General features: G+C 44.0%; 41 protein-coding genes and 3 pseudogenes. 35 read left to right on the top strand and 9 right to left on the bottom strand.

Features of this window, described 5'->3' with window-relative positions:
- Positions 1–610: 610 nt before the first annotated feature.
- The 3 genes from QUA20_RS25195 to QUA20_RS25185 all read left to right on the top strand — a co-directional run bounded on the left by QUA20_RS25195 (position 611) and on the right by QUA20_RS25185 (position 3,191).
- Positions 611–823 carry a ribbon-helix-helix domain-containing protein gene (locus tag QUA20_RS25195; RefSeq protein ID WP_333192150.1) on the top strand — a complete coding sequence of 71 codons (213 nt, stop codon included), beginning with the start codon at positions 611–613 and terminating at the stop codon, positions 821–823.
- Positions 824–879: 56 nt separating this feature from the next.
- Positions 880–1,233, top strand: coding sequence for a hypothetical protein (locus QUA20_RS25190; RefSeq protein ID WP_333192149.1), 354 nt, complete (start codon positions 880–882; stop codon positions 1,231–1,233).
- Between the two features lie 95 nt (positions 1,234–1,328).
- On the top strand, positions 1,329–3,191 hold the full coding sequence (locus QUA20_RS25185) for a hypothetical protein (protein ID WP_333192147.1): 1,863 nt from the start codon (positions 1,329–1,331) through the stop codon (positions 3,189–3,191).
- Between the two features lie 63 nt (positions 3,192–3,254).
- Here QUA20_RS25185 and QUA20_RS32150 read toward each other — a convergent pair whose 3' ends face one another.
- The 6 genes from QUA20_RS32150 to QUA20_RS32145 form a co-directional block, all read right to left on the bottom strand.
- Positions 3,255–3,500, bottom strand: coding sequence for a DNA/RNA non-specific endonuclease (locus QUA20_RS32150; RefSeq protein ID WP_445304713.1), 246 nt, complete (start codon positions 3,498–3,500; stop codon positions 3,255–3,257).
- A gap of 18 nt (positions 3,501–3,518) precedes the next feature.
- Positions 3,519–3,722 (bottom strand): hypothetical protein, encoded by a 204-nt coding sequence (locus QUA20_RS25180; protein ID WP_172193370.1) that lies wholly within the window; start codon positions 3,720–3,722, stop codon positions 3,519–3,521.
- A 486-nt stretch (positions 3,723–4,208) separates the two neighbouring features.
- On the bottom strand, positions 4,209–4,454 hold the full coding sequence (locus tag QUA20_RS25175) for a ribbon-helix-helix protein, CopG family (RefSeq protein WP_172193367.1): 246 nt from the start codon (positions 4,452–4,454) through the stop codon (positions 4,209–4,211).
- The gene (locus QUA20_RS25170) at positions 4,451–5,041 is read right to left on the bottom strand and encodes a ParA family protein (RefSeq protein WP_172193365.1); all 591 of its coding nucleotides are present in this window, start codon (positions 5,039–5,041) and stop codon (positions 4,451–4,453) included. The genes QUA20_RS25175 and QUA20_RS25170 overlap by 4 nt, the downstream gene beginning before the upstream one ends.
- A gap of 376 nt (positions 5,042–5,417) precedes the next feature.
- Positions 5,418–5,726, bottom strand: a complete 309-nt coding sequence (locus QUA20_RS25165) for a hypothetical protein (RefSeq protein WP_333192142.1) — start codon at positions 5,724–5,726, stop codon at positions 5,418–5,420.
- A gap of 173 nt (positions 5,727–5,899) precedes the next feature.
- Positions 5,900–6,094: a transposase gene (locus tag QUA20_RS32145; protein ID WP_445304712.1), complete on the bottom strand. Its 195-nt coding sequence runs from the start codon at positions 6,092–6,094 to the stop codon at positions 5,900–5,902.
- 31 nt (positions 6,095–6,125) lie between these two features.
- Here QUA20_RS32145 and QUA20_RS25160 point away from each other — a divergent pair, with 31 nt between their 5' ends.
- The 3 genes and pseudogenes from QUA20_RS25160 to QUA20_RS25150 all read left to right on the top strand — a co-directional run.
- On the top strand, positions 6,126–6,410 hold the full coding sequence (locus tag QUA20_RS25160; protein ID WP_333192140.1) for a DDE transposase family protein: 285 nt from the start codon (positions 6,126–6,128) through the stop codon (positions 6,408–6,410).
- Between the two features lie 3 nt (positions 6,411–6,413).
- On the top strand, positions 6,414–6,488 hold the full coding sequence (locus QUA20_RS25155) for a transposase family protein (protein ID WP_333192152.1): 75 nt from the start codon (positions 6,414–6,416) through the stop codon (positions 6,486–6,488).
- Positions 6,489–6,614: 126 nt separating this feature from the next.
- Positions 6,615–7,064, top strand: a pseudogene (locus tag QUA20_RS25150) (transposase family protein); the annotation flags it as partial.
- A gap of 400 nt (positions 7,065–7,464) precedes the next feature.
- Here the strand turns inward: QUA20_RS25150 and QUA20_RS25145 are convergent.
- Positions 7,465–8,616: pseudogene (locus QUA20_RS25145) on the bottom strand (IS4 family transposase).
- A 302-nt stretch (positions 8,617–8,918) separates the two neighbouring features.
- Here QUA20_RS25145 and QUA20_RS25140 point away from each other — a divergent pair.
- Positions 8,919–9,098 (top strand): hypothetical protein, encoded by a 180-nt coding sequence (locus QUA20_RS25140; RefSeq protein ID WP_333192138.1) that lies wholly within the window; start codon positions 8,919–8,921, stop codon positions 9,096–9,098.
- 340 nt (positions 9,099–9,438) lie between these two features.
- Here QUA20_RS25140 and QUA20_RS25135 read toward each other — a convergent pair whose 3' ends face one another.
- Positions 9,439–9,669, bottom strand: a complete 231-nt coding sequence (locus tag QUA20_RS25135; protein WP_333192135.1) for a hypothetical protein — start codon at positions 9,667–9,669, stop codon at positions 9,439–9,441.
- 680 nt (positions 9,670–10,349) lie between these two features.
- Between QUA20_RS25135 and QUA20_RS25130 the strand changes: the two genes are divergently transcribed.
- The 22 genes and pseudogenes from QUA20_RS25130 (at position 10,350) to QUA20_RS25025 (ending at position 37,515) form a co-directional block, all read left to right on the top strand.
- The gene (locus QUA20_RS25130; RefSeq protein WP_333192133.1) at positions 10,350–13,628 is read left to right on the top strand and encodes a beta-ketoacyl synthase N-terminal-like domain-containing protein; all 3,279 of its coding nucleotides are present in this window, start codon (positions 10,350–10,352) and stop codon (positions 13,626–13,628) included.
- A gap of 88 nt (positions 13,629–13,716) precedes the next feature.
- Positions 13,717–14,475, top strand: coding sequence for a cyclase family protein (locus tag QUA20_RS25125; RefSeq protein WP_333192130.1), 759 nt, complete (start codon positions 13,717–13,719; stop codon positions 14,473–14,475).
- 186 nt (positions 14,476–14,661) lie between these two features.
- Positions 14,662–15,486 (top strand): SDR family NAD(P)-dependent oxidoreductase, encoded by an 825-nt coding sequence (locus tag QUA20_RS25120; RefSeq protein WP_333192128.1) that lies wholly within the window; start codon positions 14,662–14,664, stop codon positions 15,484–15,486.
- A gap of 493 nt (positions 15,487–15,979) precedes the next feature.
- On the top strand, positions 15,980–16,522 hold the full coding sequence (locus QUA20_RS25115; RefSeq protein ID WP_333192126.1) for an EF-hand domain-containing protein: 543 nt from the start codon (positions 15,980–15,982) through the stop codon (positions 16,520–16,522).
- A gap of 192 nt (positions 16,523–16,714) precedes the next feature.
- Positions 16,715–17,992, top strand: a complete 1,278-nt coding sequence (locus QUA20_RS25110; protein ID WP_333192124.1) for an FAD-dependent oxidoreductase — start codon at positions 16,715–16,717, stop codon at positions 17,990–17,992.
- 18 nt (positions 17,993–18,010) lie between these two features.
- Positions 18,011–19,057 carry a methyltransferase gene (locus QUA20_RS25105; protein WP_333192123.1) on the top strand — a complete coding sequence of 349 codons (1,047 nt, stop codon included), beginning with the start codon at positions 18,011–18,013 and terminating at the stop codon, positions 19,055–19,057.
- A 46-nt stretch (positions 19,058–19,103) separates the two neighbouring features.
- Positions 19,104–19,991 (top strand): NAD(P)-dependent oxidoreductase, encoded by an 888-nt coding sequence (locus QUA20_RS25100; RefSeq protein WP_333192121.1) that lies wholly within the window; start codon positions 19,104–19,106, stop codon positions 19,989–19,991.
- A gap of 183 nt (positions 19,992–20,174) precedes the next feature.
- A complete protein-coding gene (locus tag QUA20_RS25095) occupies positions 20,175–20,612 on the top strand; it encodes an AtaL-like protein (protein WP_333192118.1) in 438 nt (145 codons plus the stop codon).
- Positions 20,613–20,851: 239 nt separating this feature from the next.
- Positions 20,852–21,474: pseudogene (locus QUA20_RS25090) on the top strand (IS1 family transposase); the annotation flags it as partial.
- A gap of 675 nt (positions 21,475–22,149) precedes the next feature.
- Positions 22,150–23,427 carry an FAD-dependent oxidoreductase gene (locus QUA20_RS25085; protein ID WP_333192115.1) on the top strand — a complete coding sequence of 426 codons (1,278 nt, stop codon included), beginning with the start codon at positions 22,150–22,152 and terminating at the stop codon, positions 23,425–23,427.
- A 95-nt stretch (positions 23,428–23,522) separates the two neighbouring features.
- Positions 23,523–24,065 carry an EF-hand domain-containing protein gene (locus QUA20_RS25080; protein ID WP_333192113.1) on the top strand — a complete coding sequence of 181 codons (543 nt, stop codon included), beginning with the start codon at positions 23,523–23,525 and terminating at the stop codon, positions 24,063–24,065.
- A 94-nt stretch (positions 24,066–24,159) separates the two neighbouring features.
- Positions 24,160–25,440, top strand: coding sequence for an FAD-dependent oxidoreductase (locus tag QUA20_RS25075; RefSeq protein WP_333192112.1), 1,281 nt, complete (start codon positions 24,160–24,162; stop codon positions 25,438–25,440).
- Positions 25,441–25,631: 191 nt separating this feature from the next.
- Positions 25,632–26,831, top strand: a complete 1,200-nt coding sequence (locus tag QUA20_RS25070) for an IS4 family transposase (RefSeq protein WP_333192109.1) — start codon at positions 25,632–25,634, stop codon at positions 26,829–26,831.
- 261 nt (positions 26,832–27,092) lie between these two features.
- On the top strand, positions 27,093–27,635 hold the full coding sequence (locus tag QUA20_RS25065; protein WP_333192106.1) for an EF-hand domain-containing protein: 543 nt from the start codon (positions 27,093–27,095) through the stop codon (positions 27,633–27,635).
- 257 nt (positions 27,636–27,892) lie between these two features.
- Positions 27,893–28,933: a methyltransferase gene (locus QUA20_RS25060; RefSeq protein WP_333192104.1), complete on the top strand. Its 1,041-nt coding sequence runs from the start codon at positions 27,893–27,895 to the stop codon at positions 28,931–28,933.
- A gap of 592 nt (positions 28,934–29,525) precedes the next feature.
- Positions 29,526–30,077 (top strand): EF-hand domain-containing protein, encoded by a 552-nt coding sequence (locus tag QUA20_RS25055; RefSeq protein ID WP_333192101.1) that lies wholly within the window; start codon positions 29,526–29,528, stop codon positions 30,075–30,077.
- Between the two features lie 190 nt (positions 30,078–30,267).
- Complete coding sequence (locus QUA20_RS25050; RefSeq protein WP_333192099.1) at positions 30,268–30,984, top strand: SDR family oxidoreductase; 717 nt, start codon at positions 30,268–30,270, stop codon at positions 30,982–30,984.
- 101 nt (positions 30,985–31,085) lie between these two features.
- Positions 31,086–32,513: a phthiocerol/phthiodiolone dimycocerosyl transferase family protein gene (locus tag QUA20_RS25045; RefSeq protein WP_333192097.1), complete on the top strand. Its 1,428-nt coding sequence runs from the start codon at positions 31,086–31,088 to the stop codon at positions 32,511–32,513.
- A gap of 61 nt (positions 32,514–32,574) precedes the next feature.
- The gene (locus QUA20_RS25040; RefSeq protein ID WP_333192095.1) at positions 32,575–33,447 is read left to right on the top strand and encodes a sulfotransferase domain-containing protein; all 873 of its coding nucleotides are present in this window, start codon (positions 32,575–32,577) and stop codon (positions 33,445–33,447) included.
- Between the two features lie 73 nt (positions 33,448–33,520).
- Positions 33,521–34,852, top strand: a complete 1,332-nt coding sequence (locus QUA20_RS25035) for an FAD-dependent oxidoreductase (RefSeq protein ID WP_333192094.1) — start codon at positions 33,521–33,523, stop codon at positions 34,850–34,852.
- 164 nt (positions 34,853–35,016) lie between these two features.
- Entirely contained in the window at positions 35,017–36,354 is a 1,338-nt protein-coding gene (locus QUA20_RS25030; RefSeq protein WP_333192092.1) for a condensation domain-containing protein, read from the top strand.
- A gap of 33 nt (positions 36,355–36,387) precedes the next feature.
- Positions 36,388–37,515 carry a DMT family transporter gene (locus QUA20_RS25025; protein WP_333192091.1) on the top strand — a complete coding sequence of 376 codons (1,128 nt, stop codon included), beginning with the start codon at positions 36,388–36,390 and terminating at the stop codon, positions 37,513–37,515.
- Between the two features lie 508 nt (positions 37,516–38,023).
- Here QUA20_RS25025 and QUA20_RS25020 read toward each other — a convergent pair.
- A complete protein-coding gene (locus tag QUA20_RS25020; protein ID WP_333192088.1) occupies positions 38,024–39,727 on the bottom strand; it encodes an MFS transporter in 1,704 nt (567 codons plus the stop codon).
- A gap of 279 nt (positions 39,728–40,006) precedes the next feature.
- On the opposite strand from QUA20_RS25020, the gene QUA20_RS25015 reads away from it, so the two are divergent.
- The 6 genes from QUA20_RS25015 to QUA20_RS24990 all read left to right on the top strand — a co-directional run bounded on the left by QUA20_RS25015 (position 40,007) and on the right by QUA20_RS24990 (position 46,537).
- Positions 40,007–41,281 carry an FAD-dependent oxidoreductase gene (locus tag QUA20_RS25015; RefSeq protein WP_333192086.1) on the top strand — a complete coding sequence of 425 codons (1,275 nt, stop codon included), beginning with the start codon at positions 40,007–40,009 and terminating at the stop codon, positions 41,279–41,281.
- 65 nt (positions 41,282–41,346) lie between these two features.
- Entirely contained in the window at positions 41,347–42,135 is a 789-nt protein-coding gene (locus QUA20_RS25010) for a class I SAM-dependent methyltransferase (protein WP_333192083.1), read from the top strand.
- Between the two features lie 251 nt (positions 42,136–42,386).
- Positions 42,387–43,958 carry a long-chain fatty acid--CoA ligase gene (locus tag QUA20_RS25005; protein ID WP_333192080.1) on the top strand — a complete coding sequence of 524 codons (1,572 nt, stop codon included), beginning with the start codon at positions 42,387–42,389 and terminating at the stop codon, positions 43,956–43,958.
- A gap of 10 nt (positions 43,959–43,968) precedes the next feature.
- Positions 43,969–44,442: an aromatase/cyclase gene (locus QUA20_RS25000; RefSeq protein ID WP_333192078.1), complete on the top strand. Its 474-nt coding sequence runs from the start codon at positions 43,969–43,971 to the stop codon at positions 44,440–44,442.
- 14 nt (positions 44,443–44,456) lie between these two features.
- Complete coding sequence (locus QUA20_RS24995) at positions 44,457–45,419, top strand: SRPBCC family protein (RefSeq protein WP_333192075.1); 963 nt, start codon at positions 44,457–44,459, stop codon at positions 45,417–45,419.
- Entirely contained in the window at positions 45,386–46,537 is a 1,152-nt protein-coding gene (locus QUA20_RS24990) for a prolyl oligopeptidase family serine peptidase (protein ID WP_333192073.1), read from the top strand. The genes QUA20_RS24995 and QUA20_RS24990 overlap by 34 nt, the downstream gene beginning before the upstream one ends.
- Positions 46,538–46,819: the final 282 nt, after the last annotated feature.

Below are 46,819 nucleotides of genomic sequence, written 5' to 3'. Positions count from 1 at the left end.
CTCAGCCCCATAAGGGTTACTCTACTAAAGCCTGGAATCCCCCCAAGAAATGGGTTTCTCCAGAACGAATCGCACTTGCAAGTATCTCGGCTGTACCCCAAGTATATTTGCATGGGGAAATTCAGGGAGTGAGGGAATCAGGTGACGTAGCCGATGAGAGGAAACTTGACGTAAAGTAGACAGGATAAAAAAATGTAAATAAAAGTTAAGTTTCAATCACTATTATGCTCTTATGAAGAGCTAAAGGCTATCCAGTAGAGACTTACAAACTAAATCACTTACAACTAAACCAAATAACCAAATGTAGCTGATTCTGATTAACAAAGCTATAATAACTCCTAGGTAGCTAAAAGGTTATAAATTCCAGCACTTCTTGGTGCTAGACAAAAACCACAGCTACCACTCAAACTTAGCCCTCATAATTTTCTCTAGGATTTCGTTCGACAATCACTTTGTCGGGCGAGCGTTGAGTTTTTTCAACGCTCGACAGCCCATAACTAAATAAAATAATACCCTTTGCCAGGAGTTCACCCGAACTCCTTTTTTTGTGTTTATTTTAATGTCGAATTCAATTGAAAGTTTGTTCACCCAATCAGAAAGGAGTTTTGACATGGCTAAACCCAAACATAAAAGCATGAGGAATCAGCCAGAGATGTATGACGAAATTAAAAAACCCTTCACCTTTAGCCTCACACAAACAGCCGTCAAAGAACTGGAGCTTCTTGCCAAAATACACGGCATTTCTCGCTCAGAAATTGTTGAGCAATTTGCTAGAGGACAGATCAAGTTACAAACTCTACCACCTACCCAAACTAATCATTAGTCAGAAACCCAAACTTTTTGACAATCCAGCCCTTTTTTAGCCTCACTGATTGCACTATGAATCTTTGGATTGCCCGAACCCCACTACTGTATTTTGGCTATCGAATACAAAAGCCCAAAAGCGCTCGCTTACAAAGGTTAGCTACTAAACAAGAGCTAACTTTTGCTAGTTTTAACCAGCCAATTGGTTGGAGTGTGGCGTTGACTTTATACCTTGCTAAGCATAGCAAAGCATTAGCTCTTACGCATAACATAAGTTTTTGGGAGGTTATAAATAGCCAAAAATTTATTTATAAAGCAAGCGGAGTTTTAAGAAAGAAAGCCTTGCCATATAAGGCTTACAGCCGACCGCCACCGAGCGTAAAAACTACAGTAAAATTGTGGTTTACTGTAGTTTTTACTATTATTTAAATTAGAGCAATTTCCTGAAATCCTCTTTTCAAAGCTCCGTAGCACTTCCACAAGACCTAAACTTGTCCCGTTTCCCTTTACCAGGATTTATAAACATGAAAAAGAACCTCTTTCTGACCGATATTCTGGGTTTGTATGCTACTCACATTCAGAGCAAGCACCCGCAAAAGAAAGCGCAAGAAATTATCGCTCAAACTGAAACTGCGATTAACCGTTACACTTTGCCAGGATGGGGCTTGGAGCCTTTCAAAGGTCGCAAGCCCACGCGAGTTGAAATAGACAGGGCCACGGCCTTTAAACAAGGTATAAACGTTGAGCAATTCACAACTGCCTTAGAAGCTCAAGAAAAAGCCTTTGAACTGCTGCAACCCTCGGATAGTAGTAAGGAGGTTTACCGCTCGCGGCTTAAGGAACTTATTTCTTGGTCCAGCCAGCAAAGCTGGTGGCCGGGAAATACCTTACCTGAGAAATCTGTTGATTGTTGCGGGGGTCGCCGCCGTCGAGGCTACGGAATTATGGCGAAAACGCTACTGACGAGTCGCTCTGCTTTGCCGCCTTACGGTTTGCAACCAGAGCAAGTTTCAGAGAAGTTAAAAGCTGAATTTGAACATTTCTACAAGTTTCGTACCTCCGCCCACTGGCCGGGTAGGTTAGAAGACCCAGTGAAAACTACAGCCTGCCGCAACCAAATTCGCTTGTTCTTTCACTTGTTCGGCTGGTTCCATCTCCACCGAAGAGTGCCGTTGGAAGAGCTGTCTTTGAATACTTTAATTCCGCCGGTTGAACTCAAGTATGCGGCTTCTAAGGAAGCTGCGGCCACAATGGCGGCTAAGGTAGGGGATTATGTGGATCGCTGGGTTTGCGAATTCTGCAACTTTTTGATAGAGGAGCGGGGTGCCAGAAGCCCTCACACTCGCAAGAATTACCTGTGTGCGCTGCTGGCGGTGGCGAAGTTTCAATACCACAATGAAATCACTTCTAGCGATTACAGCGAAGTGCCGGCGGTGAAGGTTTTGCGCGGACGGCTGTCACTGGCAACTAAGGAGTTGAAAAACCATGTTCCAGTGGCGGATGTGGATAAGAAGTGGCTGGATGTGACGGAGGTTTTGAAGCTAATTGTCAAACCGCTGCGCGATGAGTGCCAACCGAAGTTGGCGTGTGGCTCCCCGAGGTCTCTGAAGGCGACTGCTTACAGCTTCCAGCGCTACGTGCTCTGGGGGTGTTTGACCTATAGTCCCCCTCGGCGGCAGCAGGAGTTGAGGGAGCTGAAAATGGCTCTTGAGTGTCCTGTGAAGCGGCCTGTGGATGTGCCTCCTGACGGTTTGTACCAGCCTCTGCCTACGGGTCGCAACCGCGACCGGAATTACGGTTATCTGTATAGGACGCCGGATGGCCGCTGGTTCAAGGATGTAACGTCAGAGTCTTATAAAACGGGTAAGACTTACGGACACCAAGATTTGGAGATTCCCAACGTGCAGTTCCCTGACGGGCGATGTTTCTATGACTATTTGGAAGCATGGCTTTATGGCTATTATAAAATGCCGGATGGGAGTTGGCGCTCCTGCGGGACAGCTTTCAAACCAGGTGAGCAGGAGGTTGGGCGTTTGTGGCCGTGTCGCTTGCAGTTCGAGGCGGTGGGTGAATTCGTTTTCGTGCGGCACAATGGCACGCCTTTTGCTGAGGACAGTATGGCTAGCTATATCAGTAATGCTGCTCATGCTTTGACGGGCCAGCGATTGACTCCTCACTTGCTGCGGGACATTTTTGCGACTCATTTTTTGGATAACGGAGCGTCTGACTCGGACATTGCTTCTCTGGCTTATGGCATGGGTCATAGTCCGCAGATTCTCCGGGCGAGTTACGACCGTCGGAGCCCTGTGCAGAAGCACCGTCCTATTCAGTTAGCGGTTATGGAGCTAGTCCAGAAGTCTTTGCATTCCGACTCAACTTCTGAGTAGCGAACTGTAATTCGCTTTCCCCTGCATAAGTGTGCAGGGGTTTTTTTTACTGTTTTTCTGACTTCAATTACAACAGGACTTATGCAAGTCACGCCACGCACGTCTGTTGAGTTTAGCCACCTGGAGCATCATGTTGCTGATTAAAAAGGTAATGTGGTTATTTGCTTCGTTGCGGGTGCGCTCTGCGCTTGGTGCAATGTGTCTCCTGTTGTAGCCGCTTAGAGTGTTATCGCTGGGGCGGACTTTGTACCAAGCAGCGGGGAGAGCATCATTGAGGCGGAAGTTGTCAAGGCTATCTGCTGTCGCAATTTAAGAGCGATTCAGTTGCTACGAAACCCAGTTGGCAGTGTGAGTTTTGCTGTTGTAGGAAAGCACAAACTGCGGCTTCACCATTAAATAGTTGTCGGTGGTGGCAACACAGGGAGCTGCATTGCTTGGATTGCCTAGGATGTAAGTTGCGGTTATTAATGGCGCTCGCTGAATGGTTCTCTGGTGCTTGGTTTGGGTTGCTGCACCCTTTTGGTTTCTCAAGACCAATTTGAGGAAGCCGAGACGACGGTGAGGGCGCAGTTAGATTGCAGTCGCTAATCATCCCTACCAACTCTCTTGGCGATCGCCAAGAGCTGCCACAATTTCCTCACTCTCAACCGCTCCCATTCTCATGTCGATGCCAAGCAAACCCGGCAGCCTGACACTAAACTGAACGAATCCAGCACACCTTCCCCCAAACCGGATTCTGTACGTTAAGCTATTTAGATGCTTAAACATTCAAATGTCTAAACATCTAAGCGTTTAATGATGATTTTCTATCGAGGTTGATTTCGCTCGCGAGCTCACCTGAAAACAGGAAATGGCTCGCGAACGGGGGTTGTTGTCACGAACCAGAGCAATAGTCGGTTGCCAGGTAGACGATTCATGCAGGGTACTGCAAAATGTTGGCGAGTTGCACAACAAGAAAGTTCTTAGTTTTTACAGAGGCGCCGACTTAAACATTTGAACATTCAAACATCCAAATGTTTAGATGTTATCGTCGGGATTGAACTTCTGGAGGTATTGAGCTACGGATTTTTCCACCAGCTCACTCATTTCCTGACCCGACTGCGCTGCTGCGGATTTGAGTTGGCGGTGCAGTTGTTTTGGCAGGTAAACAGTAGTGCGGACAAAGTTGGGGTCTTTGCTTTTGGATAGCGCCACACTGGGAGAGAGGTCAGGTTCACCGGGTTTGAGTTTTTTGGCCTTCAATAAATCATCAAAACGACTCACGGCAGTATCTCCTTTCCAACAGCGGTGTAGCACCCCCAAGCAGCTTTAGCGTAAGGGTCTTTGATAGCGTTTACAGGAACCCCGGCGAGGGCAGCTTTTTGAAATACCGCCAGTCTCCTTATATCAGACTTGAAAATGGGCAATCCCGCTTTTTCGATGGTTGCCCTAGATTCAGCCCCGACTTTACTCGGAGCGGGGGGGATGACCGTAAGCAAAATGCGGTAATTGGATTGCAGAGAATAGAGAGCTTCCACCATTTGCAGCATAGCGCTCAGGGCCATAGCATCGGGAGAGCTGGGCAATATCAGCAAGTCGCACCCTTCTGCTAGAGTTTTCAGGTCTTCTGGGGTAGGTCGTGCGGGTGTATCGATGACGATGTGTTCGTAATCCCTGGCATAGCGCACGCCTTGCTTTTCATCGACCACTTTGAACGGCAGGGAGCCGCGAGCAGCCCAATCCAAGGCACTGCGGTTGAGGTCGCCATCTACCAACAAAGCGGGTGCTTTGGTTTGCAAGTAAGCCGCTAAGTGCAGCGCTGTAGTAGTTTTTCCGACTCCGCCTTTAAATGAGGCGATTGTGACAATCATAGGTAAGTCTGCTGAGTTCATCAACTAGATTTTACAGCTAAAACATCTGAATATTTAGATGTTTGAATGTTTGGATGTTCGATGTTTAGGCAAAGCCATCTATATTCTCTACGCTCAGGAGCTTAGCCAGAGCGATCGCATCCTCTTCTCAAATCTCCAGTACGTTCGTCTCCAGGCACTCGTTGACTGGGAATGAAGCGCGTGCATCGGTTGCTACACCAGCAGCCACTAGATTTAAGGTATCGGTGGTTGGCGCACAACCACCAGCAACGTGCAAATGCGAACATTGAAGTTCCATTGGACGATCGGCATCTTGAATCTGATGTTTAGTTACACTGTCAAAGCGCTCGACCCTTAGCACCTTCACCTTGAGCAACTATTTGCTCCATTCGTCCCATGCTGCCAAAGCCACTTTTGCGATGACTTCCTCGCGTACCGCATTGTTTGCCCCAGAATCTGAAACAAAAACGGAGATCGCCAGCCCGCGCTGGTCATTTTCTTCAGAATCTTCTAGTTTTTCGGTGCTATCGACAGATAAAGTGGCGTGAAAAACTGCTACTTTCAGGTTAGGTCTTAGTTGTCGGGCGATGGCAAATTCAGCAGCGAGTTCTTCAGGAGTTTGTCTAGTGGTCTTAGGCAGCGAAGCCGATTTAGATTGGAAATAATCGATGTTTTGCTCAAACATTTCAATCAACCCCGAGGGTCGTCAGATATGTTAGCTTTGGTGCAATGAGTGAAGAAAGGAAAGCCCAGGATATCCACTGCCAGATGTCTTTTGATGCCAAAGCGTGTATTTGTAGAAACAAAAACCTTTCGACTCAACACTAGCATTACAAGTGTTTTTTACCCATGAGTGAGTCAACTATTATCAATGTCGTCCACTGTGGTTTTTTTTGAGCAAGTTCCGCGCACCTTGCTATGTAATGTTGTCAGGATCTGATCTAGCGCGCCGTCTTCACACCAATTTTGGTAATGCCAGAAGACAGTGGAATATGGCGGTAGATCCCTGGGTAAGTCAGACCAATTACAACCGTTCTTGAGTTGATAAAGTATACCATAGACATCTCCAAAATAGTAACATTATATGGTAAAAGACATAAGAGACATTTTTTTACACACAAACATGAGCGACATTCTGAATCATATTGAAGAGAATCTTAAAGAAACACAGCGATTAATTGGTCTGGAATATGAACAGTTACAACAATTGCTCCAAAATGCCGAACGATTACATCATGAAAAACCAGCTTTACTAGAATCAAAAAAAGTGAGAATTATTGCGTGTGGAGGAGGTCGAAAACCCAAACTATCTATTCCCGAACAAATAATTTTAACATTGGTTTATCTTAGGCATATGACAACATTTTAACTTCTGGGCATTCAGTTTGGAGTAAGTGAGTCTACAGCTAATGATACATTTAACTATTGGTTGGCGCTGCTGCTTTGATTGCTACCATCTAGCTTGCTGGAACAAGTAAAAAAAAACGCTGCTGACCATGCAATAGTTAAGGAAATACTCAGAGAATATGAATTAATAGTAGATACCTACGAATAAGTCAGAGAAAGACCTGGAACTCGTGATGAACAAGAAAAATACTTTTCAGGCAAGAAGAGTAATCATACATTTAAAACTCAAATAATTATCATGCCAGATGGTAGAGATATAGTTGATGTTGTGGCAGGGGAACCTGAACCTAAAAGCGATATAACCTTATTCCGAGAATATCGCTCCGAGTTTGAGCTTCAACTCATATTTAAGGGAGACAAAGCTTACGTTGGAGAAGATTTAATAACAACTCCCATTAAAAAACCCAGTAAACGAGAATTAACAACAGAACAAAAAGAACAAAATAAAGCGTTTTCTGCTAGCCGAATTTTTGTGGAACATCGAATTAGATCGGTCAAGATATTTCGAGTTGCCCAAGAAAGATTTAGATTAAATCCCCAAAAATATGAGCAAGTAATTTTAACGATTTGTGGAATAGTAAGGTTGCGAATAGGAGCGCTAATATTACTATTATAAAAAGCGAGGCAATCGTCAGATTAAAATTAACACAGATCGCTCAATATTTCGAGATAATTATCAACAATAAATATCTCAAATTCTTGTTTTATCGTGCACACAAGCTAATTTAAGATGATTACATTTACGTCAAGGAGCTTAACTACACAGAGGCTTTGATTGTTTTCGGAGATGTTTCATCGAGGATTTGTCGCGCAAGTCCACACAGGTGCAATACGGTTTACTTAAGGGTTGGGAGGCTTGAAAATATTAAAAACACGAGGATTCATTTTTATTCCAGTACCTCTGTGTTTAACTTTTTTGGATTTAAACTTTGAAACAGGTTTTTTGACAACTCTTGGGTTATTTCTCTCAACTCTTTGTGGCAAAGTTGCATCAAGAATCTCCAAATTCAACCAAGTTAAAAAAAGGGGATTTCTTGTGCTTCTAGTCGCTGGAATTTTGGGACAGCGCGACGAATAACTCGTAATGTACCCGTGAAAGAAATACTTAATGGGGAAATTTCTGCACTATGCGCTGTTTGACAAATTAATGACCGCACAGCCCAATGCCCTAATAATAGACCATAAATTTCTTGCACTACTTCTCTTGGTCTTTGAGAACGAATATGAGTTTTTCTTTCTAATAGATGTACTTTGAATTCATCAATTGTATTTTCGACTTCCCAGCGTTGATGATATTCGGCAGCCAATAACTTTGCCGGAAAATTTTTAGGGTCTAATAAACTTGTAATTAAACGATATCTAATTTCTGCTGTTGGGTCGTTTAAGTTTTCAATTGTGTACTCGATTACTCTGATTTGGATTGGTTTAAATCCTTTTTTTCTGAATTTGCCTGGGGGATGAATAAAACTCAAGTAAGAACCATCTTCTAGTTGTGTTTCGTTGAGGAACTTCACATTTGACGGAATTCGTCCTAAATACTCACAACCCTTGCTGAGTGTGGCTGACACCATCGCATATGAATGTAAACCTCTATCCCACATGAGCAACATTTATTTAGTAACTGACCGCAGTAATCTTAACGCTCTGACTCTTTCTCCTATCTTATATGGACATATTAAGGCATCAAATATTAAGTGTGTTCCTGCTTCTACTAAAATAACTAATCTAGCTTTGGGAAAAGCCGCTCTTGTACCTGGGCGGCTACCTGGACGCCCAAAAACTCTGGCATTTTCATCACTATCTGGGAGGTCTAAACAGGTTCCATCTATTGCTACAACTCTCAATCCATTTAGAAAAGCTCCTACTGTTTCAGTTGTAGCCATTGGTCGTACCAACTGATGAAATAACTGGCTCATTACAAGACATCCTAATCTTTTTCGGGCTTTAGTAATAGCTGCCTTGCACGGAATTTTCCAATATCTACCTGTTTTTAACCAGACTTCATTCAGTCCATCAACCAGATTCTTTAGTACGTCGCGCATTGAGTCTTTTGACCATAAGCTCATTGCTACGAGCAAACATACTACCAGTTGTGATGGTAGCGCACGATGCCGTTTTTCTCTTGATTTTGTTTTCAAGATAGCCGCTTCTATTTCTGTTGATGGAATCGCTATCTCTATTGCTTTGAATATCTCGCTACTTTTGAGCTTCGGAGATTCTAATAATATTTTTTTGTACGTCACTATACTTGATTTACTTTTTTATACATCATACTTAGTGTACCTCTTGTTCGACCTTAAGTAAACCGTATTGCACACAGGTGGTCGAGTTTTTTCTTCTGGGGCAGTAATGGCTCGATAATTTCCCACTATGAGTCGCTCACATCGCCCTTAATAACCCATTTTCAGCCCTGACCTGTTTGATTTGATCTAGATATTGTTGATTTTACTCGATTGCCCAAAGATCTCAAATGGGTTCTATAGTCCTACAGATGAACCGTATTGAGGACGAATGGTTGCACCTTAAGCGAGATGAGCTAAATTCTCAAGTTTTTGCCGACGAGTACGATTTGGTGATTGCGATCACCGATGGTCTGGAAAACAGTGCTATGCGAGGTCAGTACGCTATTGAACGTTTTTGGTTTAATTAAGTGAAGCTACTTATAACACAACAAATAGGGTTTCATCATTTACTTACCGCCTTGCACCTTCACTTACACTTTTTTTATATATCGTTCACAAATTAGCACTAGCCGACTTTTTTGTGATAACATAGGCAATAATATCGATGGGTGCAAATTCTACAAAAAACTTAGACAAAATTATGAAACTTCTATAGAACCCATTTGAGATCTCTAAAGAGAAGCTGCCAACCTCTTAATCATTAGCCTGATGAACAAAGATTGAGCTTAGCAGTCGCATTCGATAGGGTTAGCTCAAAGTTTTTCACCAGGATCTTACATCGTTCCATCCAAGCATTTGACCGTTCTATCACCCACCAGGCGACTGCTCTGGAACAAATCCCGGCTTGCCTTGGGCTGCCTTTTCTTGTTTCGAGGGCTTGGTCGAGCGTTCAAACTTAATCTTCCGCATGATCTGCGGATACACCTTCTCCAACTCTTGGGTCAGATGCTCAGGGTGATAACCGTGGTCTAACAAGATGGTGATCTTCGGAATATTGACGGGCTTCGACTGGAAATAATCTAGGTGTTGTGTCAGCATCTCAATCAATCCGGCATCGTCTGAGATATTCGCTTAGGTGCAGTGAGTATCGAAGGGAAACCCCCATGTATCGACGGCAAGATGCCGCAAGATCCCATTCGTCAATTTGTAGAAACTTTCATCCTTTCGACTCCACACTGGCATTGCAGGTATTTTGCACCGCTTGCGAGTCAAGGATCATCAACGTTGTCCACTTGGCTTTTTTTACCTGTTGCCGCACTTGTCCATGTAAGATCGTTATCAGTCGCTCTATCACCCCGGCTTCGGGCAACTTCTTGTAGTGCCAGTAGACCGTTGAGTAGGGTGGCAAGTCACGCAGGCAACTCTTCCCAATTGCAGCCATTCTTCAGTTGATAGAAGATGCCATCAAGTGAGTTCTCGTTTCGTACAGTTGGTCGGTATCGTCCGTTTCTTCGTCGGCAATATCTCAACGAGTAAGGGTTCAAGTATTCCCCACTTGCTCGTCAGTTAAGCTGCTGGAATACGGCATGGTGGGTGAAGTTGGTTTTGGCAATGACTTTACTTCATCACAGTAAAAAAGTCAAATGGGTTCTATATTTTCTCCCTCTTTCTACTAATTAGTGGCACCATTAGATGAGCTTAGGGTATTGTTTTTACCCAAGTTCATTAGCTCACAATTAATTTATTGAGATATAATCCTTACTCCCTTGAAAAATAGCGTGAACTTCAATTCAGACTTGGAAGACTCTGTTTTAACTATTCAGCAGCTTGAAAGTAAATTAGACAAGCTAGAGCAAGAAAAGACTGAACCTATTGCAATTATTGGCATGAGTTGTCGCTTTCCTGGCGCTGACGATCCCGAAAGTTTTTGGAAATTACTCCGCTCCGGCACTAATTCGGCAAGCACAATTCCTGATGAACGTTGGAACATCAAAAACTATTACGATCCAGATCCAACTGTTCCAGGTAAAACGCCCCTGCGTTATGGCTATTTCCTGAAAGATATCGACCAATTCGATGCGGATTTTTTTAGGATTTCTCCTCGAGAGGCAGGTGCTATTGACCCTCAACATCGCTTACTGTTGGAAGTCAGTTGGGAAGCTCTAGAAAGAGCCGGACACGTACCAGATAGATTGGCAGGTAGTTCGACAGGTGTTTTCATTGGTCTCACCTGTGAAGATTACAACGATGTTATTCAAAAACGACCACCTGAGTTAAACAAACAACACGAATTGTTTTTTGTGACCGGAGTTAAATCTTATGCTGCATCAGGACGTATCTCCTACACTTGGGGACTGACGGGACCTGCCATGACTATTGATACAGCTTGCTCCTCTTCGTCAGTTGCTATCCACCAAGCCTGTACGAGCTTGCGTCAACACGAATGTGAGATGGCTCTGGCAGGAGGAGTTAATCTCATCCTCGATCCAACAGTCCATGTCTACACTTACAAAGGCAGAATACTGACTTTGGATAACCATTGCAAAGTCTTTGATGCTAGTGCAGATGGTTATGTCAGAGCCGAAGGTTGTGGTATTGTTGTTCTCAAACGTCTATCCGAGGCTTTGGCTGACAGAGACAATATTTTAGCAGTGATTCGCGGTAGTGGTGTCAATCAAGACGGGGCGAGTTACAGTTTTTCTGCACCAAATGGGCAATCACAGCAAGCATTATTAAATCGCGTCCTGACTCAAACTAAAATTCATCCCTCGGAAGTTAGTTATTTTGAAGCTCATGGTACAGGAACCGCTGTTGGTGATGCCACAGAATTGACTACTATTGAACAGGTTTTTGGACTGTACCACTCTAAAGAACTCCCGATAATGGTCGGTTCATGCAAGGCTAATATTGGTCATCCAGAACCAGCGAGCGGTATTGCATCTTTAATTAAATTAGTATTATCCCTTCAAAATCAAGAAATCGCACCTCAGATAAATATCCGAGAAATAAATCCTTGCCTTGACTGGGAAAAAAGCGCTGTAAAAATTCCAACTCAGATTGCATCTTGGCCTGAATCCAAGCCGCATATTGCAGCCCTGAATTGCTTTGGTATCAGTGGCACTAATTCCTGTATGCTAGTACAAGAAGCTCCTGAATTAAAACCTGTTTTTTCTGAGTGGAAACGTCCTGAGCATATTCTAGTTATATCTGCAAAGAGTTCGATCGCACTCAAGCAGTTAGCAGAGCGATATCGTCAACATCTAACTGTTAATCGAGAACAACTACTGGCGGATATTTGCTTTACAGCTAATACAGGACGACTACACTTGAACCACCGCTTGAGTATTGTAGGAGCTTCGTTGGAGGAAATGGAGGCGAAATTAAGAGCCTTTGAAAGAGGTGAGGAAGCGGTAGATTGTAAAAGCGGCGAAATCAATAACGCAGAAACGCCCAAAATTGCTTTCTTGTTCACAGGACAGGGTTCTCAGTATGTCGAAATGGGACGACAACTTTACGAGACGCAGCCTACTTTCAGGAAAACTCTCGAACAGTGCGATCGCATTTTGCAGCCATATTTAGAAAAATCATTACTTGAGGTTATTTATCCTCAATCTGGTACAAACTCGCCTTTAGATGAAACAGCTTACACTCAACCGGCTCTGTTTGCCATCGAATATGCTTTGTATTGTTTGTGGCAGTCTTGGGGCATTACTCCTGCTGTAGTTATGGGTCACAGTGTAGGGGAATATGTGGCTGCTTGTGTAGCAGGAGTTTTTTCCCTTGAAGATGGTCTGAAATTGATTGCCGCACGTGGAAAGCTGATGCAGCAGTTACCAAAGCGGGGGATAATGGTATCGCTTATGGCTTCCCAAGAACGAGTATTTGCTGCAATAGAAGAGTATCGCGGAAAAGTGTCCATCGCTGCCATTAACGGACCAAAAAGCACTGTTATTTCTGGAGAAGAGGAAGCAGTTAAAGTCGTGAGCGCTAAGCTTGAGGCTGAGGGAATAAAAATAAAGCAATTGCAGGTTTCCCATGCTTTCCACTCGCCATTAATGGAGCCAATGATAGCAGACTTTTTTAAAGTGGCTAACGAGATATCTTATTCGCCACCAAAGATTAACATGGTCTCTAATCTCACTGGAGAAGCGATCGCGAATGATATAGCCACTTCTGAATATTGGTGCCGTCACATCCTTTCACCTGTAAACTTTTTAGCAGGTATAAACAGCCTGTATAGCCTCGGTTATGAAGTATTTCTAGAGTGTGGTGCTAAGTCGATTTTATTAGGAATGGCACGCCAGTGTTTACCAGAAGGTTTTGGAACATGGCTACCTAGTTTACGTCCAGGACAAGCCGATTGGCAAATACTATTGCAGACTTTGGGACAGTTGTATGTAAGTGGGGTCAAAGTAAATTGGTCAGGCTTTGACAGCGATTATCCACGATATCGGGTAGTTTTACCGACATATGCGTTCCAACGGCAACGCTATTGGTTGGAAACTGAGAACGACAACAGTCATATAATTCCATCAGAGCAACTGGTTACTCAAAAGAAGCCAAAAGAGCTTAATTCTAACAAGGGTAAGAAAATGCTTTCCATCAAATTAGTCAAACTTTTGGAGCAACAGCGCCAAGAACTCATTAATTTACTGCTAGAAGAAACAGAAGCCGAGTTTGATGTTCGAGAGACAAATTCCCAAATAAATGGAGCGCAGAATTTAACTGAAAGTAATGGCTCAAAGGGAGAAAGATATCCTGGTATGGTGATGCAACAGCCTAATATTTTGCAACTGTTGAAAGTATCCAATAGCGATCGCCCTTTTATCTTAAGCAACTATCTTCAATCTCAGGTGGCAAAGATTCTTGGTGTACCTCAGATTCAGTTGTCAGTAAATTATACCCTGACTGAATTGGGGTTAGAATCTCTTTCAGCAATGGAATTGCGGGAAAAAGTTAAACAACAACTCGGGATTGATGTCCAGGTAAAGCAATTGCTGGGAGACATTAGCATTACTCATCTTACCGCTCTGCTGATTCGCGAACTCAGCAAATAAAATCCATGTATTTGGGAAAAGAGAAAATCCATGTATTTGGGAAATTTTCTGTTCATTCAATTGAAAAACTTAGAGGAAATGAGGAGTTATGCAACTAATTGACCTGAGTGTGACGATGGAGCCTACAGAGGGTGAACCTGTTCCCGTTGAGATCGAGTATGTGAATCATGAAGAAGGGGCTGATTTGCTAGGCAAGCCGGCAGGAATTGATCGCACGGCATTTCCTTCTGGCATGGGGTTATCAATTGAGTTTGTTAAATTGACAACTCATTCTGGAACTCATATAGATGCTCCCGCTCATTATGGCCCTTTATGCGAAGGACAAACCGCTAAAACGATTGAAGATTTACCTCTTGACTGGTTTTTCCATGATGGGGTGCTGCTCGACTGTTCGGAAGGGCCTGCTGATGAACCGATAACTGCTGCGGAAATAGAGCAAAAATTGGCAACGCTCAAGTATGATATTAAGCCTTTTGATATCGTATTATTGCGGACAGGAGCCGATAAGTATTGGGAAAAAGCTGAATACTTTACCAACTTCCGCGGTGTGACTCGGCAGGCGACTGAGTGGTTGGTTTTACGAGGGGTGAAAGTAATCGGCATAGATAGTTTCGGGTTCGATCCACCGTTTCATGTTATGTTATCAGAGTACAAAAAAAAGCAGCAGTCTGATTGCTTGTGGCCCGCTCATATATATGGGAGAGAAAAAGAATACTGTCAGATTGAAAGACTGGCTAATCTCGACAAGATTCCTTTAAATACGGGGTTTACTGTAGCTTGTTTCCCAATCAAAGTTCGCAATTGTGGAGCTGGTTGGAGTCGAGTTGTCGCAATCATTAAGGATTAATGGATGGCGAGCGTCACCAATCAATTACGATATTAGACCCTTATCAGCATCATCAATTATAGCGATTATTAGTCACCCGAGGTATGTTTTTGAATCTAAAAGCTTTACAATTAAATGAATTCAACATACCTCATGTATCTGAGAAAGGCTATAAGTGCCATTAAATCTAAACTGGAGCAGATCGAAATGAATTCGCAATTACTTTTAAAAGAGAAAGTAGCATTGATTACTGGAGGCAGTCGGGGGATTGGATTGGCGATCGCCCAAGGCTTTGTAACTGCTGGCGCTCATGTCGTCATCGCTGCTAGAGAACAAGGACGGCTCAATGATTCCATATCTGCATTGAAGGAGCTCGCTCATACTATTGATGCCGACAACGGTACAAAAATTCAAGTTTCTGGAGTCGTAGCTGATGTCCGCGACCAAGGGCAGGTAGAGGCGATGGTGGAAGATGTAATGCAACTCCACAACCGTATTGACATTTTAATTAACACGGCTGGGCGAGGGGGAGGTGGTCCAACTGTTGCCACCGATCCTGAGATTTGGTACGACATCATTGATACCAATCTCCACGGTGTTTATCGAGTTACCCGTGCAGTTCTAGCGCGATCTGGTATGTTAGACCGACGCTGGGGACGCATCATTAATATGGCTTCTACTGGGGGTAAGCAAGGAGTTTTGTTTGCTGCCGCTTACACAGCCTCTAAACATGGAGTAGTTGGCTTTACGAAATCCCTGGGATTAGAACTGGCTAAAACAGGAGTGACAGTCAACGCTATCTGCCCCGGCTTTGTAGAAACAGACTTGGCAGTAAAAGCGCGAGAGGTTTACTCACAGGTATGGGGAATAACTCCTGAAGAAGTTTTGAAGCGCTTTGAAACGCGCATCCCTTTGGGGCGCTATGTGGTTCCAGAAGAAGTAGCTCCAATGGCAGTTTACTTAGCATCAGACCTTGCCGCACCCGTACTCGCACAGGCTATTAATATCTGCGGGGGTTTAGGAAATTATTAAGATTAGATATTTCCAAAGTAGTGGTCTGACTTGCAACTTTCAAGCCTGCTTCATTTGACGAGTGGGTTGAGAAAGGAAATGCAACAACTTCTATGGAAGAGTTTTCAGTCGTTTCTACAAAAGGATCTTACCGCCCAAGCCATTGCACAGAAATGACGTACAAGCTGTCTTTATATTTGCATCTGCTATTTATGGAGAATATTGTTGTCAAAATTCTGGCATTTGGCGTTTTTCCACCTCACTAATGTGAAGCCCGAATAAGTAGGTAGGCGGGATTCAACTGAACCATGTAACTGTATGTAAACAGGATTAAATTAGTCACGCTTAGGAAATTAGGATAATTTACAAGTGTTTACATAATAGTTAAATTTTAGAGCAGTATCTACTTACAAGTTGTAGGATACTAAATGGGGGCATTTAGGTAGTATAATTTCAGCCATGACACTGGCAACAGTTGAAAAAACCATCCAACGAGAAACAAGGAATATTACTTATGGTGACTGAATTTCAGAAGAGAAAGCTCAGCTTGCGCTTTTATATGGTTGACACGTCCAAGAATGGAATCGTAGAATTATCCGACTTTGAACACCAAGGTCAAAAGGTTGCTGAACTGAGGGGAATTCAACCGGGTTCAGCAGAGTATGAGGAAATTATCTCCACCTATATCGGTATATGGGAAACTTACTGGAAGGGTGCTGATACCGATGGCGACAATGCAATCACTGTGGATGAGTACGTAAAGTTCACCGAGCGTGCAATTGCTGCAAAGGCTGAGGGAAAAGTACAATTGGTAACAGGTAAAGATGTTTTTGATACTCTCGATATAAATGGGGATGGAGAAATTGACTTAGAAGAGTATGCAATCTATTTGAAGGCAGTAGGTCGCTCGGAAGAAGACGCTAAAATCGCTTTTTCCAAAATTGACAGAGACGGCGATGGTAAACTTTCCCGAGATGAATTTGCTACAGCCATGTACGACTATCACACAAGTAACGATCCACAAGATCCCGCCAACTGGGCTTTTGGTTCGTATTGATCACCACCCACTATCCACAACAGCTAGTTTAGCTGCGTAAGTCCTAACTCCTAAGTAGCAACAACTTGGACAGGACTTACGCAGTCACGCTATAGGTAAAAAATGGTAGGGGGTAGAGATTATTTATGGATTACCCCTTTCAGAAATCGTGCGTGGGCGTAATTTTTATGGGATTAGTTTAGGATAATTTGTATGTCTGAATCCAAAGAACCAACCACCAAAATAGTCAAAGAAATCCCAACTCCCGATACCATTCTTGACGTACAACAAACAACCTGCTGTATTGTTGGAGGAGGGCCTACAGGAGCCGTTCTGGCGCTGATATTGGCGCGTCAAGGCATTCCCGTTATGCTGCTTGAAGCACACAAGACCTTTGAGCGGGACTTTCGGGGTGATGTAGTTCATGGCGGGGGCATGGAATTGTTAGAACAATTGGGTCTAACCGATCGCTTGCTCGAGCAGATTCCCCACTCCAAGGCTAAGGCAATTCAATACATTATTGACGGGAAAACCATTCCGTTCGTAGACTGGAGTGGCTTGAAAGGGACTCGGTATCCCTACATGACAATAATTTCCCAAGTGCAGTTAATTCAGTTTCTAACTGCTGAGGCGAAACGCTACCCAAACTTTCAGTTACTTATGGGTGCAAACGTGCAGCAGCTAATTGAAGAAGATGGAATCATTCGCGGTGTCCGCTATCGGGGAAGTGGTGGGTGGCACGAAGTGCGCTCTCACTTGACAGTCGGCGCAGACGGGCGGTTCTCCCCGGTTCGTAAATTAGCAGGTATGGAACTCATGGAGACTGCTGCCCCGTTAGATGTCTTTTGGTTTCGCTTGCCCCGACACGCCGATGAGCCAGAGGGTCTGTTTGTACGCTTGGGTAACAAGCGCTTCCTAGTTACATACAACACATACGACGGGAATTGGCAAATTGGCTACTACATTCTCAAGGGTCAATACCGCGAAATTCAGGCTGCTGGCATCGAAGCGTTGCGTCAGTCTATTGTGGAAGTAGTACCAGAGTGGGCCGATCGCGTACAGCATTTGGAGAATTGGAAGGACGTATCATTTCTCTCAATCAAAGTGGGCCGACTCGACCGATGGTATCGCGAGGGCCTGCTTTTGATTGGCGACGCCGCTCACGTGATGTTACCTATGGGTGGGATTGGCATCAACTATGGAATACAGGACGCTGTTGTCGCGGCAAACATCCTAATCGAACCGCTAAAACGCGGCGAGGTGCAGCTAAATCATCTAGCGGCAGTGCAGCGCCAGCGCCAGTGGCAGATACAATTTATCCAGGAGTTGCAGTATTTTATGCAAAGGCAGGTGAGCGTTAAAGCGCTGCAATCAGGTTACGCATTCAAGCTGCCGATATATTGGGGTCTGCCGCTGTGGCGTGACTTCATTGCCAGACAGTTGGCATTTGGAGTTTTGCCACCTAATGTGAAGCTCGCATACAGATTGTAAGTTAGAAAAAAAAACTAAATGATTCCTATTTCAGAACAAAATAATACTCAATCCTCTCAAAATATGCCACCGCGGTTAGCACTCTGGCCGATGATCAGTGCCTACTATGTACCGCAAATGATTTATGTGGTAGCGAAGCTTGGTATCGCCGATATGCTGAAAGACGGTGTGAAAAATTGCGATGAGTTGGCAACAGCAACTGAAACCAATGCGCCAGCGCTCTATCGCCTTATGCGCGCGCTTGCAAGTGTGGGGATTTTTACTGAAAAAGAACAAGGTTATTTTGATTTAACGCCAGTTGCTGTTTATCTCCAGAGCGATATTCCTGACTCAATACGTTGGGCAGCGATTATGTTTGCCGAGGAACAATATAAGGTTTGGGGAGAACTTATGTACTCAATTAAAACAGGAGCGAGTGCTTTCGATCACGTGTACGGTATGGATCTTTATCAGTATCTAGCCCAAAACCCAGAACAGGGCGAGATTTTTCATAAGGCGATGACAAGTATTGCGATTACAAGAGAAGATGTGGCGCTCGCAACAGATTATGACTTTTCGTCCATTAATATATTAGTGGATATAGGAGGGGGACGGGGAAGTACCATCGCTGAAATTCTTAAGGCTAACCCAACGATGAAAGGGATTCTTTTCGATTGTGCTCCAGCCCTAGAAAGTGCAAAAGAATTGATAAAGGCGGCGGGAGTTTTGCAACGCTGCGAATTTACAGTTGGAGATTTCTTTGAGTCCGTGCCTAGTGGCTGCGATGCTTATATTCTCAAGCGTATTTTGCACGATTGGGATGACGAACGAGCCATTGCTATCCTCAAAAATTGTCACCGCGCTATGGCAAATAAAGGCAAAATTTTGGTAGTTGAACGGTTGATTCCCCTCGGTAATGAATCATTCGCGGGTAAATTGATCGATCTGGATATGCTGGTAATGACTGGAGGCATTGAGCGGACTGAAAAGCAATGTCGCTCCCTGTTTGAGGCGGCTGGTTTTCATCTGACAAAAATCGGATCGCTACAATCGGATATGAGCTTAATTGAGGGCATTCCGATCTAGTCCGCGCTCCTTTATCATAATCTAAAATTCATCGCAGGAAATTGACATGAAAGTAGCATTTATCGGGCTTGGCAATATGGGCAAGGAGATGGCACCACATATCCTGCAAGCAGGCCACGAGTTAACCGTCTACAACCGCACTCGCAGCGCCGCTGATGGGCTGCAACAATTAGGCGCACGGGTAGCTGATTCGCCTGCCGATGCAGTGCAAGAAGCTGAAGTGTTGCTGACCATCGTAGCCGATGATAATGCGCTCAAAGAGGTTATCTTCGGTACAACAGAACATCCCGGCGCAATTGATAAGCTTCCTAGGGGTGCCGTACACGTCTCTATGAGTACGATTAGCGTGGCATTGTCCCAACAGCTAGAGTTAGCACACAAAGCAGTAGGGCAAGGCTACTTATCTGCCCCTGTCTTAGGCCGACCAGTAACAGCGCGAGCGGCAAAATTATGGGTTTTGAGTGCGGGTGAATCCGAGCTAATTGAGCGCTGTCGTCCCTTGTTTGAAGCGATGGGTCAGGGTGTGTTTGTAGTAGGCAACCAGCCTCACTTGGCCAATCTCGTTAAGGTGGCGGGAAACTTTACGATCGCCTCAGTTTTGGAGACTTTGAGCGAAGCCTTTGTGTTGATGCAAAAGTCGGGTATACCCCCCCTAAAATTTCTGGAGATTATCAACACGGCAGTTTTCAACTCGCCCGTCTATGAGGTTTTAGGAACAATGATTGCCGAAGAGCAGTACGAACCTGCTGAATTCAAACTGCGCTTAGGATTGAAGGATGTACGATTAGTCCTCGAAGCTGCGGAAAGTGCTGCTGTGCCCCTACCACTGGCTAGCCTGGTGCGCGATCACTTCATTTCAGGGGTGGCGCGGGGTGACGGTGATATCGACTGGTCAGCGATAGGGCGGGTCAATGCTTCAAATTCAGGCTTGTAGTATATAGCGAGCAAACCGCTCTGCTTTACTAAAAGTGATAACTCAACCTGATCTATTTGTAAAAGCCTTCCCTGTAATAATTTTGTGGTAATTTCTTCAGGTAATTATCCTGAGAACAGGGATTGTTCACTTTAAAAAGTCGAAAATTGAGTTTAAGAAATCAACAATCTAAGGAGATAAATTATGCCACACAGCACATTCAGCAGTCCGGTAAATGCTTCTTTAACAACTCTTTGGAAAATATTGGTGGAGAAACTGGAAAATCCTCGAAGTTATATTCCGGATGTTGAAGAGGTTAATTTTTATGAACAGAATGAGAATGGTATGCTGCGGGAAATAAAAGTTCGTGGCATGATACTAAAAGAAAGAATTACTATTAACGAGCAAGCCAGAGAAATAAAATCCACTTTAGTGGATCATCCTCTGTTTTCCGGGGATATTTTTAACAAGATCGAGTTGCCTTCTAAAAACTCTAGCGATCCCTTGATTCTCACTTTTAGCCGAGACTGGTATCCTTTAAATGAGGAGGCAGAAAAGGTTAATGAAGCAGAACTTGCCGCACATATGCAGCAGGTTCTGCTTCACACAAAAAAATTGGCAGAAGAGCACGACGGAAATTAATGAACCAATTATTAGGAGTGTCCGAGCATCTTAGATGGCTGCTAGACCAAAAGTGGTCTTTCAATTTCGTTCAGGACTTAAGCAACTGTCACAAATGCTTCGATAGCCTCTCCAAAAGTTCCAAACTTTGTCCTTGGTTGGTTGATGAGTGCCCTCCCTCGATCGGGGGGGTTGCAAAGTGGTGGTATGCTAATCGATCGCTAACAGTCAAAGAAAATTCAGCTATGATTTGTCCTTAATGTCAATCTAGTAATCTTAAGAAAAATGGCCATAAAAGAGGTAAACAAAATTATCTCTGTAAAAACTGTCGTCGTCCATTTATTGATAGCTACTCGCTCCTAGGCTATCCCAATTCGGTCACAAAACATTGCCTGCATCTTTAACTTGAAGGAAAGGGTTTTCGTCGGATAGAAAGACTAACTGGTGTTAGTCATAATACTGTTATTAACTGAGTTAAATTGGCTGGGTTAAGTTTGTCCCAACAGCCAGATTATGACGAGATTCCCGAAGTGGCGCTTGCTCGGTGAATTGCAAACATTTGTCGGGAATAAAAAAAAACAAAATTTGGCTCCAAACAGCCGTGAATAAAGGGTTTGCGGGAATTTTAGACTGGACTATAGGTGACAGATCCGCAGAAACATTTAAGCCTTTATGGAAAATTATTAAAGGGTTGAAATGTTTTTTATGCTACAGATGGTTACGTTGTTTATCCCCAGTTTATTGACGAGACTGGCCACATTATTAGCAAAACTTATATGACCCGCGTTGAAGGAGGAAATACAAGGCTTAGACATTATTTGGCACACATAAAAAAACTTTTTATTACTCTAAGTCTTTCTTGATGTTAGTCATATCAATTTGATTAGTCATTTATTATTTAAAGCATAAATTTTGCCTATTACTAGCTGAAATATGTTTGTTTCTTGCGGGTGTGCTATCGATAGCATACTGCTATTGTGCAACGCCATATTTTGACTGGTTGTCACCCCGTCAGGCTCCGAATTTCAGAGCGTGAAATGATAGCAACGGGAGCATCAAACCAAAACCAATCGTATCTACTAATACGCTTAAGAACAAAATAGAATGTACTTTGTGGTTGTTCATACTCAAAATTAGTGGGAGCAAGTCAGGTTGGCAATGTTTGTAAGTCTACTTAGCCACAGAAAGCGCTTCTGACCCTGCCCACTTAGGCGAGAATCTGGGCAGTTGAGCCGCGTCACGACTCTCGCCATCTTATCCCTTTTTTGTCAGTTTCGGCAGAAAATAATCTGGGATGGTTATATCATAAGACTTTTACCAAAAACCTTGATTTCAGCCATTATGTTAGAAAATAAATGCTCAAATCTTTGATCTATCTACAGTTGAAAATTTGATTCTATTTTTTAATTTCCCAGAGTGACAAAAGAGGGTTATACTGAGCATCAACCTCGGTGTGCAGGCCGAAATATTGTTTCAAGATAAGGACTGATACCCATCATACTTAGGAGTTGTTACTCCTCCAGGTACTTTCAAAACATTAATTGATAGGATAATTTGTATGTCTGAAGCCAGAGAAAAAAGCACCAAAGCTGTTAAAGATCTTCTGAGTGCCGATACCATTTTCGACGTGCAGCAAACAACCTGCTGTATTGTTGGGGGTGGTCCGACAGGAGCGGTTCTGGCACTAATTTTGGCGCGACAAGGCATTCCCGTGACGCTGATTGAGGCACAGAAGAACTTCAACCGCGACTTTCGGGGTGATGTACTTCACGCTGGAGCGATGGAATTGCTCGACGAAATAGGTCTAGGCGATCGCTTGCTGGCTGAACTTCCTTACTCTACGACTGAAACAATTAAATTTCTTGTTGGCGGAAAAACCATTACATTCGCGGACGTAAGTGGTTTGATGCAGACTCGATATCCTTACATGACAATCATTCCCCAGGGAAAGCTGCTTGATTTTATCATTACTGAAGCGAAACGCTACCCAAACTTTCAGTTGCTCATGGGTACAAACGTGCAACAGTTGATTGAAGAAGACGGAACCATTCGCGGCGTGCGCTATCGGGGAAAGGGGGGCTGGCATGAAGTGCGATCACACCTGACAGTAGCAGCAGACGGGCGCTTCTCTAAGATTCGTCAATTAGCAGGCATGGAATTTAACAAGGTAGCAATGCCACTTGAGCTATTTTGGTTTCGCTTACCTCGATACTCCAATGAAGCGGGGGGTGTAATCTCCCATTTTGGTAACAAGCGCATCTTAGTTAAATTCAATACCTATGATGATAATTGGCAGATTGCCTACTATATTCCCAAACCTGTTTTCCACCAAATTCAAGCCACTGGTATAGAAGCGATGCAGCAGTCAATTGTGGGAGTAGTTCCAGAATTTGCCGATCGCGTACACCATTTGAAAGACTGGAAAAACACAGCGCACATTGCACTTGAACTGGGTAGAATCGATCGCTGGTATCGTCCTGGTCTGCTTTTAATTGGTGATGCCGCTCATGTTATGTTGCCCTTGGGTGGAGTTGGCATCAACTATGCAATTCAGGATGCTGTGGCGGCGGCAAATATTCTGATTGAGCCCCTCAAGCGCGGTGAAGTGCAGCTAAATCATCTAGCAAAAGTGCAGCGTCAGCGCGAGTTGCCGATCGCAGTTATCCAAGGGTTTCAGTCTTTTCTGCAAAAAAATGTCACCGCCAAAGCGATCGGAGCAGATAAGACTTACAAGCTGCCTTTCTATTGGGGTCTGCCATTTATGCAGAATATTGTTGCCGAAATTCTAGCATTTGGCGTTTTTCCACCTCATGTGAAGCCGGAATACAAGTTATAGGATGCTAAATGGCGACATCGAGGTAGTACGATGTCAGTAATAACGCTGGCAACAGTTGAAAAAACAATCAAATAACAAAAAAAGGAAGATTATTTATGCTGACTGAATTTCAAAAGAGAAAGCTCAGCTTGCGCTTTTATATGGCTGATACCTCCAAGGATGGAATGGTAGAACTAGCAGACTTTGAACAGCAAGGTCAAAAGGTTGCTGAACTGATAGGGATTCAACCAGGTTCAACAGAGTATGAGAAAATTATCTCCACTTATGTCGCTAACTGGGAAATTTATTGGAAACCGGCTGATGCAGATGGTGACAATAAAATCACCGTAGATGAATACCTGAAGTCAGCCGATATTTTGATTGCGGAAAATACAGGCAAAAAAACCAAACTTAGGGTTAATAAAGCCTTTTTTGATTCTATCGATTTAGATAGAGATGGAGAAATTACATTAAACGAGTACACAATCTATTTGAAGGCAGTAGGTCGCTCGGAAGAAGACGCTAAAATGGCTTTTTCCAAAATTGATACGAATGGGGATGGGAAACTTTCCCGAGATGAGTTTGCCACAGCATTATACGACTATCACGCAAGTAACGATCCACAAGCGCCCGCCAACAGGTTTTTCAGTTTGTACTAAGCGTTACCCACCCCTGGTAGTTTAGCTATGAATTATCCCTACCAAATCTGGTGGGTGTGCGTAATTTTTATGGGATTAGTTATGGAGAATTTGTATGTCTGAAACCAAAGAACGAACCACCAAAACTAACAAAGAAGCCTTAATTCCCGATACTATTCTCGACGTACAGCAAACAACCTGTTGTATCGTTGGGGGCGGGCCGGCAGGGGCAGTTCTGGCACTGATATTAGCACGTCAAGGTATTTCTGTGATACTGCTGGAGGCACACAAAACTTTTGAGCGCGATTTCCGGGGCGACCTAATTCATGCGGGGGCGATGGAAATTATGGACGAACTGGGGATTTGCGATCGCTTGCTCGAGCACATTCCCCACACAAAGACTGACAAAATGGAATTCATCACTTCCGAGCAGAGGGTGACGTTCGCAGACTTCAGTCGCTTGAAGAGTAAGCACTCCTACATCACCATACTGTCCCAGGGAAAGTTGCTTAGCTTTCTCACTATCGAGGCGAAACGCTACCCAAACTTTCAGCTAGTTATGGGTGCGAATGTGCAACAACTAATTGAAGAAAATGGAGTTATTACAGGGGTTCGCTATCGGGGAAGTGGTGGCTGGCACGAAGTGCGATCGCAATTAACAGTAGCAGCCGACGGACGCTTTTCCAATATGCGTAAATTATCAGGCATGGAACTGATCGAGGCTGTAGCACCCATAGATGTCTGTTGGTTTCGTCTGCCCAGAAATGCTGAAGAGCCAGAAGGTGGTGTGAGCATACGCCTTGGCAGCAAGCGAGCCTTAGTTGTATACAAAACCTTTGATGGGAATTGGCAGATTGGCTTCAACATTCCCAAGGGACACTACCAACAGCTTCAGGCAAAGGGCATAGAGGCTATGCGACAGTCTATTGTCGGGGTAGTCCCAGAGTTTGCTGATCGCGTGGAACATCTCAAAGATTGGAAGCAGGTAACGCTCCTTTTAGTCGCAGTGGGCCGACTACCTCGCTGGTATCGCCAGGGACTGCTTTTAATTGGCGACGCAGCCCACGTCATGTCGCCTCTGGGTGGGGTTGGCATCACCTACGCCATCCACGATGCTGTTGCCGCTGCCAACGTCTTGAGCGAGCCGCTCAAGGCAGGTCAGCTACAGATTTCTCATCTGGCAGCAGTGCAGCGCCAACGAGAATTACCCATAAAAGTCATCCAGGCATTTCAGTATTTTACGCAGACGCAGGTTAACGCCAAAGCACTCCGAGCGGATAACACGTTGAGGCTGCCGATATATTGGGGTCTGCCATTGTTACCTGACATCGTTGCCCGACTGCTGGCGTTTGGGATTTTCCCACCTCATTTGAAGGCAAAGTTAAGGTTTGTATGATGATGATGAAGTCTGCGGGGTTTTGTTAAGCTATAGCAATCCTAAATCATTTGTGAAGACTATCTACAGCGTTTTAATAAATTTAATTTGCTTAGCGGGTGACAAGGCACCTCTAGTTTAAACAGGACAAAGGTTTGAGAGAATGGTAAGGCAAAAAAATAAGGAGCCACACGGGCTCCCCAAAAAACAAAATGTTGCCCCCATCATACCAAAAAATCCTGCGTACTCATCTCAATGAAAGCCAGTACTTAACCTTACAACTGCTGTTGTTATTGCTTCAGGCTCATCGTCAGGTCAAACTCTCCGTATTAGCCAGTGTCTTTCCTCAACCAATTCAATATCAAAGCCGCAAACGAAATTTACAACGTTTTTTAGTGTTGCCTCAGTTGTGCGTCAAACTGTTGTGGTTTCCCCTGATTAAATATTGGATTCGTCAAGAGCAAACGGGAAAGCGCTTAAACCGAGAACAACGTCGTTGTGTACGAAAACTCAAGCATCAAAAGTATGGCTATTGGATCATTGCAATCGACCGAACACAGTGGAAAGGACACAATATATTTATGGTTAGTCTGGTCTGGGGAACTCATGCTCTTCCGATATATTGGGAAGTCTTAAAGAAGTCAGGTAACAGTGACCTCAAGACTCAAAAACGACTTTTAGGTACAGTCCTTCTTCTGTTTAAGAACTATCCCGTCTTGGTCTTAGGCGATCGAGAGTTCCATAGCCCCAAACTCGCATCATGGCTTGATTCCAGGGGCGTATCCTTTGCACTGCGTCAGAAAAAGGACTTCCAATTTCAAGAGAATTTAGGTGAAGACTATCAAGTGCTCAAAAAGCTTGGCTTCAAACCTGGGATGTCCAATTTTTATCAGAATATTTTGGGAAATAAAGGAGACGGTTTAGGACCATTTAATCTGGCTGTATATTGGAAACGAAAATATCGTAAGCCAGGGCCAAAAGAACCTTGGTATATTCTGACAAATCTCCCCAATCTGAAGCTTAGTTTAGATGTTTATTGTTGTCGGTGGGGTATCGAACAGATGTTCAAAGATTACAAAACTGGTGGTTATAATTTAGAAGATACCAAGGTCAATGAAGCTCGCTTTTTAGCCTTAGTCTTGTTGATTGCGATAGCTTATAGTTTGGCAACGATTCACGGACAATGGATCAAGAAATTAGGTATAGAAATTTATGCTGGACGGCTCAATGAGCATCAAGACAAAACGCCACGCCAGAGTGAATTTAGTCTGAGCCTCTATGGACAACGGTGGATCTATGGGATGGAATTATGGAACGATTGGGTAATAAGTCTAATTGCACTCAAGCCCCATAAACGTCTCTATTTTCAGCGTGGCTTCTACGCCCTATCCCTCATGCAGCAAGCATTATAGGTGCGTTGTCACCCGTTAAGTTTAATTTGTTGTTGATTCTTTCGATTATTCTATTAGTTGTTCTTTGCTCAAAATAACCGACGATATCCGGGAGCCACCGCTTAATTGAGGGGATTCGTTGTTGCTGATTTTAATCGACACTAAAATTTTGTAATGTAAAGATTTTTGTCACTACTAAAAACTTATGCTATATGGTGTATTATTTGCACAAATAGCAACAGTTGAAAAAACCATTAAACGAGAAAACCAGGAAGATTATTTATGCTGACTGAATTTCAAAAGAGAAAGCTCAGCTTGCGCTTTTATATGGCTGATACGTCCAAGGATGGAATCGTAGAATTAGCCGACTTTGAACAGCAAGGTCAAAAGGTTGCTGAGCTCAGGGGGATTCAACCCGGTTCGACAGAGTATGAAAAAATCATCTCCGCCTATCGCAATATATGGTCAATTTATTGGGAGGGCGCTGATACAGATGGTGACAATAAAGTCACCCTGGATGAATATCTGAAGTTCGCAGATCGTGTGATTGCGGTAAAAACAGACGAAAAAACTAAATTGGAGCAGGTTAAAGCTCTTTTTGATATTATCGATGTAGATGGCAATGGAGAGATTGAATTAAAAGAGTACGCAATCTATTTGAAAGCAGTAGGAAAATCGGAAGAAGACGCTAAAATTGCTTTTTCCAAAATTGACACGAACGGGGATGGGAAACTTTCCCGAGATGAATTTGCCAAAGCTCTATACGACTATCACGCAAGTAACGATCCACAAGATCCCGCCAATTGGGTTTTCGGTTCGTATTGAACACAGTCGTATAGCGGTTCTCAGAAAGATGAGGTATGATTGACAGATTATATAACCATTTAAACGTATAGGGCTGAAGCCCAACTACGTACCTCATCTTTTTGAGAAAGGCTATATATCGGTTAAAGCTCGCATAAAGAGGAACCGTTTCAGACAGTTCTTCTAAAGGCAACATCTTTATTCAGATCGAAGTAGGGGATTTTTACAAAATAGAAATTCTCTACCTTTCCCATTAATAGTAAACTGCTTTTAACGCTATGTACCAACAAGAAAATTTTCAATCTTCACAACAGATATCTCCCCAGACAGCCATGCAGCAAATGATAACTAGCTATTGGCTGACCCAGGCGATTTACGTTGCTGCCAAACTTAATATTGCCGATTTATTGAAAGACGGCGCGAAGAGTTGCGAGGAACTGGCAATAGAAACTAAAGTACACGCGCGATCGCTTTACCGGCTCATGCGTGCCCTGGCGAGTGTGGGGATTTTTGCTGAGACTGAACCGGATTATTTTACCCTAACACCGCTTGCTGCTTGTCTGGCGAGTGAAGTTCCCGGCTCGCTGCGTGCTTTGGCTATTATGAATGGGGAGGAATTCTACCAAGGTTGGGGACATTTGATGCACAGCGTGCAAACGGGAGAAAACGCTTTCGAGCATTTATACAGCACGAACCTTTTTCAGTATTATGCCCAAAACCCCGAACCCAGCAAGATTTTTGACTCAGCGATGACGATTAAATCAGAAAATAGACAAGACCAGATCGCCTCTAGCTACGACTTTTCATCGATCGGCAAATTAGTCGATGTAGGAGGTGGATGCGGAAGTTTAATTTCCATGATTCTCAAGGCAAACCCTACTATGGAAGGGGTTTTGTTTGACCTAGCGCCAGCGATAGAAAGTGCAAAAGAGTTGATAGCATCAAAAGGAATTGCGGAACGCTGCCAATTAATTAGCGGAGATTTCTTTGAGTCCGTGCCTAGCGGTGGCGATACTTACATTCTCCAGAACATTGTACATGACTGGGACGATCGACGGGCAATTACTATCCTCAAAAACTGCCGCCGCGCTATGGGGGATAAAGGAAAGCTTTTGTTGGCTGAAATGGTAATTCCGCTCGGGAATAAAACCTTATCATCGTTCTCGTTTCTCGACCTAAATATGCTAGTGATGCTTCCTGGTGGCAGCGAGCGAACGGAGGCTGAATATCGAGCGCTTTTTGAAGCAGCAGGTTTCCAACTGACCAAAATCGTGCCCACGCAATCGACGATCAGCCTAATTGAGGGCGTGCCAGTTTAGAAATATGCTTTGCTGAACTCCTACCTAATGAAAATTTCACCACTTTTCAATCAACAATCCCAGTTAACGGTAGTGATTTTTTTTTAGAACTTGTTTAATAAATTTGTAGAGCTTAACTGGCTTTTTCACCTTGTCCAGAAACTCCCAAAGTTAAAAGCTAAAGACAGCCTTTGTGGAAAAAAACTGGATATCATAAATTTCTCCAAAATGGAAACTCATCGCCTTAAGGCTAGGAGGAGTTTTTTAGGCTGTTTTCCGCAGTGAAATTACTAACTGATAATGGTTGACAATTAAGCTAGACATTGCTACATTTGAAAGAAATTAAGCACAACCTCGAATTCGAGCGAGTGTCTAAAGGCTTTTTGACTAAGCCGTTGCGCTCCATAGTTCACCTAGCTCTCAAGAATCCCATTCCCTGAGCGGGGTGGGAGTGTCAAACCGATGCCAAAGGACATGATATGACCTCCCTACAAAACCTCTGGCATATAGGGAAATTCCACTTCATCTGAAGGGGAAATCGATGCAACGGAAGGTCAGCAATGACGCTGGCAACAGAAAAAACCATCAAACGAGAAAACGAGGAAGATTATTTATGTTGACTGAATTTCAGAAGAGAAAGCTCACCCTGCGCTTTTATATGAACGACACGTCCAAGGATGGAATCGTAGAATTAGCCGATTTTGAACATCAAGGTCAAAAGGTTGCTGAACTGAGGGGGATTCAACCGGGTTCTACCGAGTATGAGAAAATTATTTCCACCTATGTCCTTCTGTGGGAAACTTATTGGAAACCTGCTGATGCAGATGGCGACAATCAAGTCACCGTGGATGAATACCTGAAGTTCGGCGATATTTTGATTGCAGCAAATAAAGACGCAAAAAACGAAAAAACCAAATTGGGGCCGAGTCAAGCTGTTTTTGATACTGTCGATATAAATGGGGATGGAGAGATTGACTTAAAAGAGTATGCAATCTATTTGAAGGCAGTAGGTCGCTCGGAAGAAGACGCTAAAATCGCTTTTTCCAAAATAGACAAGGACGGGGATGGGAAACTTTCCAGAGATGAATTTGCCATAGCCCTATACGACTATCACACAAGCAACGATCCACAAGATCCCGCCAACTGGGCTTTTGGTTCGTATTGAACGCCACTCCAGCTAAGTCCCCAGCCGTACATCGGTTAAATTTCGCAGAAATAGGAACCGTTTTAGAGACTTCTTTTGAAGGAAACATCTTTAATTAGATCGAGGTAAGGAATATTTACAGAATAAAAATTCCCTGCCTCGGTCAACCAACTTGTGTCATTTTTTTACTAAGGTCAGAGAAGTTAGATTTATGAAAAAGCTAGCAGTTGTAACGGGTGCTAATCGCGGATTAGGTTTTGAAACGTGCCGCCAACTGGCACAAAGAGATATTCAAGTCATTCTCACCAGTCGCGATCGAGTCAAGGGTCAAACGGCAGTTGATAAATTGCAAGCGGAGAAATTGGATGTCAAATATCACCCGCTTGACGTGACTAATCCAGAGAGCATTGAAAGTCTTTCTCAATTTATTAGCAAAGAATTTGGTCACTTGGACATTCTGGTTAATAATGCAGGCATTCTTACAGATTGGGTCGAAAATCCAGACGGAGATATCTTCAAGGCGAAAGTTGACACCTTACGTGAAACAATCGAAACTAATGTCTATGGGCCATTACAGTTGTGCCAGCAGTTAATCCCGCTGATGAAAGTTCAGAATTATGGACGGGTTGTGAATTTATCTTCTAGTCTAGGTAAGTTATCAAGCAATATGGATTTTACTGTATTTCCCACATACGGAATTACAAAAACTGCGGTAAACGCAGTGACGGTACTATTTGCTAATGCCTTAAAAGACACGAATATCTTGATAAATTCAGTCAATCCAGGCTGGGTTCAAACTGATATGGGTGGCCCCCATGCGATCCGCACGATTGCAGAAGGAGTTGATACGATTGTGTGGTTAGCAACGTTGCCGGATGGTGGGCCGACAGGGGGATTTTTCCAAGATAAAAATCTGATTACTTGGTAGATGCACGAATTTGTGAAAGCTGTGCGATCGCACAGCTTTCACAATTCTACCTTTAGTGAAGTAAGAACTTTCAGATAATAAGAAAAAAAACTTAGTTAGGTATGAACCGATTATTAGGTGTATCCGAGCATATTAGGTGGCTGCTAGACCAAAGATGGTCGTTCAATTTCGCTCTGACGGCGCGAGTTAGAGGGACGATCGCCATCCCACAGCTAACTAATGCCCTCGCTTGGGTACAGCGCCGTCATCCCTTATTAGCTGTAAAAATAGCCGTTAACGAACATCAGCAACCGCGATTTGTATCAGAAGGCGTTCCCCCCATCCCCCTGCGAGTGGTACAGCGACAAGGAGATCACCACTGGTGTCAGGAAACAGAAGCCGAACTGTCGCTTCCTTTCTCCTATAGCACAGAACCGCTGCTGCGCGTAGTATTTCTCCAGGGTGAGGCAGTTTCGGAACTGATTTTTACCTGCTACCACTCCATCTGTGACGGTTTATCAACAATCTACTTAATCCGGGACATCTTGCAGGAAATTAGCACCCCTGGTAGCACTCGCGAGATATTGCCAGAACTTCCCTGCTGGGAAGAACTTATTCCCCTCTCGAAGAAGGACAGCATCAGTGGTAATGCGATCGCCACCGCCGCACCGACTCACAAAATAAACCCATCTAATGCTGGCGTAGATTTGAATCGTGTCAGCGATCGAAAGCAAATTAAAAAAAGCCAGGGATCGAGGATCTTGCACTGGAGCCTCTCTACAGAGGAAACCGTTACAAATGCTGGCATAGATTTGAATCGTGTCAGCGATAAAAAGCAAATTAAAAAAAGCCAGGGCTCGAGCATCCTGCACTGGTGTCTCTCTCCAGAGGAAACCGCTACATTTGTTTCGCGTTGTCGAGAGAATCAAACTAGCGTTCAAGGTGCTCTCTGCACAGCCTTTCTCCTGTCAATAGGCGAACAGATGAATTACCCAGAAGATACGGTTCACAAATGTCTCTCTCCTTGCAATATACGAAAGTATCTCGTGCCAGAAATAGGGGAAGATTTTGGCTTATACATCTGTGGTTTATTAACTGCCCACACTCTGAAGCCAGAAATAAATTTCTGGGATTTGGCGCGAGAAATAAAACATCAACTTAATGAATGGACAGCAGGCAAATTATTTGAGGATATTCCACGAACTAAGGCATTTCTCTCCACCAAACCAGACCCACAAATGGTCTACGACCAAATGGATAACAACATTAAACTGGTTGTCACCAATCTGGGGCGCTTAAATATACCACAAAATTATGGCTCTCTTTTTTTAGAGGCTATATATGGCCCAACAGTGCAGTCTTCTGAAAATGCAAAAACTGTGGGTGTAATAACGCTGGGAGATCGGATGTTCTTGACTTTGACCTTCTCAGAATCAGTATTGCCACGCTCCCTTGCTAAGAAAATTCAGATCGGTGCGATGCGGCAACTTAGCGAAGCTTTAGAAACTCCCAGTCAAGCTTTCGATCGCGCTGGATTAGGTATCGCATAACAAATTATTCGCCGTTCTCCCGTGAGATTTTAGATGATTAAAATAAATTTAGGAGGCATCTATGAATTCCGATCGGCTAGAGTTTAATCACTGTTGCGTTAATGGTTTAATTTTGCCACCTTTCGTAACAGAAGAGCGACTTCGTAATTTGGCAACTTTCCAGACAAAACCAGGAGATGTTTTTGTAGTCAGCTATCCAAAGACAGGAACAATATGGCTAACTCAAATAATTAAAGCCCTCGCCAAACCAGGTCTACCAGAAGGAATAGATGTGGTACAGATTGGGGTAGACACAGTACCTTTTTTTGAATTGAACGAGACAAAAAAACTAGAAGCTTACCCCTCGCCTCGCTATATATACACACATTTGCCATATTCCCTGATGCCAGACGATCGCGAGAATAATTTAAAGTATATCTATCTGGCTAGAAACCCAAAAGATGTGGCTGTTTCGTATTTTTATTTCATGCAAGCTTTGAAACTGTATAGCTTTGAAGGGACGTGGGACATTTTTTTGGAATATTTTATGAACGGAAATCTTCCTTATGGTTCTTATTACACTCACCTGCTCGATTGGTTGCAAAAGAAAGAGCAAAAAAACCTACTTTTTCTAAAATACGAAGACCTTCATAAAGATTTCTTAGGGAATATCAATAAAATTGCTGATTTTCTAGGCTGTGCTTTATCGGAAGAAGAAGCGCAAATAATCTCTCAAAAATGTAGTTTTTCGTACATGAAAGCCAACCCAATATCGAATATGGATAGCATAGCAAACCAAATGTATAAAAAGGGAAGTAACTACTCATTCATGCGGAAGGGTACTGTCGGCGACTGGCAGAACTATTTTTCCGACAAGCAGTTGGAAGAGTTCAACCAAGTGTGCGATCGCTATATGGAAGGAACTGGCATTGATTTTGAATTTATATTGGAGTAATTTCTTGCTGACGGATTTTTTTTTAAATAGCCAATATCCGCCCTGAATAGACAATATATTTTGGAGAATTTTCATGTCTGAAGCAAGAGAAGAGGCGATCGTAACTGACAAAGAACCCCCGATTTCCGATGCCATTAAAGACGTGCAGCACACAAGCTGTTGTATCGTAGGGGGCGGGCCTACAGGGGTGGTTCTGGCACTGATATTGGCGCGTCAAGGCATTCCCGTAACGCTGATTGAGGCACACAAGAATTTCGATCGCGATTTTCGGGGTGATGTCCTGCACGCTGGGGCGATGGAAATTATGGATGAACTGGGTCTAACGGAGCGCCTGCTTGCTCAGATTCCTCACTCCAAGAAGGAGAAAATGGAATTCGTAACCCCCGATCAAAGGGTGGTATTTGCAGACTTTACTCGCTTGAAGAGTCGGCACCCTTACTTCACAATAATTCCCCAACCAAAGTTTCTGGAATTTCTGATTGCCGAGGCGAAACGCTACCCAAGCTTTCAGTTGCTTGCAGGTGCAAACGTGCGACAGTTGATTGAAGAAGACGGAATTATTCGCGGGGTTCGCTATCGCGGAGAGGGGGGCTGGCACGAAGTGCGATCGCACCTCACAATAGGCGCAGACGGGCGCTTTTCCAATGTCCGCAAATTAGCAGGTATGGAACTGATTGAGACTGCTGCCTTACCCATCGATCTGCTTTGGTTTCGCCTGCCCCGACAATCCCAGGATCAGGAGGGTTTAATCGTGCGCTTTGGTATCAAACGCGCCTTGGTAATATACAACACTTATGATGGCAATTGGCAGATTGCCTATTACATTCCCAAGGGTTACTACAGTCAGCTTCAGGCTGCTGGCATAGAAGCGCTGCGACAGTCTATTGTCGAAATTGTCCCAGAGTTTGCCGATCGCGTGGAGTATCTAAAGGATTGGAAGCAGGCATCCCTTCTCACAATCAAACTAGGCCGACTCGATCGCTGGTATCGCCCCGGTTTACTTTTGTTGGGTGATGCCGCCCACGTCATGTCATCTATGGGCGGAGTTGGTATCACCTACGCAATCCAGGATGCTGTTGCTGCGGCGAACATTCTAATCGAACCGCTCAAACGCGGCGAGGTGCAGCTAAAGCATCTAACAGCAGTGCAACGTCAACGAGAGTTACCGGTAAAAATCATGCAGTGGTTTCAGTCATTTGTGCAGACGAATGTCACCGCTAAAGCAGTACAAGCAGATAAGACATTGAAGCTGCCTGCCTATTGGAGTATGCCGATTTTGCGCGACATTCCTGCCCAAATTATGGCATTGGGAGTTTTCCCACCTCACCTAAAGAAAAAATACAAATTGCTGGATGACAATGTTGATGCTGCTGTTACGTCATCTGAGAAAACCCTGACAAACTAAAGCTGCACTAGCAAGTTTACTGCTGACAGGCGTGCTATAATCCGCCCATTGAGGCGGCTAATTGAAGGATATTTTTAACGAAAGTATTGAGCAAATACTTGTCAGAAATTAGGTAGTCTGTGGCAGACAGATTCACCCATTTTACTTAGGGAAAAAACTTAAATATGAATCGATTATTAGGAGTGTCCGAGCATCTGAGATGGCTGCTCGATCAAAAATGGTCATTCAACTTCGTTTTGACAGCGCGTATTAAAGGGGCGATCGCCGTCGAATCGCTAACCGATGCCCTCGCTTGGGTACAGCGCCGACATCCTTTATTAGGTGTAAAAATAGTCACCGACGAACATCAGCAACCGCGCTTTGTATCAGAAGGCGTTCCCCCCATCCCACTGCGAGTGTTGCAGCGACTTGGAGATAACCATTGGTGTCAGGAAACAGAAGCCGAACTTTCGCTTCCTTTCCCCTGGAACACAGGCCCGCTAGTGCGTGTCGTATTTCTCCAAAGTGAAGAGGTTTCGGAACTGATTATTACCTGCCACCACTCCATCGGCGACGGTTTATCAACAATCTACTTAATCCGGGACATCTTGCAGGAGATTAGCACCCCTGGTAGCACTCGCGAAATATTGCCAGAACTTCCATCCTGGGAAGAACTTATTTTTCTGAGTGAGGATAGTATTAATGGTAGTGCGATCGCCCAGAGCATACCAATTCAAAAAAAGACTACATCAGAAAATGCGGGCGTAGAGTTGAATCGCGTTACGGACACAAAGGCTATTCAGGAAAGCCAGCGATCGAGCATACTTCACTGGGATCTTTCTCCAGAGGAAACCACCATACTTGTTTCGCGCTGTCGAGACAAAAAAACTAGCGTTCACAGTGCTATCTGCGCTGCTTTTCTCTTGGCAATAGCCAAACAAATAAATTGGCCAGAAAATGCCCTTCACAAATGTGTCTCTCCGTGCAATGTTAGAAATTACGTTGTCCCAGGAATTGGTGAAGATTTTGGGCTTTATGTGTGTGGTTTATTTACTGCTCACGAGATCGCTCCAGAAACCAGCTTCTGGGAAGTAGCGCAAGAGGTCAAGCACCAAATAAATGAGTTGACAGCGCTAGAGAAAATATTTAAGTATATTCGACCAACTAAAGCTTTTCTTTCTACCCAGCCCGACCCGCAAATTGTGTATCAGCAAATGGCACAAAAGGGGGATTTATGCGTCACAAATTTAGGGCGATTAAATATCCCACAAGAATTTGGCTCTCTATCTTTAGAGGCCATCTACGGCCCTATAGTGCAGTCTTCAGAAAATATAAAGATTGTAGGCGTAACAACGCTGGGAGGCAAAATGTTCTTGACTTTGACCTTCTCTGATTCGGTTTGGCCGCGATCGCTTGCCGAACAAATTAAGCGTGAAGCGATCGAGCAACTTCAAGAAGCAATTTGTTCAGAAACTCACAGCAATTGCCATAGTGATGATATCCTTTTAGCTTCGGAACTATGATATTAACGTGAATCTGTGTAGGAACTCCGACTTATGGCTACATCTTCTCCTGACTCAGCATCTAGTTCTTCTGATCGGTGGTTGCGCGGCTTAAGTTTGGTATTGCTGGCCACTGTTGCCGTATCGCTTCAGAATGTCATAACTAGAATTGCTCTATCCCCAAAGGCTATTCCCATTCTGGGAGGAATTATTAACCTGGGGGGATATATTGACCCCACTGCCGATAAAATGCAAGTTACGCTGCTAGAGCTGCTGCTGCGAATTAGCTTTGTAGTACCGCTTTCGTGGCTAATTATGCCTGTGTTTAAACCGGGAGCTTGGGGAGAGGCGCGATCGGTAATCCTAGGTAGCGATCGGATGCTGAAATTGCAGATTGTAGCAGCAGGCATTTTTCTATTTTTGTCTCAAATAGGTATTTATTTATCGATCGCAAATATTGGCCCAGCAATGGCAATCACCATCTTCTTTACTTATCCGACGGTGACAACGCTGTTGGCTTGGAAATTATTTAGCGATCGCCCATCTTTGCAGCAATGGTTAGCAATTATCTTGATTTACATCGGCTGTGCTTGGCTAGCATTCAAGCCAATCGATCAAAACTTATTTTGTCCGCCGATCTGCGTAAAACACCCGCCCAGTGCCGCCGCTTTACCTCCTGCACCCAATCAAACTCCAACTCCCAACGCATCAAATGCGCCTACGATTCCCAAGCCAGCAACCCAATCAAATCCCATCATCGGTTATCTCGCGGCAATCATATCCAGTATTGTCTTTGCATTGGAAGGAATAATTGCCCAATCCTGCTTTAGTAAAATCAATCCTGCTACTTTTACAGCCCTGGTTTTTACAGTAGAGTGGTTAGTATTAATGGCGGTAACGCTTCCTTTGATCCATGTAGATATCAATCAAGGGCTGATATTGATGGGAGGTTTACTCTGCTTGACTACTTTCTCTACATATTTGTTTAGCAACTTTGGGATTAAGGCAATTGGAGCAGCTTCTACTGCAATTCTTGTCTCCAGCCGCCCCGCTGTAACGTCGATTTTAGCATTACTAATTATTGGCGATACATTGCTACCAGAACAGTGGGGTTCTATCATAGTTGTAACTGCGGGAGTGGTATTGATGAATGTGGCAAAGACTATGAAAAAACCTACTTAGTTTAAGTGCAATTCTTCAGGGGGCGACAATCGCCCCCTGAAATGGATTTCCGTTCCAAGGAATTCCCAAAATGATCTATAGAACCCATTTGAGATATTTTAGCGATCGCGTCTAGCAGTTGTGAGGCTCACAGCAGGCTTTTGCTCACAAAGGAGTGCTTGAAGAACTGATGAGAGTCTTACCTTGTCAAGTCCGCGAGCAGGTAAAAAAAATGGAAGCGTGAAGCGATGTAGCAATTTCAAGAAGCGATATAGCAATCCTCGCATCAGTCGCAAAATCTAGCGAGACCAGAATCCTTGCAGTGCGAGCCAGAAAGCTCGCGTATAATGCAAGCAAATCATTGAGGATTGCTATATACTCAGAAACTCACAGCAAAGGTTTCGATCTTTACTTTTAAAATAAATGCCAATACCTGTCTAGCCTAAGTTCTTGACAGATTTATCGCTGCATTTATCTCGCTATCTAGATGACCAAATATCTATCATCCAAACCCAATAAAACAGTCTGCCTAAGAAGCTACAGCCAAGTTTACAGATTCCTCTAATTCATCGCTGTACATGAATTGATCTAACATTTTACTTATCTCCTCTTGGGATATATTTCCATCTCTGTTAATATCAAACTGTTCAAAAACAGCTTTGGCTTGGTTTGTATCAATTTTGTAACCCTGATAAAACATTTTCAGTTTATTGAGAGAATCTTCTCCGTCTTCATTACTATCAATGAGTTTCGTAAAGGAGTCGGCAAAATCATGATCGAGACGGCTAGTCATATATTCTAGCCATTCGTCGATCGTAATTATCCCATCTCCATTAGTATCCATTAAACTTTGCATCTTCTTCTCCAATCCAATCCAAAATGAATGAACTATCGAATAGTCTGGAGAGCCAAGTGTCCAGCCCCTAATACCTGCAATTGCCTGAAAGCCCTCCTCAAAATCTATTGACTCAATCACCCCATTTTTGTTATGATCTAACAAATCAAACAGCTTTCTCATTTTGCGTTCGCGCTGCTTGTTAACAGCAGAAGATAAGTTTGATGCTGTCGCCACCTGCCAGCCAAAGATACTTGCTACCGCCATGATTATTGTTCCACTCCAAAACGGCCAATCGGAACCCAAGCTTCCGAATAGAAACCCAGCCCCGAGTGGCCCAATAATTCTTCCCAAAGTCGAGACTGATTCTGCCAATCCCAGAACCTCACCTTGCTGCTTCGCTCCGGCAGATTGAGAGAGCAAGCTATTTAATAGAGGCCTACAAAGAAAAAAGCCGCTGCCCGTCAGGGAAACTGCTCCCACTACTAACGGTAAGTTCGTTGAGAAGGGTATCAAAAATACCCCAAAGCCAACTACAATCAGCCCCCCAAACACCGAATTGGCTTCACCAAACCTTTTAGCTAACGGTTCGACAAACTTAGTTTGGACAATAACAGACATTAGCCCCCAAAATATATAGACATAGCCAATTTCCTTAGGACCCCAACCTAACTTTTCGTTACTCCAGAGCGCAAGGATAGCCAACGTTCCCAGCCCTACAAGCGTCATCAAAAACAATAATAATAGGAGGAGACCTGTAGATGGAGTATTGAGAATCTCGACCAACCTCGTAAGGTCGAATCGGCGTGGCTTTTCTACAGTTCTGGCTTGAGTTTTTATAGTTTCAGGCAGACCTAAGAAGGCAATGGTAAATGCCAACAGTGACATACCGGTGGCAAATAAAGGCGGCAGCATCAAGTTGGGGTTTTGAGGGTCCGAACCAACCAAAAAAGAGCTAATAGCAGGGCCCAAACATAAGCCCAGACCAAATGCTGCTCCAACTATAGCCATGCCCTTTGTTCTAGTTTCCTTGGTTGTAATGTCAGACATATACACCATTGCTAGCAGGAAGCTCGCTGCCATTATCCCTTCCAATATGCGGGCGCCAAATAGCATCCACAGGGTATTCGCTTGGCTCAACCACAGAAAAGCTAAACTACTACCGATTAGGCTAAACAATAACGTTGGACGGCGGCCGAAGCGATCGCTCATCTTACCCCATAAGGGCCCGCAGATGAACTGGAGCAACGAATATACGCTAAAAAGTAACGTGACTGTGCTGGTTGAGGCTCCGAACTTCAGAGCGTAAAATGGTAGCAACGGAAGCATCAGACCAAAACCAATCGTATCTACTAATACGCTTAAAAACAAAATAGAATGTACTTTGCGGTTGTTCATACTCAAAATTAGTGCGAGCAAGTCAGGTTGGCAATAGTTTGTATATCTACTGAGCCGCCGAAAGCGTTTCTGATCCTGCAGCGAATTTAGGCGAGAGTCACGGCACTTTAGTCGCGTCATGACTCTCGCCATCTCATACTGAGTATCAACTTCGGCGTGCTGACCCAGATATTGGCTGAAAATAAGGAGTGATATCCATCATACTACTGATATCCATCATACTTAGGAGTTGTTACTCCATGAGATATTTTCAAGATATTGATTAATAGGATAATTTGTATGTCTGAACCAAAAGAACAAACCACCAAAACTGTCCAAGATCAGTCAACTCCCGATAGGATTCTCGACGTGCAGCAAACAACCTGTTGTATCGTTGGGGGTGGGCCTACAGGGGTAGTTTTGGCACTGATATTGGCGCGTCAAGGTATTCCGGTTATGCTGCTAGAGGCGCACAAAACCTTTGAACGCGACTTCCGCGGCGACCTAATTCAAGCTGGGGCGATGGAAATTATGGACGAACTGGGTCTAACGGAACGCTTGCTCGCACAGGTTCCTCACTCCAAAACAAGCCAAATGGAATTCAGCCTTTGCGGTCAAACAGTTTCCTTTGCAAACTTCAGCAAATTGAAGACTCGACATCCATACATCACCATCATTCCCCAGGTAAAGTTGATTGAGTTTCTCACTAATGAAGCGAAACGCTATCCAAACTTTCAGTTGCTTGCAGGTGCAAACGTACAACAGCTAATTGAAGAAGATGGTATGATTCGCGGTGTCCGCTATCGAGGACAGGGGGGCTGGCACGAAGTGCGATCGCAGTTAACAATAGCAGCCGACGGGCGCTTCTCCTCGGTTCGTAAATTAGCAGGTATGGAATTGATTGAGACAGCAGCACCAATGGATCTCCTTTGGTTTCGCCTGCCCAGACACCCCGATGAACCAGAGGGGCTGAGAGTGCGCTATGGTAGCAAGCGCGTCTTAGTTACATACAACACCTCTGATGGAAATTGGCAGATTGCTGCCGTCATTCCCAAGGGGTACTACCGCCAGATGCAAGCTGAAGGCATAGAGGCGCTGCAACAGTCTATCGTCGAAGTCGTTCCTGAGTTTGGCGATCGCGTACACTATTTGAAAGATTGGCAGCAGACATCACTTCTCTCAGTCCAAATGGGCAGACTCTCCCAATGGTATCGCCCTGGTCTGCTTTTACTGGGTGACGCAGCCCACGTCATGTCGCCTCTGGGTGGAGTTGGCATCACCTATGCCATTCAGGATGCTGTGGCGGCGGCAAACATCCTGAGCGAACCGCTCAAGCGTGGCGAAGTGCAGCTAAATCATCTGGCAAAAGTGCAGCACCAGCGCGAGTTCGCAATCAAAGTCATCCAAGGGTTTCAGTCCTTTACGCAGAAGCGGATTACCGCCAAAGCAGTGCAAGCGGATAACTCGTTGAAGCTGCCAATATATTTGCGTTTGCCACTGTTGAGTGACCTTCGGGCGCGATTGTTTGCATTTGGGGCTTTTCCACCTCATGTCAAGGTCAAATTCAGCTTGTAGGATGCTGACTATCAATTTACCAATATCTAAGTTTTGGTTTTTCTAATTTAAAGGAGTCGAGTGAAATGTTTGAATCCGAAGAACTGATTAAGATGAGAGCAAAACTGGCTGGGGAAGCTGGTGCTGCATATCCTCAAGCAAGAAAAGATGATGTTCAAGTAATGTATCAATATCTAAATCCCCAACCAGAAGAACATATCTTAGGATTTTGGGAAGGAAATGGCTTCTTTTGTAAATTCATCGCCGAAGCAGTTGGCTCACAAGGAAAATATCTTGTTAGCGACCCTTCAGCCTACTTACTTGATCGTCTAAAATCTAGATTTCCGATGCCACAAGTCGAAACTTTAGTCAGCAGTTCTGAGGACTTAGACCTCCCTGCTGAATCTTTGGATAAAGCTTGGAGTTTTGCCACGTTTCATGATGCCCTAAGTCAAACACAAGTAGTTGCGAATATTTACAAGGCATTAAAACCGGGCGGATTATTATTCATAGGTGACGTTTTTCAAGGAAGTTCAGCATCCAGATATTTTGACTCCATAGTGAGTAAATATCGTGAAGGGGGACATGAAGCAAAATTTCTATCCGAAGAATTTGCTGATTCTCTATGTTTTGTTAATGGATTCAAGAGCGAAAAAGTTCGCGTAGTAGAATTACTACAAAAATGGTACTTCCACTCAGAAAATGATATTGCCACATTTCTCTATAAAATTTTGGCAATGAACTTATTCGCTGGAGATGAACCAGAAAGAATAGAACAAACTCGTAAAGGGCTTAAAGAGTTTTTTGAAATAGAATACAACGAGGGATTGTACGAATTACACTGGCCTATGAAAGCCCTTATTGCTGAGAAATAAAATTTCTTCTTTTGCAGGCTTGACTCTTAGCAATGCCCACTTAGCGCAAAAATCCCAAGTTATAGCAGCCCCACCGACAGCTTTGGTTTATGGGCTTCAGGGAACTTTTCGCTTTGCTGCACTGATTCTTTTGATTGCAATTGGATTGCTAGTAGTTGTCTGGAGGATGGCTCAAAAATCGCGCCATAGTTACTAATAGCCGAAAATTCTAGATTGTTCAATTTCCCCTTTCATAGAGCTTTGAGACTATTATGTTAGTCGATGAAAATTCTAAAATTTTATCTTTCCTAGACTGTTGCGATAAATCCAGTTTGAAAAAGCCTGCTTTCGTTACCTTGCAGCAGACATACAGCTATCAGGATGTACGATCTCGCGTTGCTGCAATGGTCAACCTTCTGCGTGCCCAAGGTTTGATGCCTGGACAGCGCGTTTTAACGATCGCAGATAACGATGAATATGCAGTTTTCTTTTTTCTTGCTGCCAGCGCTATTGGCATTCAGGTTCTGATTCCCTACAATCTCAAGGAAGCTGCTTTGCTCGAATGGATTAATATCATCGAGATAGCCAAACCAGAGCATATTATCTACCTAAAAAAAACGGATACGGTGCTGATTGAGAAATTACACATCTCCGGTGTTAATCTTGTCGAGATTAACCGAGTTCAAATCGAGACAATAGATGAAGCAGTTTCTAATATCATCGTTGAAGCTTCCAGTCCAGTTGAAAAATTCCTAGTTCTTTTCACTAGCGGAACCACAGGTAATCCGAAAGCAATTAGTCTTCAGGAAAGACTGATCGCCCGACGTATTCTGAAGGTATCGGCGACACTAAAGTTCCACTCTGACGCACACATAATGATGTCAGGACTGATGAACAATACCACCGGCATCATTTTTTCCTTGGGTGCATTGGCACACAAGGCTACCCTATTTTTTCCAGACAGTCCAGATGTTGCAGATTGGGCACCACAGATACAAAAGCATCGCTTAACTCATATTATGCTGCGCCCAGTCTTTATGAAAGATTTTTTGGAAGATTCACGCACAGTCAAAGCAGATTTGAGTAGCCTACAAGTCATTGCTTATGGCGCTGCACCATTGCCTATAAAAGTCCTAGAAGAAGGGCGGAGACTTATCCCTTGTGAATGGATTCAGGGCTATGGTTTGAGTGAAACTTTCGGCCCTTTCTGCTGGCTAATGGAAGAAGAGCATAAACTAAAACTTTATGCTCAGTATGTCCATTGTATTGGACGACCAGATGATTCGGTTGATGTAGCTGTTTTCGATGCCAGCGGCAATTCCTTGCCCGTCAACGAAATTGGTGAAATTGTGGTGCGTAGTTCAGGGATGATGGAAGGTTATTGCAATTTTGAAAAAAATACCATTGAGTCCCTTGGTGAATGGTTTCACACAGGGGACTTTGGAATGTTTTCCAGCGAAGGTTATCTTGTACTCAAAGGAAGAGAAGCCGAAACCATCCTGACACCAAATGGTCACAAAATTTATCCCAGCGAAATCGAGAATCTTCTTTACAAAATTCCAGGTGTTGAGGAGGCAGTGCTTGTCGGCTGGTCAACCTCTGAAACAGCAGTTAAATATCCCGTTGTCTGCATTTATTGTACGCAGGATCTTCAAAACGATCCAGTCGCTCTAACAAATGCCTTATCTGAAAGCTTCCAAAATACGCTCAGTCCCGAAAAATGGCCGACTTTTCTTTACATATCGCCCGAACCTTTGCCAAAAAACCAGAACGGCAAAATTGTGAAGCGGGATATTCTCCCCTTCATTAAACCCGAAAAAATGATAGAATTTTCTACAATTTAAAAACGAAATCATGAAAGCAACAATACATTCTATTCTCTGCCACGCTCCAACTAATGCTGTCTATGGAATCATTTCCAACAGCGAGCGATGGCCTGACATTTTTGAGCCTTGTCTTAACGTCGAATCCCTTGAAAAAAAGGATGGCTACGAAGTCATCCGCGTTACTGCGGAAGTGAACAAAGTGGAGATGCAGTGGGTTTCCCATAGGTTTTTAAACGAGGAGATTTATGGCATTGACTTTGAAACAAATCCCCCATTGCCACTGCTCAAATCCATGCAAGGTCGCTGGCGGGTGGTGTCGCTCGAAGAGGGGGGATGCCTACTTTTTCTTGAACACAATTTTCAGGTAAAGGATGATGTAACAGGTTTAGTGGAGGGTGTTACCACACCTGATGAGGCGGTTGACTTTATGATGCAAGCGATCCACCGCAACACCATCAAGGAATTGAATTCCATCAAGAAACTGGCAGAAGAGAATAACTAAGTAGAAACAAAATCATGAAAAACACATTTCATTCGATCGTATGCCATGCCCCGGTAAAGGCTGTTTATCAAATCATCTCCGACACTGCCCAATGGCCCGATCTGTTTGAGAGTTGCGTCAGCACAGAAGTTCTGGAAAAAGGTGACGCTTACCAACTGGTTCGCATTACTGCCCAGGAAAATGGCAGAGAAATGACATGGGACACGCACCGGAAGTTTTTGCCTGAGATCAATGGAGTTGATTTCTACCTACCCGTACCCATGCCACTGTTGACGGATATGCAAGGGCGCTGGCGAGTTGTGCCGCTTGACAGTGGTGGAAGTCTGCTCTTTGTTGAACGTAGTTTTACAGTCAAGGAAGACGTGACTGGTTTGGTAGAGGGCGTAACAACATCAGAAGAAGCCGTCGATTTTATGCTCAATTTTATCCATCGCAACGGTGGGAAGGAAATGATCGCTATTAAAAGCATAGTGGAAGGTAAAGACCATCAGGAGGATGAACTTTCTTTTTCCTTTGAATCCAGTCGCGTTCTGCCCTTTCCGGGGGTAGATATTTACAACCTTTTAGCTGATGCTGCCAACTGGTCTTCGCTGCTTCCCCATTGTCAGGCGGTGGATATGCTTTACGATGACGGCAGCAATCAGGAATTTATTATGGAGGTGGGAACGGCGTATGGTAATGAGCGCATTCGCAGCATCCGTCGCTGTCGCCGAGATGTCTTGACCATTGAGTATTTTCAGCCAAAACCGCCTCCAGTGATGAGTAGACATAGCGGTCGCTGGACGCTGAATAATGTACCAGGTGGAACGGAGGTTTTTGCCCGCCACGAGTTTCAGATCGAGCCGAATACCTGCCGCAATTTATTCGGAGAGGGTGACATAACATCCTACAAGCAACGGCTTCATGATGCACTGGAGAAAAATTCTCTAGCCACTATTGCCGCTTGTCAAAATTATTTAGCTGGGAAGGAATCATAATGAATATGCCATTGAGCGTCCCAGAAGAAATATATCTCGCTTGTCGGTATTTTTTGCCGCGTATTTTGTTCTGGCAATCCGAATGGGGCGATTTGGCAATCGCTCTTAGTGATTTTCCCAAAGATTGCACAGATATAAGTACCCCGGAGTTCTGGGAACACTGGATGAAGGGTTGGTCTAAGCTTGGCGATCGCTATGTTGCACAAGCCGAAACCTGCTCCTATAAAATGGGGCAGCGTCACCTCTTTCGCAGTGCAACCAGTTGTTACCACTGGGCGGAGTTTATGTACTTCTCTGATTCCGCTCAGAAGAGTGCATTACGACAGTGTGTTAAGGATTATTTTCTCAAAAGCTGGGATGAAAATGTCCGCCTCCTAAACCCAGGTAAAATTGAGTGGAACGGGGTGGTAATTCCTTACTATTTGCTATTACCGGACAATGTTGACCCCCATCAACCTTTACCCTGTGTAATCCTGTCTAACGGTCTTGATTCAGTTACAGAAGTTGAGGTTATTACTTTCGCTGAACATTTTGTGAACCGAGGCTTTGCGGCTTTCTTGTTCGATGGGCCCGGGCAAGGAATCAATCTCGGTCGTTCTCCAATTCCTGTAAATTTTGAGGAAGTGGTTGCCAGTATTGTTGATACCTTGTCTGCTGACGCACGCATTGATGAGAATCAGCTTGGTTTCTTTGGAGTTAGCTTTGGCGGCTATATTGCTTTGCGGGTAGCGAAACATTTGGGTAATAAATTCAAGGCAGTTGTGAATCTGTCAGGCGGCCCATATATCACGCCGTTTGACAAAATGAAGCGCCGTCTCAAAGAAGATTTTCAGTATGCCTTCATGGAACCTGAAAAAAATGCTATGCCTGACCTTTTCGATCGCCTGACACTGGATATATCTGGTGGTTGTGAAACGAATGTGCTGTCAATTCACGGTGAACTAGATGATATTTTTCCGGTTCGTGGTATTCAGGAACTCGATCGTAAATGGGGCGCTCGCCACCAGGCGATCGTTTATGAACAGGAGGTTCATGTTTGCCTGAACCAAATCAACCAGTACATAGTAACAATCGCAGATTGGATGGGATCGCAACTTGCCCCAGAGAAAACAGTTTAGTCTGAACTTCCCCCATTGACAAAAGGCATCGGAGTATGTAGGGCAAGCCTGGCCAGGATTTTGACCCCCGTTCTACTGGGTACAAATCAGAGAAACGCCCAGTAAATCTAGAGCCTTTTGTTGCACAATTGTTGGTTGAGTAATTTTATCGAAAACAAAAGTAGCACCACTACTTCTTTCTTTTGGCTTCATCATGGTTCACATGGAGAATACCGAGTTATTTGAACAGGACTCGCTGAACTAACCGATCGGCGATCGCTTCAGGAGGCAAAACTTCAACCG

The organism is Microcoleus sp. Pol7_A1, assembly GCF_036701085.1.
In the GTDB taxonomy this organism is placed as follows: domain Bacteria; phylum Cyanobacteriota; class Cyanobacteriia; order Cyanobacteriales; family Microcoleaceae; genus Microcoleus; species Microcoleus asticus.
Note: the sequence above shows the minus strand (reverse complement) of the source record. Positions and strands in the feature narration are given on the sequence as shown.

Coding starts and splice junctions, on each gene's coding strand:
- QUA20_RS25195 (WP_333192150.1), top strand. CDS start 611: ATGGCTAAACCCAAACATAAAAGCATGAGGAATCAGCCAGAGATGTAT.
- QUA20_RS25190 (WP_333192149.1), top strand. CDS start 880: ATGAATCTTTGGATTGCCCGAACCCCACTACTGTATTTTGGCTATCGA.
- QUA20_RS25185 (WP_333192147.1), top strand. CDS start 1,329: ATGAAAAAGAACCTCTTTCTGACCGATATTCTGGGTTTGTATGCTACT.
- QUA20_RS25170 (WP_172193365.1), bottom strand. CDS start 5,041: ATGATTGTCACAATCGCCTCATTTAAAGGCGGAGTCGGAAAAACTACT.
- QUA20_RS25165 (WP_333192142.1), bottom strand. CDS start 5,726: ATGTTTGAGCAAAACATCGATTATTTCCAATCTAAATCGGCTTCGCTG.
- QUA20_RS25160 (WP_333192140.1), top strand. CDS start 6,126: ATGGTAAAAGACATAAGAGACATTTTTTTACACACAAACATGAGCGAC.
- QUA20_RS25140 (WP_333192138.1), top strand. CDS start 8,919: ATGGGTTCTATAGTCCTACAGATGAACCGTATTGAGGACGAATGGTTG.
- QUA20_RS25135 (WP_333192135.1), bottom strand. CDS start 9,669: ATGCTGACACAACACCTAGATTATTTCCAGTCGAAGCCCGTCAATATT.
- QUA20_RS25125 (WP_333192130.1), top strand. CDS start 13,717: ATGCAACTAATTGACCTGAGTGTGACGATGGAGCCTACAGAGGGTGAA.
- QUA20_RS25120 (WP_333192128.1), top strand. CDS start 14,662: ATGAATTCGCAATTACTTTTAAAAGAGAAAGTAGCATTGATTACTGGA.
- QUA20_RS25115 (WP_333192126.1), top strand. CDS start 15,980: ATGGTGACTGAATTTCAGAAGAGAAAGCTCAGCTTGCGCTTTTATATG.
- QUA20_RS25110 (WP_333192124.1), top strand. CDS start 16,715: ATGTCTGAATCCAAAGAACCAACCACCAAAATAGTCAAAGAAATCCCA.
- QUA20_RS25105 (WP_333192123.1), top strand. CDS start 18,011: ATGATTCCTATTTCAGAACAAAATAATACTCAATCCTCTCAAAATATG.
- QUA20_RS25100 (WP_333192121.1), top strand. CDS start 19,104: ATGAAAGTAGCATTTATCGGGCTTGGCAATATGGGCAAGGAGATGGCA.
- QUA20_RS25095 (WP_333192118.1), top strand. CDS start 20,175: ATGCCACACAGCACATTCAGCAGTCCGGTAAATGCTTCTTTAACAACT.
- QUA20_RS25085 (WP_333192115.1), top strand. CDS start 22,150: ATGTCTGAAGCCAGAGAAAAAAGCACCAAAGCTGTTAAAGATCTTCTG.
- QUA20_RS25080 (WP_333192113.1), top strand. CDS start 23,523: ATGCTGACTGAATTTCAAAAGAGAAAGCTCAGCTTGCGCTTTTATATG.
- QUA20_RS25075 (WP_333192112.1), top strand. CDS start 24,160: ATGTCTGAAACCAAAGAACGAACCACCAAAACTAACAAAGAAGCCTTA.
- QUA20_RS25070 (WP_333192109.1), top strand. CDS start 25,632: ATGTTGCCCCCATCATACCAAAAAATCCTGCGTACTCATCTCAATGAA.
- QUA20_RS25065 (WP_333192106.1), top strand. CDS start 27,093: ATGCTGACTGAATTTCAAAAGAGAAAGCTCAGCTTGCGCTTTTATATG.
- QUA20_RS25060 (WP_333192104.1), top strand. CDS start 27,893: ATGTACCAACAAGAAAATTTTCAATCTTCACAACAGATATCTCCCCAG.
- QUA20_RS25055 (WP_333192101.1), top strand. CDS start 29,526: ATGTTGACTGAATTTCAGAAGAGAAAGCTCACCCTGCGCTTTTATATG.
- QUA20_RS25050 (WP_333192099.1), top strand. CDS start 30,268: ATGAAAAAGCTAGCAGTTGTAACGGGTGCTAATCGCGGATTAGGTTTT.
- QUA20_RS25045 (WP_333192097.1), top strand. CDS start 31,086: ATGAACCGATTATTAGGTGTATCCGAGCATATTAGGTGGCTGCTAGAC.
- QUA20_RS25040 (WP_333192095.1), top strand. CDS start 32,575: ATGAATTCCGATCGGCTAGAGTTTAATCACTGTTGCGTTAATGGTTTA.
- QUA20_RS25035 (WP_333192094.1), top strand. CDS start 33,521: ATGTCTGAAGCAAGAGAAGAGGCGATCGTAACTGACAAAGAACCCCCG.
- QUA20_RS25030 (WP_333192092.1), top strand. CDS start 35,017: ATGAATCGATTATTAGGAGTGTCCGAGCATCTGAGATGGCTGCTCGAT.
- QUA20_RS25025 (WP_333192091.1), top strand. CDS start 36,388: ATGGCTACATCTTCTCCTGACTCAGCATCTAGTTCTTCTGATCGGTGG.
- QUA20_RS25020 (WP_333192088.1), bottom strand. CDS start 39,727: ATGAACAACCGCAAAGTACATTCTATTTTGTTTTTAAGCGTATTAGTA.
- QUA20_RS25015 (WP_333192086.1), top strand. CDS start 40,007: ATGTCTGAACCAAAAGAACAAACCACCAAAACTGTCCAAGATCAGTCA.
- QUA20_RS25010 (WP_333192083.1), top strand. CDS start 41,347: ATGTTTGAATCCGAAGAACTGATTAAGATGAGAGCAAAACTGGCTGGG.
- QUA20_RS25005 (WP_333192080.1), top strand. CDS start 42,387: ATGTTAGTCGATGAAAATTCTAAAATTTTATCTTTCCTAGACTGTTGC.
- QUA20_RS25000 (WP_333192078.1), top strand. CDS start 43,969: ATGAAAGCAACAATACATTCTATTCTCTGCCACGCTCCAACTAATGCT.
- QUA20_RS24995 (WP_333192075.1), top strand. CDS start 44,457: ATGAAAAACACATTTCATTCGATCGTATGCCATGCCCCGGTAAAGGCT.